This window comes from Micromonospora sp. NPDC050417 (genome assembly GCF_044458865.1).
Taxonomy (GTDB): Bacteria; Actinomycetota; Actinomycetes; order Mycobacteriales; family Micromonosporaceae; genus Micromonospora_G.
Map to the genome: position 1 here is coordinate 57,672 of NZ_JBITIH010000001.1, position 56,570 is coordinate 114,241.

A 56,570-nucleotide genomic window follows, 5' to 3' on the forward strand; every position below is an offset into this window, starting at 1 on the left:
CGGGCTGGTGCCGAGGTTGGTGTAGGTAACGGTTCTGCTGATCGGCTGGTTGTCGTGGTGCGGCCACCGCACGGTGCCCAGGTTGAGGTTCGTCGGGAAGGCGACCACCGTCGTCCTGACGGCCGCGGCGAGGTCGACCCGGCCGGCACCCTGCTCGAAGATCGTCAGCCCGTCGTTCGGGGCGGCGCTGCCCATGAGTGCGGCCTTGAGCTGGTCCGCTTTCCAGTCCGGGTGTGCTCCGGCGAGGATCGCGGCCGCGCCGGCGACGTGCGGGGTGGCCATCGAGGTGCCGGACAGCGGCAGGTGGCTCTGCCCCGGCTCACCCTGCCCGCTGTTCCTGGCCCGCGCTGCGGTGATGTCGACGCCGGGCGCGGTGATGTCCGGTTTGATCCCGCCGTCCAGGATCCGCGGGCCGCGTCCGGAGAACTCCGCCAGCTCGTCATCGCGGTTGACCGCGCCCACGGTCAGGGCGGCGTCAGCCGCGCCCGGCGACTCGATGCTGGCCGGGTCGTTGCCCGTGGCGACCACGAACAGCGTGCCCGTCCTGGCGGTGAGTTCGTTGACCGCCTGTGACAGCGGATCCGTGCCGTCGCTGGGGCTGCCGCCCAGGCTCATGTTCACCACATCGGCGCCCTGCGACGTGGCCCACTCCATGCCCGCGATGACCGAGGACTCGCTTCCGGTGCCGTCGTCGCCGAGCACCTTCGCGTTGAGGATCCGAGTGTCCGGCGCGACCCCCCGGTACCGGGCGTCCCGGCCGGCGACGATGGACGCGACGTGGGTACCGTGCCCGTGCCGGTCGTCGGGGTCGGCGCCGCCGGTGAAGTCACTCGCGCCCACCACCGCGTCGGCCAGGTCCGGGTGCCCGGCGTCGATCCCGGTGTCCAGCACCGCGACCGTGGTACCCGCCCCGGTGTGCCCGGCGCTCCACGCCACCGGGGCGCCGATCTGCGGCACCGAGTGCTCCAGCGAGGCCCGGACTCGCCCGTCGAGCCAGACCCGCTCGGCGCTCCGAGCCGTCGGCCAGTACACGGCGGAACGCTCCACGGAGACGGCCGTCACGCCCACGGCCGGCAGCACCCGGTTCACCCGGGCGGCCGCGCTGCGCGGTGTCGGGCCGGCGTGGTCGACGATCAGCGGCAGCCGGGGGGCCGTGGCGTCGTCGAATCCGGAGTCGACCAACTCGGTGACGTTGAACAGCCGCGGGTCCAGCCTGCCCGCTCGCAGGAGGGCCTGCGCGTCCTCGGGCACGATGTGTGTGTCACCCCGTTCGTCGGTGTACGAGTGGAACATCAGGTGTTCCCGGCCCTTCGCCGCCCGTACGTTCACCACGCGGGTACCGCTGACCGTCACCGTGTCGCCGGTCAGCAACGTCACGGTCGCGCTTTCGGCGGCGAGCCGCTGAGCCGTCACAGGGCTGGCCGCCGCCTCCGGCACGACCACCCCGGACGCCGCCGTGACGACGACCAGTAGCGCCGACAGTGCCGTTCTTCTTCGCATCACCATCTCCCCACTGTTTCTGGCAAGGGTTCGTTCGGCGCGGTGACCGCGCTGGTGACCCGGTCGGCGTGCGACGCCTCGGTGGTCGCCGGCACGTACGCCTGCCGCAGCCGGTACTCGCGCGCCTCCTCGCGCCGATGCTGACTGACCGTGTTGGTGGCGATCCCGTACAGCCACGGCCGGGCGTCCGGATGGGCGGTGTCGAACCGCTCCCGACGGCGGAACGCCGCCAGAAACGTCTCGGCGACCAGGTCGTCCGCGATTTCGGCACCGCGCCGCCTCGCCAGGTAGCGATGGATGTACGGCTCACGCCTGTCGAAGATCGTCGCGAAGCTTCCGGGATCCCGGACGGACCGCTCGATCACCGCCGCGTCCGTCAGCACGCCGACGTCGGCGGTCCTGACTCGTCTCAAACGATTCATGCACGACCTTTCGCGGACCGGGGAACCATCACCTGTTATCCGCAGGCCACACGAAAAGGGTTCACGGGCTGGGCGCCCACGTCGCCGAGCGCCGACGAACGGCGAGTGCCGACCGCGTTCCAGCGGCGGACATCGGAGGACACGTCAACCAGCTGGCGGTACCCGTCCCGCGTCTCGGACAGCCTCGCTCGTAAACCGTTGTGGGACCCGTACGATGGTGGGCGGTGCTGGTTCGCCCGACCCTCACAGGTCGGGCGTCGTAAGAGGGAACCCGGTGGAAAACCGGGACTGCCCCGCAGCGGTGAGTGGGAACGACCGCCGTCAACAAGCACTGGACCGGAAGGTCTGGGAAGCGACGGCCAGTAGGCGACCTTGTGTCATGCCCACGAGTCCGAAGACCTGCCAGCGCTGCGCACGCCGCCCGGTGTGCGCCGCCGGCGGTCCCTCGGGAGGGCCAGGGCGGAGAGACGGCACCTCGCTGTGCCCTGTCTTCCCCTCTCCCGTGCCCGCCGGGCACTTCGAGGGAAGGACCCCCTGTGAGCACCACCGCATTTGGTCAGAGCACCGTGCTCGGCTATCCGCGCGTCGGCGCGAATCGCGAGCTGAAGAAGGCCGTTGAGGCGTACTGGGCCGGCACCATCGACGCCGACAGCCTGGAGAACATCGCTGCCACGTTGCGGGCTGAGGTCTGGCGGACGCTGCGTGACGCCCGCCTCGACTCGATCCCGTCGAACACCTTCTCCTATTACGACCAGGTGCTCGACACCGCGGTCGCCGTTGGAGCAATTCCCGACCGGTTTGCCCGCCTGGGTTTGTCCGAGTTGGACACCTACTTCGCTATGGCCCGGGGTGTCGACGCCGAGCCGGCCCTCGAACTGACGAAGTGGTTCGACACGAACTACCACTACCTGGTGCCGGAGATCAGCGCGGGTACCGTCTTCGCCGCGAACCCGGCGAAGGCACTGCGGGAGTACGCCGAGGCCCGCGACCTTGGCATCAACACCCGCCCGGTGTTGGTTGGGCCGGCGACCTTCCTGCTGTTGGCCAAGGGCGACGATCCGTTCGCCCGCCTCGACGAGCTGGTCGAGACGTACTCCGGAATCCTCACCACGTTCGCGGAGGCGGGCGTGGCGTGGGTGCAACTGGATGAGCCCGCCTACGTCGCCGACCGCACCGCCGCCGAGATCGACGCCCTGCACCATGCCTACACCCGGCTCGGTGAGATCGCCGATCGGCCGCAGATCTTCGTGGCCACCTACTTCGGCGAGCTCGGCGACGCCCTACCTGCCCTGCTGAACACCCCGGTCGAGGCGGTCGGACTGGACCTGGCCGCCGGACCGGGCAACCTCAAGCGGCTCGCCACCGCAGGCCCGCTGCGCGGCAAGACCATCGTCGCCGGCCTGGTCGACGGCCACAACATCTGGCGTACCGACCTACGCGCCGCCGTCACCACCGGGGCGACGGTCACCGGGCTCGCCGACCACGTAGCCGTCTCCACGTCCTGCTCGCTTCTGCACGTCCCGGTCGACCTGTCCGCCGAGACCCGCCTCGACCCCCAACTGTACGAGCGGCTCGCGTTCGCCCGGCAGAAGGTAGACGAGGTCGTCCTGCTCGGACGCGCGCTACGCGACGGCACCACGCACCTGCCCGCACCTCTGCCGCCCGCCCCGGCGGTGTGGCGGCACGACAACGTCCGGGCCCGACTCGCCGCGCTCGACGCCACCGACCGGCAGCGCGGCGACTACACCAACCGGGCCGCCCGCCAGCAGGAACGGCTGGGGTTGCCGGACCTGCCGACCACCACGATCGGGTCCTTCCCACAGACGGCCGAGTTGCGCAAGGCCCGCGCCGCACTGCGCGCCGGCACCCTCGACGACGCCGGCTACACCGAACGGATGCGCGCCGAGGTCCAGCACGTCATCCGGCTTCAGGAAGCGCTGGGCCTGGACGTGCTCGTGCACGGCGAACCGGAACGCAACGACATGGTCCAGTACTTCGGCGAACAGCTCGACGGGTTCGCCGCCACCGACCACGGCTGGGTCCAGTCCTACGGCTCCCGCTGCGTACGCCCGCCGATCATCTACGGCGACGTGACCCGCAAGGCGCCGATGACCGTGACGTGGTCCACCTACGCCCAATCATTGACCAGCAAGCCCGTCAAGGGCATGCTCACCGGCCCGGTCACCATCCTCGCCTGGTCGTTCGTCCGCGTCGACCAACCCCGGGCCAACACCGCCGACCAGGTCGCGCTCGCTCTGCGAGACGAGTGCCGCGACCTCGAGGCGGCCGGGATCGGGGTCATCCAGGTGGACGAGCCGGCGCTACGGGAGACACTGCCGCTACGCAAGGCCGATCAGAAGGCGTACCTGGACTGGGCGGTGGCCGCATTCCGCCTGGCGACCAGCGGCGTCGCCGACGACACCCAAATCCACACCCACCTCTGCTACAGCGAGTTCGGTGAGGTGATTACCGCGATCGACGCCCTCGACGCGGACGTGACCAGCATCGAAGCGTCCCGCTCGAAAATGGAGGTCCTCGACGACCTCGCCGCGATCGGCTACCACCGAGGCGTCGGACCCGGCGTCTGGGACATCCACTCGCCCCGGGTCCCCACCCACGACGAGGTGGTCGACGCACTACGCGGAGCCGTCGCGGCCGTCCCCGCCCGCCGCCTCTGGGTCAACCCCGACTGCGGCCTCAAAACACGTGGATACCCCGAGGTCGAGGCATCACTGCGGCACCTGGTCGCCGCCGCCACCGAGATCCGCGGGAGCTGACAACACTGCGCCGGGTGGGCCCTCTCGGGGACCCACCCGGCTTGACCCGGATACCCGCCCTGTTGCTGGAGACCGACGACGACCGTCACCGCTACCAGGAGGCGCAAGTCCGCCGCGAGCATCGCCTCACTCTGCGGCTACCGCGACGTCGAGGCGTCCCTGACACGGCCCGGCAAGGCCGCCCTCCTAATAGAAAGTTCGCTCCAACCATCGGCGCGATCCTCAACTCCGATCCCCCAAAAGTCAGCACCCCGAAACAGCGGCGGCCGACGTGGTAGCCGCCGCACCAAGTTCCGGCCCGGCGCGGGTGCCCCGGCGACGGGTCAGCCAGAAAAGGCCACCACCGAGGGCGAAGGTGATCAACACGCCGGCGATCCCGGACAGACCGGTGGAGAGGTACGCGTTCTCCACCCCCTTCACGCCGTAGTCGGCGAGCGGGCTGTCGGCGAGTTCGTGGTCCTTGGTCTGCTGCGCCGGGCAGCTTCCGCCGGTGATGTTGTCGTCGGCGTCGAAGGTGCAGCCCGTACGGAGCGAGGAGTCAAGCCCGTCCGGGTGGCATCCGCGATGACGCCCTGGGCCGTCGCGCCGGACAGTGCTCTCGTGCCGCCCGTACCTGTCATCAGGTTCCACGGCCAGACCGGGCCGACTACTGATACCGGGTGCGACATCGCCAGCGACGACAAGATGGTTCATCGCCCGCAGTAGGAGGTTGGGGACGGGTGGATCGCCGGTGAGGTCGTCGGCCGGTGGGGCGAACATCGCCCGTGCTGCCCACATATCCGGAGCTGCGTCCGAATCATCGGCAAATTTGATCGATACCCTTGAAGACGGGGGCGCAGCGGACAGTGGGGCGAACCGTCCTGGACATCGAAGGAGTTGGACTATAACCCGACAAGCAACCGCGCAGCAGATCGACTCTCTGCCATACCGGGCTACCTCGTGTTTTTTCGTCCGGACCAGTCCGTCCGCCTTCCGCCCAGGCGGCGTCTCCCAGTGTGTAAGCCTCGGCCCGCACGGTGAGGTGCTGCGGGCGGGTCTTGGGAGCCGGGCGCCGAGTGGGTGACCAAGTAGCACTGTACCGTCAAGGGCCGACCAGCGCTGACCAGCGTCGATTACTTAGGGTGAGAGTGAGGTGATGAGGATGAAGGTGATCTTCGTGCACGGCGTACCCGAGACATCCCGGGTCTGGGACGACCTGCGCGCACAGCTCGACGTCGAGTCAATGGCGTTACAGCTTCCCGGGTTCGGGGTGCCCGTGCCGGAGGGATTCGTGCCGGACAAGGACGGGTATGTCGCCTGGCTCGTCGACGAGCTGCGGCGCTTCGACGAGCCGGTGAATCTGGTCGGGCACGACTGGGGCGCGTTGCTGGCGCTGCGGGTGGCGACCTTGGGTGAGGTCGAGTTGCGCAGCTGGGCGGTGGACGTGGCCGGGGTCTTCCACCCGGACTACGAGTGGCATCCGTACGCGGTGAGCCTGTGGGAGCCGGGTACCGGGGAGCAGGTCCTGGCGGCCCGGCGCGACGCCGCGCCGGATGACCCGAACGGTTCGATCGCGTTTCAGGTCAGCCTCGGTGTGCCGCTGGAGGCGGCGGTGCGGATGGCAGCGGCGCACGACGAGCTGATGAGCCGCTGCATTCTTGGCCTATACCGCTCCGCTCGGCCAAACGTAGGCGCCGACTGGGGCGACGCGCTCACTGGGCCGACCGTCGCGCCAGGTTTGGTGCTTACCGCCACGGCGGACGCGGTCGAGAACGAGCAGTGGTCCCGGGAGGTGGCCGACCGGCTGGACGCGCGGGTGGAGCGGCTCGATGGTATGGGGCACTGGTGGATGTTCGACCGGTCCGGGCGGGTCGCGGACGTACTGCGCGACTTCTGGCGCTCGGTCGACGGGCGGACGCAATAAGAACGTGACGCGGGGATGTGCTCCGCAACCCGAACACGGTCCGTAGCTACGCGACCGGCGTCGGAAAGACCGCCGAGCGCATCGGTGAGGCCCGCCCGTTGGGGTCGGTCGCGGACGAACAGATCGGCGAGGCCCTGGAACCGCTGTGGGCACGGCGGCGGCCAATCGTTCTTCGCCACCATCAAAGCCGAGCTACTCGACCGGCGGGCCTGGCCCACCCGCGACGCCGCCCGTGCGGTGAGCGGGACTACGACTCGGCGTGGATCACCATCAGCCCACCGGCCGGCGAGGCCGGCGACTGCCACAGCCTGCTCGTGCGCCGCCGGATCAGCGACGGCGAGCTGGCCTTCTACCGCTGCTGGACACCCACACCGGTGCCGTTGCGGGCGATCATCGGTGTGCGTCGGTGCGTCGCAGCCGTAACCAGCCGAGCAGCGCGACGCCTATGCCCCAGGCAAGGAGGACCGCGACCGAGGAGGTCATTGTCATCCCTGGCACTTGCCGCGTGATGATGAATATCGTGCCGGAGCCGGGCAGGATCTCAGCTATCGCGGAGGTGAACGTGCCGAATTGCCGTAGCACCTGCGGAAGGACGAGCATCAGGAGAAACATGGTGACCAGTGCCCCGGCTGTGTTGCGCAGCACGAAACCGATCCCGGCCCCGATCGTCGCTCCAGCAGCGAAAACGGCAGCGACCGTGCCGACGAAAGCCGGAAACTCGTTGAGCTGCAGGGTGAGCGCGGAACTGGCGGTCATGAACGCGGTCAGTGCCGCCATCACGGCGAGCACCACTCCGGCCCCTGTGGCGGTCGCGACGGTCACGAGCGAGCGGGCGAGGAACAGGACCGTTCGGCGCGGCGTCCACTGCAACGCTGGCACGATGCCACCGGTGGCGTAGTCAGCGGTCACCGTGATTGCCGCGAGGCTCAAGAGGGCGAACTGTGCTGGCAGGGCAATGAAGCGGACCTCTGTCCACGCCGACTGGCTGGGCAATTCCGCCGGGCGGGCCGCGGACTCGAAACCGGCAATAGTGCCAAGAGCCAGCATCACGAATGCCGCTGCGGCAAGGAACCACCAGGTGGCTTTGACGCTCCACAGCCGGGCCCACTCGGCCGCACACGTTCTGGCGAAAATCCGTCCGATGGAGACGTTGGGGCGCAAGTCATCGCGGTCGGAGACGATCGTGGTGGCCGTCATGGCGTTTCCTTAAGGCTGTGGTGTTCCACGCTGCCGTTGGTCAACTCGAGGTAGGCGTCTTCGAGGGATTGGTGAACTTCGGACAGGTGGTGCACGGCGACATTCAAGGTGTGCGCCAGATTGCCAACGTCCTCGGCGGTGCTGTTGCCGACCTTCAGTTCATGTGGGTCAACGCGTTCGACGGTCAGGCCCTGCTCGGTTAGCCGGCTGGACAAGAGGTCCGGCTGTGGGGTGCGGACACGCACCTGGCGGTTTCCCAGCCCGTTCAGGATGTCCTGCGTCGTCGCGTCCGCGATCAGGCGGCCGCGGCCGATGACCAGCAAGCGATCAGCGGTCTGCTGTATCTCGCTCATCAGATGACTGGACACCAATACGGTGCGGCCTTCGTCGGCGAGCTGGCGCAGCAGGTCGCGGATCCACAGGACACCGTCGAGGTCTAAGCCGTTGATGGGTTCGTCGAACAGCAGGACCCGTGGCTCGCCGAGTAGTGCGGCGGCGATGCCGAGCCGCTGGCGCATTCCTAACGAGTACCCTCTGATGGGTCTGCCAGAAGCACCGGTGAGCCCGGCCTGTTCGATGACCTGTTGCACCCGGCGCATCGCAATGCCGTTGGTCTTGGCCGCGATGCGCAAGTGGCTGCGCCCGGTCCGTCCCGGGTGCATGAAGCTGGGATCAAGGAGCGCGCCGGCTTCCCGCAGCGGTTCGGCGAAGGTCGCGAACGGTCTTCCGTTGATGAGCGCCTGCCCCGAGGTGGGCCGGTCGAGGCCAAGCATCATCCGCATCGTCGTGGACTTGCCGGCACCGTTCGGGCCGAGGAATCCGGTCACCTTTCCGGGTTCCACGTCGAAGCTCAGGTCGTCGACAGCCAGGATGCTGCCGTAGCGTTTGGTCAGTCCCCGGACCTCAATCATCGCTGTCTCTTTCCCAGCGCAGCAGGTCTCCCGGCTGGCATTCGAGGGCTTCGCATAGTGCTTCCAAAGTGGTGAAACGCACCGCCTTGGCACGGCCATTCTTGAGGACGGCTAGATTGGCGGGAGTGATTCCGATGAGGTCGGCTAGCCCGCTGACGGAGATCTTGCGTTTGGCCATCATGACATCGATATCGACGATGATGGGCATCAGACCACCTCATCGAGTTCGGCCTCAAGGTGCGCGGCCTGAGCGTCGCGGGCGACGGCTTGGGCCAGGAGCATCCGCAGCACGAGCACGATGAGAGCAGCGCCGAGGATCGCCACGACGACTCCGCCCATGATGAGGAGCATTCCAGGGGTGTCACCCTCGCCGGGGGCCAGGATGATCACGAGGGCCGCCGCCAGGACAGCGGCTGCCAGGATCGCGCCAATCACGATGTCGACATAGCGGAAAGCCGCGTGGGAGAACACGGTTCCCCGTTTCACCATGGTCACGAGGCGCCAAACACAGACCAGGATGACCTGAAAGGTCAGTAGGCCAAGGATCACGATGGCGATCACGACATAGGGACTGTTCCCGGCTGCGAGGCCTTCGTCAAGCTGCACCGCATTGGAGGCCACCATCACGACTTGCAGGTAAAGCGAACCGGTGAGGAGCGCCACGATGACGGCCCGCAGCGCGAGCACCGTCAGCTTTCCCATCGTCTCTCCTTCGATCGAACCACGATGGAAATCTACCGCTATTCGATAGGCATGGCAACTCTCTCAGCGAGCGGGCGAGCCCGCTGCGAAAGCTGGAGTAGAACGACAGCACCCCGCGCGCCCGGGTCAAGGTGACCGCCGTCACAGTCAAGGCCGAGAACCGCACCCGTCCACTCCGCCATCCACAGAGACACGAAAATCCACATTCGGCGTCAAACCGGTCAGAGCACTCTGGGGGTCGACCGCCAGCACGGGCATGCCCCGCCGCAGCACATGACGCCGATGGCACCAAGGCCCACCCCACCCAAGAACCGCCATGAGCGTCGATATTTACAGTCCGATCAACACAACCAAAGGATCGATGCTCGCCCGACCAGGACCCGAGGGATGCGCGGAACACGGCCACCCGAACATCGGAAGATACTAATCTTTACCTCGGTAGCAAATGCGAGAACGATCCACGTCCCGCTATCCCGGGTTGCCTCGGTTTTTTCGTGTGCCCGGACTGTGCCCGGAATGAAAATCAAGAACCCGCCCCCAGAAATTCGGGGACGGGCTCTGACCTGCACTTTCCTTTGTAGCGGGGACAGGATTTGAACCTGCGACCTCTGGGTTATGAGCCCAGCGAGCTACCGAGCTGCTCCACCCCGCGTCGGCAACAGGTAGAACCTTAGCGCACCCGTTCGACCACACCCGCACGGGGTCACCCGCCCCGGTTGCTTGCCGTGGATCCAGATCGGACAGAGGCTTGGGACAGGCGACGACGGGAGCCGTACCGCGCCGTCAGGGGCCGGCGAGTTGGTTGCCGGGGGTGACGCTGGCGGCGACCACCTCGGTCTCGCCGGCGATGGCGCGTACAAGCCGAGCCCGTCCGACGGTGGGTACGAGGCGGCCGGCTCGCCAGGCCACGCCGAGTCCGGCGGCCAGTACGAGGAACGCGCCGAGGGTCTGCAACAGGCCGGCGAACATCCCGGCGATCCCGACCAGCGGGGCGGCGAACATCAGCAACCACCCGTCGGAGTAGCTGAAAACGCCGGAGTGCAGCACCGCCCAGCCGGCCAACAGCCAGCCGAGTGTGTAGAGGCTGGCGCCGGTCAGGGCGAACGCACGTCCGGCTCCGCCGTACACCGTGGTGCCTTCGGGCAGCCCGGCAAAGGGCAGCATCAGCATCGCCCCGGCCAGGGCCGCCAGCAGCCCGGCCGTCGCGGTCCCCCGGCTGCGTGCGGTGACCAGCAGTCCGGTGACTGCCATCAGTGCCAGCAGGCCGAGCCAGATCGCGATCGCCCATAGCACCAGGGGGAACGAACGGCCGTCGGCCGAGACCGGAGCGGGACCGTCGCCGATGAGCGTGACGATGCCGTACAGGAGGGCTGATCCTGGCAGGATCCAGACCGCGCCTCGGGCGAACCGGCGCAGGGTCCAGGCCCAGGAGGTGTCGGTTGCCGGTTCCGGCTCGGACCCTTCCTCGAAGAAGGGCAGCAGGTGGAATCCGCCGGATGGCCGGGCCGGCTGGGCCGATGGCCGGGGTACGGGCGAAGAGCCTTTCACCGGTCGCTTGGGCTTCATCGCGTGGCTCATGCGTCACCTCGCTCCACTCGCCGGACTTCGTGTCAAGGTTCCGCACGAACGCTCGGCCTACTGGTCACCGCTCGGCTCTAGCCCGATCGTGGCAAAGCCGAGTGGGGCGGCGCCGGGCTTCGCGTTTTTCCGTACGACCGGCACGACCGCGACCGGCGCCGCCACGTTCGGCAGGGTCAGCCGGGACCGGCACGTCTGGTTGACAAAGTCGTAGGCGGGACAATACTTAAGCGAGTGCTTAACCAACTCGATCGGCAGCTCGACCTGATGTTCCACGCGCTCGCGGATCCGAGCCGCCGCAGCATGGTGGAGCGGTTGAGCCGAGGGCCGGCATCGGTGAGCGAACTCGCCCGGCCGCTCACCATGTCGCTGCCGGCGGTGGTGCAGCACCTCCGGGTGCTGGAAGCCAGCGGGCTCGTCCGGTCGGAGAAGGTCGGGCGGGTGCGGACCTGCCGCATCGAACCCGCGGCGTTCAGCCAGTTCGAGCAGTGGATCACCGATCGGCGCAGAGGCTGGGAACGGCGCCTCGACCGACTGGGCGACTACCTCGCCGAGCATCCCGACGAGCCGGACGAACATTCCGCAAAGCCATCAGACAGGAGCGGACCATGAGCCAACGGTCGATCACCCACGCGAGCTTCGTCATCGAACGCGAGTACGCCGCGTCGCCCGCCCGTACCTTCGCCGCCTGGGCCGACCCCAGCGTCAAGACCCGCTGGTTCGGCGACCCCGACGGGTCCGGTGCGTCCGAGTACCACCTTGACTTCGCTGTCGGCGGCAGGGAAACCAGCCGAGCCCCGCTGGCGGATGGCTCGACCTACTCCTACAACGCCCTCTACCAGGACATCGTGCCGAACGAACGGATCGTCTACACCTACGACATGCACCTGGGCGACGACCGGATCTCGGTCTCGCTGGCGACGATCGAGTTCCGCCCCGAGGGCACCGGCACCCGACTGGTCCTCACCGAATACGGTGCATTCCTCGACGGTCACGACAAGCCGGCAGACCGGGAGCAGGGTACGGGCGACCTGCTCAACGCGCTCGGCGCGGAGCTCGACCGCCAGGCCGCGCAGGGCTGAAGCAGGGCTGAACCACACACGCGTGGTGGCCGTACCCCGGGTGGAACAACCCCGAGGCACGGCCACCACGATCGATCAATACCGCTCGGTACGGTCCGGATCCGTGCTGGTCTCGTCGAGCAAACTGGCCGGCGAGACGGGCTCGGGAGCGGGCAGTCCCTTGGCGCCGGAGGAGGACGTCACCTGCGCCTCGGCCGCCCGTACCTGGTCGTGCACCTCCTGGGCCGCCGCAGCCGCGGCCTGGGCCGCCTCGGCCGCCTCGCGCTCGACGTCGCTCGCGGTCCTCGACGCCTCCGGAGCGGGCGCGTCACCGGCCATCCCGGCCAGGCCGCCGAGGGCACCGCCCAACCCTTCGAGTGCCTTGGTCAACTCGGCCGGTACCACCCAGATCTTGCTGGCCTGACCGTTGGCGATCTGCGGCAGCGCCTGGAGGTACTGGTAGGCCAGCACCTTCTGGCTCGGATTGGCCTGGTGGATGGCGTCGAAGACGGTCCGGATGGCCTTGGCCTGACCTTCGGCCTCAAGAATGCGGGCCTGCCGGTCACCGTCGGCCCGCAGCACCGCGGCCTGCTTCTGCCCCTCGGCGGTGAGGATCTGGGACTGCTTCTGCCCCTCGGCATTCAGGATCGCCGCACGACGGTCCCGCTCCGCGCGCATCTGCTTCTCCATCGAGTCCCGGATGCTCGGCGGCGGCTCGATCGCCTTGATCTCCACGCGGGTGACCTTGATGCCCCACCGGCCGGTGGTCTCGTCGAGCACCCCGGACAGGTGGCGATTGATCTCCTCGCGACTGGTCAGCGCCCGCTCCAGATCCAGCGAGCCGATGACGTTGCGTAGCGTGGTGACGGTGAGCTGCTCGATCGCCTGAAGGAAGTTGGAGATCTCGTAGGTCGCCTTCGCCGAGTCGACCACCTTGAAATAGAGCACCGTGTCGATCGAGACGACCAGGTTGTCCGAGGTGATCACCGGCTGCGGCGGGAAGCTGACCACCTGCTCACGCATGTCGACCTTGGTCCGGACCGCGTCGATGAACGGCACCAGCAGGTTCAGCCCGGGCTGCAGGGTCCGCTTGTACTTACCGAGCCGCTCGACCACGTCCTGCCGCTGCTGCGGCACGATCCGCACCGCCTTGGCGAATGTGATCACCACGAGTAGAGCCACGGCGGCGAACAACACCGCGATCGCCACATCCATACCGCTCACCTTTTCGTATCCGAAGACGTATCGGTTGAAGAATCGTCCCGCCAGACCATGGCGGTCACACCTTTGAGTTCGATCACCCGGACCCGCTCGCCGGGTAGGAACACCTGGCTGGCGTCGTAGGACCGGGCCGACCAGACCTCGCCCTCGATCTTGACCGCGCCGTGCGCGGTATCGACCTGTTCCAGCACCAGCGCGTCGGCACCCTCGATCGCCTCCACCCCGAACGGCCGCTCGCCGCTCTCCAAGGCGGAGCGCCGATGTCGTCTGATCACCGGTCGTACCGCCACCACGGTCAGCGCGGAGACGAGGGCGAAGACCAGGACCTGCGCGAGCGGCGGCGCGCCGAGGGCCGCCGCGCCGGCCGTGACGAGTGCGGCCACACCGAACATCAGGAGGAACAGCGTCGTGGTGAAGACCTCGGCCACCAGCAGCACGACGCCGAGAACGATCCAGAGGAGGGGTTCCACCATTCGATCCTGTCACGGTGGCGCACGCTTCGACGACCAGTGGAAACCGCCTGGATAGGTAAGATCACCGATTGCCGTACCCGGTCGACCGAGAGGGCCGTCGCCATGGCGTTGCTGCTCGACACCACCCGTCGTCTCGACACCCTCGTGGCGCAGACCCAGGCGAGCGCGGCGGTGCCGACCCTCGTCGCCGGGGTGGTCCGGGACGGGGTGCTGGCCCACGTCACCAGCGCCGGCGAGCCGCCGCCGGACCCCGGCACCCAGTACCGGATCGGTTCGATCACCAAGACGATGACCGCCGCGCTCGTCCTCCGGCTCCGTGACGAGGGACGACTGGCCCTGGACGACCCGCTCGACCGGCACCTGCCCGGCACCCCGGTCGGCACCGTCACCCTGCGCCAACTACTGGGGCACGCCAGCGGCCTGCAACGCGAACCGGAGAGCGACGGCTGGTGGGAACGGACCGAGGGGACCGACCTCGGCACCCTGCTCGCCGGGCTGACCCCGGCCAAGCTCGCCCACCCGCCGTACCGGGTCTTCCACTACTCGAACCTGGCGTACGGGCTGCTCGGCGGCGTACTCGAAGGGCTCACCGGGCAGTCGTGGTGGGACCTGTTGCGCGAGCGGTTCCTCGGCCCGCTCGGCCTGACCCGGACGTCGTACCAGCCGGAGGCGCCGTACGCCCTCGGTTATGTGGTCCACCCCTGGCACGGCACCCTGCGCGAGGAGCCGCGTACCGACACCGGTGCGATGGCCCCGGCCGGGCAGCTCTGGGCCAGCACCGCCGACCTGGCCCGGTGGGCGGCGTTCCTGGCCGACCCCGACCCGGCCCTGCTCGCCCCGGAGACGGTGACCGAGATGTGCGCGCCGGTGGTGATGAACGACCTCGACTCGTGGACCTCCGGCCACGGTCTCGGCCTGGAGCTGCACCGCAGCGGTGAACGGGTCTACGTCGGTCACGGCGGCTCGATGCCCGGCTACGTCGCCGGCATGCTGGTGCACCGGCCGACCCGGACCGCGGTGGTCACCTTCGCCAACGCGTACGGGTTCCGCGACGGCTCCATCGGCGCCCTGACCCGACAACTGCTGACCGAGGTGCTCGACCAGGAGCCGGACCCGGTCCGGACGTGGCGGCCGGCCGACGCGCTGCCCGAGCCGGCGGTGGCCGAGTTGACCGGTCGCTGGTGGTTCATGGCTCGGGAATTCGAGGTCGGCTGGGACGGGGAAGCGGGGGAACTGCTCTTCACCCTGCTCCGGCCGGCCGGGGCGGCGCCGTGGCGGTTCGCCCGGCTGGAGCCCGACCGGTGGCGCGGCCGGTCCGGGATGAACGACGGGGAGATCCTCACCGTACGTCGGAACCCGGACGGGACCGTACGGGCGCTCGACATCGCCACCTTCGTCTTCACCCGCCATCCGGACCAGCTCGACTGAATCGGCGGCGACTCACGACACCTGCGGGGCCGGGCTGACCGGGTCTGGTTCACGGGCGCCCTGGTCGACGGCCGGCTCACCGTGCAGGTAACGAATGGCCAGCACGCCGACGGTGATCAACGCCCGGCGGTACGGTTACCAGGTTGCGATAGAGGTAGCCACGGAACAGCAGCTCCTCGGGAAGTGCCTCGTACAGCAGGACGAGCACCACCAGGAGCGCGACGGACCGGAGCACCTCGGCGGCAGGTGCGTGCACCTCGACCGTGGCCCAGCCGAGCGCCACCGCCAGGAGCAGGCCGACCGGGACCGGTACGAGGTACGCGGTGGCACCGACGAGCAGCGGACGCCAGCCCGGTACGCATGGACGTCAGTCTCGGCCCTGGAGTCAAACGGCCGACGTTTTTCCCAGGTCAGGACGGTACGGTAACGAAGTCGATCATCCGCTCGACCGCGTTGATCAACGGTGTCTCCACGTCCTGGTAGCTCGACACCCGGGAAAGGATCAACCGCCACATCTGTGCCGGCTCGGCCACCCCGAGCGCCGCGCAGACCCCCTCCTTCCACGGCTGCCCCGGTGGCACCACCGGCCACGCCCGGATACCGAGCCGGGCCGGCTTCACCGCCTGCCAGACGTCGACGTAAGGGTGCCCGGTCACCAGGACGTACGGAGACGTCACCCCGGCCACGATCCGGCTCTCCTTCGAACCCGCGACAAGGTGGTCGACGAGCACACCGAGCCGCCGCTGGGACCCCGGGCCGAACTCGCGTACCCGCGCGGGCAGCTCGTCGATGCCGTCCAGCGGCTCCACCACCACACCCTCGATCCGCAGGTCGTCGCCCCAGATCCGCTCCACCAGGGCGGCGTCGTGGATGCCCTCGACCCAGATCCGGCTCGCCTTGGCCACCTGGGCACGTACCCCGGCGACGGCGACCGAACCGGAGGCGGTCCGCCGCCGGGCGGCCGGGACCGCCGCGGGCGCCGGCCGACGCAGCGTGACCGGCGAGCCGTCCAGCAGGAACGCCGCAGGCAGCAACGGGAAGTTGCGCCGCCGGCCGTGCCGGTCCTCCAGCACCACCGCACCGGACTCGAACCCGACAACGGCGCCACAGAAGCCCGAGTCGGCATCCTCCACCACCAGGTCCGGCTCGGCGTCGACCTCGGGCACCGCCTTGCGTCGCCGCCAGTTCCCTGCCAGTACGTCCTCGCCGTACATCCTCCCCATGGCGCGACGCTAACCCGATTCGGGTGATCGGTGAAGCAGACGCGCCGCGCCCCGCCGGCACCCGAGACACGGCAGCGGTGAACACGTACCCTTGCCTGCATGTCCCCCGCAACGGGCGCGGCGACCCTTGCGCCGCGCCGGTCGAGCCGGTTCGTGGCCTGGGTACGCGCATGGCGCGCCGGGCTGGTGCCCTATGACGAGGTTGCCGACGAGGTGGCCGGTGACGAGGAACACCTCGTTGCCGACGCTCCCGGCACCTGGACCGACGTGCCGCTCGCCGACGCCCTGCCCACCCTGTCGAAGCTCTCCCCGGACGACATCCGGCTGGTGCTGCCCGCACCCGGTGACCCGCGCGGCCTACCCGGCCCCGGTGCGTTCGCCGGTGCGGCGCTACTCGCGGGCGAGGCGGTGATCGCCGGCAACATGGGTCTGATCCCGGAGGTACGGCTGCACACCTCCGGCTCGGGAATGACCTTCGAGACGGTGCTCTGGCGGGTCTACCCGCTGCCCGAGGCGGCACCGGTCGCATCGCTGGCGCACCACCCCGGGCCGGCCGAGGCGGAAGCCGACCTCGCCACCGCCCTGGCCGAGGCGACCGCCGCGCTGACCCGGCTGGACGTGGCCCACTGGCGGCCCGAACTCGCCGGGGCGCTGGCCGCGTTGCGCCGCCCGGACGGCGGCACCGACCTGCCGCCCGGTTTCGACCCACGGGCGCGCCGGCTCTTCGCCCGGGCGAGCGTGCTCGACCAGGTGCTCGCACTCGCCGAGCACGTGGCCCCGGGCGGCGCGGTCAACACCTACGAGGTACAGCAGCGGGACGCGGCACTGCGACCACTCACGGTCGCCTGCCGACGTGCCCTGGTGGCCGCCTGCAACGCCCCGCTGACCAACTGACCCGCGTCGGCCGGCCCGCCACGCGACGGGTCAGATCTCGTCCATCAGGTCGACCACCGAGTTGATGATGCGCGACGGCCGGTACGGGTAACGCTCGACCTCGGCCTGGTTGCTGATCCCGGTCAGCACCAGGATCGTCTCCAGCCCCGCTTCCAGTCCACAGAGGATGTCGGTGTCCATCCGGTCACCGATCATCGCGGTCGACTCGGAATGCGCGTTGATGGTGTTCAACGCCGACCGCATCATCATCGGATTCGGCTTGCCGACGAAGTACGGCTCGACCCCGGTCGCCTTCGAGATCATCGCCGCGACCGACCCGGCGGCGGGCAACAACCCTTCGTTGGAAGGGCCGGTCACGTCCGGGTTGGTGCAGATGAAACGGGCGCCGGCCTCGATCAGTCGGACCGCCTTCGTGATCGCCTCGAAGCTGTAGGTCCGGGTCTCCCCCAGTACCACGTAGTCGGGCGCGAAGTCGGTGAGGATGTAACCGACCGCGTGCATCGCCGTGGTCAACCCCGCCTCACCGATCACGTACGCGGTGCCGCCGGGGCGCTGGTCGGCAAGGAACTGGGCGGTGGCCAGGGCTGCGGTCCAGATCGCCTGCTCGGGCACCTCGAAACCCATCCGCGCCAGCCGGGCCTGGAGGTCACGCGGCGTGTAGATGGAGTTGTTGGTCAGGACCAGGAACGGTTTGCCGGAGGCACGCAGCCGGTTGATGAACTCCGGTGCGCCGGGCACCGGCTGTCCCTCGTGCACCAGCACGCCGTCCATGTCGGTCAGCCAGCTCTGCACGGGCTTTCGTTCCCTCATGCCATCCCCTCGCTACGCCAGCTCGACCGACCCGGTCCCGGCCCGCCGGAGCGGGAATCGTGCCTGTCACCAGCCGCCGGGGCGGTGGTGTGCGTCCCCCGAACCTGTCAGGGACACCGGGCGACCTGTCAGGGACGCCGGGCGACCTGTCAGGGACGCCGGGCGACCTGTCAGGGACGCCGGGCGACCTGTCAGGGACGCCGGGCGACCTGTCAGGGACGCCGGGCCACCGGCACGCAACAACCCGCAGGGCAGGTGTCCCAGACCGGGAGCGTACCGAGGCGACGTCGCGGCGACGTATCCGGCGGGTTAACCCGCTCGATGACCAGTTCGCGGACCATGGAGACGAACCGGGGGTCGGTGCCGGGGGTGCCGGCGCGGGCGAAGTCCAGCCCGAGCCGCTTCGCCGTGGCGGCGGCCTCGGTGTCCAGGTCCCACACCACCTCCAGGTGGTCGGAGACGAAGCCGATCGGGCTGACCACGACCGAGCTGACCCCGTCGGCCGCGAGCACCGCCAGGTGGTCGTTGACGTCCGGCTCCAGCCACGGTACGTGCGGCGGGCCGGACCTGCTCTGCCACACCAGGTCGTAGCCCAGGTCCGGGGCGGCGGCAGCGGCGACCAGCGCGGCGGTCTCACGCAACTGCGCCTCGTACCGTCCGCCCTGCGGCCCGGCGGCGGCGGCCATCGCGGTCGGCACCGAGTGGGCGGTGAAGACCAGGCGGGTGGTGGCCCGCCGGGCCGGGTCGAGCGTGGCCAGGGCGGCCCGGACCGCGTCGGCGTGCGGCTCGACGAAACCCGGGTGGTCCCAGAACTGGCGCAGCTTGTCGATCATGGGCGCCTCGGGGCCGACCGCAGAACGGGCGGCAACCAGGTCCTCCTGGTACTGCCGACACGAGGAGTAACCACCGTAGGCACTGGTGACGAAGGCGAGCGCGGTGCCGATCCCGTCGGTCCGCATCTGCGCCACGGTGTCGGCGAGCATCGGGTGCCAGTTCCGGTTGCCCCAGTAGACCGGCAGGTCGACCCCGTTGGCGGCGAAATCGGCGCGGATCGCGGCGAGCAGGTCACGGTTCTGCTGGTTGATCGGGGAGACGCCGCCGAAGTGCTGATAGTGCTCGGCGACCTCGGCCAACCGTTCCGGGGGTACGCCGCGCCCCCGGGTCACGTTCGCCAGGAACGGCAGCACGTCCTCGGGCCGCTCCGGACCACCGAACCCCACCAGCAGCAGTGCCTCGTACGCCATGAAGGATATTCTTCCCCCGCCGTCTTTCCGGCGCGGCAGGACCCCGGGCTATAGCGAGCGCGGTAACACGGGGCCCCACCTCACCAGTCAGGCGCCGAGCGCGTGGTAACCGCCATCGACGTGCACGACCTCACCACTGGTCGCCGGGAACCAGTCGGAGAGCAGGGCCAGGCAGGCACGCGCCGCCGGCTCCTGGTCGGTCAGGTTCCAGCCGAGCGGTGCCCGCTCCGCCCAGGCATCTTCGAACTGCTCGAAACCGGGGATCGACTTCGCCGCCATGGTGCGCAGCGGTCCGGCCGAGACGAGGTTGCTGCGGATGCCCTTCGGCCCCAGGTGCAGCGCCAGGTAGCGGGAGGCGGACTCCAGCCCGGCCTTGGCCACACCCATCCAGTCGTAGACCGGCCACGCCTTGGTCGCGTCGAAGGTGAGCCCGACCACCGCCCCGCCCGGCGCCATCAGCGGCAACGCCGCCATCGCCAGCGACTTGTACGAGTACGTCGAGACGTGCAGCGCCGTCGCCACGTCCTCCCAGGGGGCGTCGAGGAAACCGCCGCCGAGGCAGCTCGCGGGTGCGAACCCGATCGAGTGCACCACCCCGTCCAGCCCGTCCACGTGCTCGCGGACCCGGTCGACGAGACCGGCCAACTGCTCGGCGTTGGTCACGTCCAACTCGATCACCGGCGCGGGCTCGGGCAGCCGCTTGGCGATCCGCTCGACCAGCGAGAGCCGTCCGTACCCGGTGAGGACGACCGTCGCGCCGTTCTCCTGGGCGAGCTTCGCCACCGAGAATGCGATCGACTGGTCGGTGATGACGCCGGTGACGAGCAGCCGCTTACCGGCCAGGAGTCCAGACACGTGTAGCTCCTCCAAAGGTTGGTTGCTTGATGGGACCGGAGTCGGTGACCCGACGTGATCGGAATGGTTGGCCGTACCCGGGTTCAGTGCCCCATCCCGAGGCCACCGTCGACCGGGATGACCGCACCGGTGACGTACCCGGCAGCGTCGCTGGCCAGCCAGGTGACCACGCCGGCGATCTCGTCCGGGGAGGCGAACCGCCCGGCGGGGATCGTCTTGCGGAAGTCGGCCTTGCGCTCCTCCGGCAGGTCGGCGGTCATGTCGGTGTCGACGAAACCGGGGGCGACCACGTTCGCGGTGATGTTACGGCTGCCCAGCTCACGGGTGATGGAACGGGCGACACCGACGAGGCCGGCCTTGCTCGCCGCGTAGTTCACCTGTCCCGGGTTGCCGGAAAGGCCGGTGATCGAGGAGATGAAGATCATCCGGCCCCAGCGGGCCCGGACCATCTTGGTGGCCGCCCGCTTCGCGACCCGGAACGCCCCGGTCAGATTCGTGTCGATCACGTCGGTGAACTGCTCCTCGGACATCCGCATCAACAGCGTGTCCTTGGTGATGCCGGCGTTGGCGACCAGCACCTCGACCGGGCCGAACTCGGCCTCCACGGCGGTGAAGGCGGCGTCGACGGCAGCGGCGTCGGTGACGTCGCACTGGACGCCGAAGAAGTCGGCCGGAGCGGTGCCCCGGTAGGTCACCGCGACTCGGTCGCCCTGCTTGGCGAACGCCTGCGCGATGGCCAAACCGATGCCGCGGTTCCCCCCGGTCACCAGCACGGTGCGGGCCATGGGCTCTCCCCCTTGTCTGCGTACGGATGGTGCGGGTTGGAGATTAGGCGCTACCGGCAGGTAAGCAGTAACGCGGGCCAGGTCAGACCGGGCACGACACACCCCGGGCGCTGTCGCCATCAGGCCCTTCACACCGGGGTACGACGAGCAGGATCCCACCAACCCGGGACGACCCCACGGTTCCCGCGCCGTACCGGTCGCCGGCTCGTCGACCGGTCGTGCGGCGCCCGCTCGACCGCGGTGTTGACCAGCCCGAGAAGCCGTACGCGGCTGAGCCGATCGGCAGGACTCCACACCACCGATCGGCCAACTTCGCCCCACGCCGACACGGGTGTACGATCCTTGCGTTCCGGTCCGGTTCGACAGGTGGAGGTGATCGCTGTGCGAGATAGCGATCCTCCTAGTCGTGGCCGGGCCGCTCGTCAGTCCCGCTGAGCCACGACTCTGCCGGTGAACTGACCCAGTCCCGCTCCTCGCACCGCCCGTCAACCTCGGCCGCCGCCCGGGTTCAGCACGTGTGGTGCGATCCCCCGCCGCCCGCTCGGCGCCGGGGTGCGTGGAGCGCCCGGTCACGACTTCGTGTGCGCGTCCCTACCCCTCAGGCCCCTGCCGGTCCGGTCACACCGGCGCGGGCCGCCTGAGCCGCCACCGGAGAACACAGTCATGAACCGTTTTGTCGCCCCCGTCGGCTTCACCCTCGCCGCTATGTGGGTCGTGGTCCTGTTCGTCCTGGTCAGCGGGACGCCCTGACCGTACCCAGCCCTCCGGGGCCAGCCGGTCGACACGAACCGGCCGGCCCACGGGAGATGGTCGTCAGGGCAGCCGCGAGGTCCACAGCAGACTCATCGCCGCCGCGCAGAGCGCGAGCAGCAACGCCGCCCCGGCGTACCACTGGGTGACCTCACGGGGTTCGGTCCGGAACCCGATCGAACTCCCCATGTCCTGGTAGACCTGCTTCAGCTCGGTGACCGACGCGGCCTCGTAGAAGAAGCCCTGGGTGGTCTCGGCGAGCTGGGCCAGAGCCATCCGGTCGACCGGCACCCGCTGGACCTGCCCGCCGATGTCGACCTGACCCGAGTCGGTGCCGAACGCGATCGTGGATACCGGCACGTTCGCCGCCTGCGCCGCCGCCGCCGCCTCCTCCACCGACCGCCCGGCCGTCCGGAACCCGTCCGACAGCAGCACGATCCGGGCCGGCGGAATGCCCTGCGCACCGTCGGCGGGCACCGACCGGATCGCCTCCAGCGAGGTGAAGACCGCCTCGCCGGTCGCGGTCGCCTCGGCCAGCACCAGACCGTCGATCGCCTGGGTCACCGCCGAACGGTCCTTGCCCGGCGGCACCAGCACGTTCGCCGACTTGGCGAACGAGACCAACCCCAGGTTGTACGTCGGCGGCAGCTCACCCACGAACTGCTTGGCCGCCTCCTGCGCCGCCTCCAACCGGTTCGGCGCGACGTCGTCGGCCTCCATCGACAGCGACACGTCGATGGCGAGCATGATGGTGGCCCGCTCCAACGGCTCCTCGGTGTCGACCGACGGGCGCGCCATCGCGGTCGCCAGGATCGCCAGGCTCAACAGGAAGGCGCTCGCTGCCGCGTGCCGACGCCAGCCCAGCCCCTTCGGAGCCAGGGTGCGCAACAGCTCCACATTGGTGAAACGGATCGCGTGCTCGCGACGGTGTAACTGCCGCCAGACGTACGCCCCGGCGACGGCGAGCACCGGCAGCAGCGCCAGTAACCACCACGGTTGCAAGAAACGAATCATCGCGTCGTCCCCCTGGTACGTGCGTGCCGCTGCGCGGCGACAAAACGCACCATGTCCAGCAGCCAGTCTGAGTCGGTGCGCAGCCGCAGGTGTGCCGCACCGGCGGCGCGCAGCTGATGGGCGATCGCCGCCCGTTGGGCCGACGCGGCCTCGGCGTACCGCTGCCGCAGTCGGGGATCGGCGGTCTGCACCTCGTGCAGCGCGCCGGTTTCCGGGTCGACCAGCGCGAGCACCCCGACGTCGGGCAGCTCCAGCTCACGCGGATCGACCACCTCGATCGCCAGCACGTCGTGCCGGACGGCCAGTTTGCGTACCGGCCGCCCCCACTGCTCCGGCGGCGTCAGGAAGTCGGAGATCACCACCGCCACCCCGCGCCGTCGCGGCGGGCGGTTGAGCATGTCGACCAGGGCGCCGAGATCACTACGGCCGGGTCGGATCTCGGTGGAGGCGATCGCCCGCAACAGCCCCTGCGCCTCCTTGCGGCCGGGCCGGGCCGGCAACCGCAGCACGCCGGGCCGTGTGCCGGCCGAGCCGGTCACGGTACGGGAGGCACCACCCACACCACCACTGCCGACCACCGCGCCGATCCGGTTCCCACCCCGTACGGTCAGGTGCACCATCGCCGCCGCAGCGGCGACCACGAGGTCACGCTTGAGCCACTGCCCGGTCCCGAAGTCCAGGCTGGCCGAGAGGTCCACCGCCAGCCAGGTCTCCAACTCCCGGTCGGCGACCGTCCGGCGCACGTGCGGCGTGGTGGTACGCGCGGTCACCGGCCAGTCCATCCGGCGTACGTCGTCGCCGGGGCGGTACTCCCGTGACTCCCCCGCCTCACTCCCCGGCCCCGGCAGCAGGCCCGCGTAGTCCCCCTGGAGCAGACCGTCGAGTTTGCGGGTGACCAGCAGTTGCAGTCGCGACAGCACGGCCTCGGCGCGGCCCGAGGTGGCGTCGGAGGTCGCCGGTCCGACGCCGGGGAACCGGGCCCGGTCGGCGGCAGGTGTCACGGCCGTCCCGGCCAGGCGGCGACGGGTTGCACGGGGGTGGGCGACACCGGCGCGGCGTTCTGCCGGGGTGCCACCGACGGCAACGGGATGGTGGACATCACCCGGCCGACGATGTGGTCCGCGGGTACGTCGTCGGCGAGCGCGTCGTAGCTGAGCACCAGCCGGTGCCGCAGGATGTCCGGGGCGATGTCCTGGACGTCCTGGGGCAGCGCGTAGTCCCGCCCGCGCAGCAGCGCCAGCGCCCGGGTGGCCCGGACGATGCCGAGCGAGGCGCGGGGGCTGGCACCGTACTGGATGAGCTGGGCCACGTCCGGCATCCCGTGCTCGGCCGGGGAGCGGGTCGCGAGGACCAGCCGTACCGTGTAGTCGACCAGGGCGTTGTGTACGAACACCTGGTCGGCCTTGCGTTGCAGGGCGATCAGTTCGGTGGGGCTGAACACCGGCACCGGCTCCGGCGCGGTGACCCCCATCCGGTAGACGATCTCGCGCTCCTCGGCGTCGGTCGGATAGCCCACCAGGATCTTCATCAGGAACCGGTCGCGCTGTGCCTCGGGCAGCGGGTAGACGCCCTCCTGCTCGATCGGGTTCTGGGTCGCCATGACCAGGAACGGGTTCGGCACCCGGTGGGTCTGGCCGCCGATCGAGACCTGCTGTTCCGACATCACCTCCAGCAGGGCCGACTGCACCTTGGCGGGCGCACGGTTGATCTCGTCGGCGAGCAGGAAGTTGACGAAGACCGGACCGAGTTCGACATCGAACTTCTCGCTCGACTGCCGGTAGATCCGGGTTCCGACGATGTCCGCCGGCACCAGGTCCGGGGTGAACTGCACCCGGGAGAAGGTGCCCCCGACGACCTTGGCGAGGGTCTCCACCGCCAACGTCTTCGCCACCCCGGGCACCCCCTCCAGGAGGCAGTGCCCGCGGGCGAGCAGGGCGACGAACATCCGCTCCACCATCCGGTCCTGACCCACGATCACCCGCTTGACCTCGAACAACGCGCGTTCGAGCAGGGTCGCGTCCTCCGCCGGGGTGCTCCCGGTGGTGGTGCCGCCGGTGGCGGATTCGGTCGGTGTCGGGGCGTCGGGCGTGGTCGGCTGGGCCACCGGTCCTCCACAGCGGGGTCGCGTGATCGAAAATGTCGGCGAGGCAGTCCGCCCTCCCTCGGCCGGACTGCCGCATCAAGCCTCGCACGTCCGGCCGGAAAGCCGGGTGGCGAGAACACCATTTATCACGTGGCCGTCCCCGTCGCGGCCGGATTCGTACGCCGGGTACGGCTCCGGAGTTCGTCGACGGCAACATGAAACGTCGCTCGTGGGTAGACACGACCCGGCGGGTGACGTGTACGATTCAGCCGTCGCCGGGCGGCTCCCCCCGTGGTCGCCCGGCGCTCAACCGCCCGTGTCGACTCCGGGCGCCTCCTGCGGCACCGCGCGTGCGGCCCTCCGTACACTCGCCGGGTGACCGACTCCGACCCACTCCCGACCACCCCGGTCTGTTCGGCACGAGGTTGCCGGGCGCCCGCGATCTGGGCCCTGCGCTGGAACAATCCCCGGTTGCACGCTCCTGAGCGGCGCAAGACCTGGCTTGCCTGCACGGAGCATCGGCAGAGTCTCGGCGATTTTCTCGACGCTCGCGGTTTCCTCCGCGAGGTGGCATCGATGGACCGATCGCCTACGCTCGACCCGTGAGCGAGCGAAGCGATCTCCGCTGTAGTGGTGTCCCGGTTCGCGGCGTCCACCCGCGACGTGGGGTGACCAGTTGAGCGACCCCGACACCCCCGGTCCGGCACCCGCTCCGGACAACGCGGGTCACGCCGACACCCCCGATCCCGTCCGACCGGACCGGTCCGACACTCCCGGCGGCACCGGTACGTCCGGCGTCCCGGGCGCGACCTGGGTGGGACAGCCGGCCCCCGCCGGGCCGACGAGCCCGCTGGAGCCGTGGCCGGAGACGGTACGGTGGCAGCCGGTCTCCCGGGATCTGATCTGGGTCGAGGTGCTGCGGCTCGCCGCCGGCCTGGGGGTACTGCTGGCCGGGCTCGGCATCACCTGGGCGATCACCGGCTACTGGCTCTTCGGGCTCCTCCTCGCACTGGCCGCGGTGCTCGGCGGCTGGCGGGTCTTCGCGATCGTACGGGCCGTGCACGCCTGGGGGTACGCGGAACGCGACCACGACCTACTGGTCCGGCACGGCCTGCTGGTCCGCCGCCTGTCGATCGTGCCCTACGCCCGGATGCAGTTCGTCGACGTCAGCGCCGGCCCGTTGGAACGCGCCTTCGACCTGGCCACGGTCCAGTTGTACACCGCCGCCGCGGCGAGCGACGCCCGGGTGCCGGGGCTTCGCCCGGCCGAGGCATCCCGGCTCCGGGACCGGCTCACCGCCCTCGGCGAAGACCGTGCGGAGGGCCTGTGACCATCCGCGGGTACCGGGGGCACGGCCGGTGACCGAGCCACCCCTGCCGGGCAACCCGGCCGCCCAGCCCCAGCCCACCGAACCATCGGCGGCCCAGCCGCAGGCCGTCGAGCCACCGGCCGCCCAGCCGCAGGCCGTGGAGCCTCGGAAGCGGCTGCACCCGCTGAGCCCGCTGCTGCACGGCGCCAACTCCCTCGTCGTGATCATCGCGGCGCTCTCCTGGCAGACCCTCGGCCGGGTGGGAATCGGCTGGTACGCCGCCCTGGTGACGGTGCTGCTGGTCGGCGTCGTCGTCCTGTCGCTGGTCAGCTGGTACAACACGGGTTACCACGTGGTCGGCCGGGAGCTGCGGATCCACGAGGGGCTGCTGTGGCGGCGTACCCGGGCCATCCCGCTGGAGCGGCTACAGTCCGTCGAGGTGGTCCGCCCCCTGCTGGCGCAACTCAGTGGCCTGGCCGAACTGCGCCTGGAGGTGGTCGGCGGCGGCAAGACCGAGGCGCCCCTGGCGTACGTCGCGGTCGCCGACGCGGTGGCCCTGCGCGAACGCCTGCTCAGCCTCGCCGCTCGTACGCCACTGCCGAAGCCCTCCGGTGACGGTCGGGTCGAGACGCCCGTCCCGGTCGAGTTGAACCGTCGGCACCTGCTCTCGGTGGCGAACCGGGACCTGCTGGTCAGTCAGCTGCTCACCCCGCAGGCGCTGCTGCTGCCGTTCGGGCTCGCGTTCGTGCTGTTCCAGTTCCTCTCCGAGGGGTCCTGGTCGTTCATCGCGGTGGCCAGCACCCTGACCGCCATGGCGGGCGTGCTGCTCCAGCCGCTGCGCCGGGTGCTCGCGGACTGGAACTTCCAGCTCGGCCGGGACGAGGCCGGGCTCCGCGTACGGCACGGTCTGCTGGAGACCCGCGCGCAGACGGTGCCGCTGGACCGGGTCCAGGCGGTCGGGGTGACCTGGCCGCTGCTGTGGCGGTTGAAGGGCTGGCTGCGGCTGCGACTGGAGGTGGCCGGCTTCTCCACCGACGCGGACGCGATCAACCGGGCGGACCAGCTCATGCCGGTCGGCGACCTGGGCACCGCCCAACGGATCATGGCCGAGGTGCTGCCCGGCGTGGACCTCACCATGACGCTGCCCCCGCCGCCCCGGCGGGCCCGGTGGGTGCACCCGTTGGCGCAGCCGGTGCTCGGTGCCGGGCTGGGCGAACAGGTGTTCGCGGTCCGGCACGGGTTGCTGACCCGGCAACTCGTGGTGGTGCCGTACGCCCGGATCCAGAGCGTCCGGGTGGTCCAGGGACCGTTGCAGCGCCGGCTGCGGTTGGCCACGGTGCACGCCGACACGGCGGGCGGGCCGGGCGCTGCGGCGCAGGACCGGGACATCACCGAGGCGTGGGCGTTGGCGGCCGAACTGACCGCCCGCGCACGGGCCGCCCGGACGCCCCGCTGACCCCCGCCGCCCTGACCCGCCCACCGGGTGTGGCCGGGTCATGCCGATCATCCGGCAACGGCACAGGCCCTAAGCTGCATCCATGGAACAACCGCCGGATCCCGGCTTCGCACCCGGTCTGACCGCCCGGGTTGAACTCACCGTCAGCGACACCGACACCGCCCTGGCGGTGGGTTCGGGTGACGTGCCGGTGCTGGGTACGCCCAGGGTGCTGGCGCTGGCCGAGGCGGCAACGGTGGCCGCGACCGCCACCCGGCTGCGGCCCGGGATGACCACGGTCGGTCTGCGGGTGGAACTCGACCACACGACGCCCACTCCGGTCGGGCGGACGGTCGTGGCCCAGGCCAGGTTGACCGAGGTGACCGGCCGACGGCTGTACTTCGACGTGAGCGTCACCGACGGCTCGACCACGGTGGCGCAGGGACGGGTCGAGCGGGCACTGGTCGACCGGCACCGGTTCGTGGAAAGGGCGTCACGGACACCATGAGCATCGGATTCGACGAGGTCGGCGAGCGGGTCTACCTGCTGCGCCATCCCGTACTCGACGTCAACGTGACCGTCGTCGTCGGCGACGACACGGCGCTGCTGGTCGACACGCTGTCGACCGCGACCCAGGCCGCCGAGCTGGCCGTCGCCGTACAAGCCCTCACTCCCCACCCGTGGATCCTGGTCAACACCCACCACCACTTCGACCACTGCTTCGGCAACGCCACCCTGGCCGGGGAGACGACCGGGCCGGTCTACGCGCACACGGCCGCCGCGGCCCGGTTGCGCGACCAGCCGGAACTGGTCCGCCAGCAGGCGTACGACGAGATGCGCGACCGGGAGCCGGCGCTCGCCGAGGAGTTGACCCGTACCACCATCCTCGCCCCGACGCACACGGTCCACCTGGAGTCCACGCTGGATCTCGGCGGGCGGAGGGTGGTCCTGCGGCACCTCGGGCGGGGCCACACCGACGGCGACCTGGTGGTGCAGGTGCCCGACGCCGACCTGCTGGTGGCCGGGGACCTGGTGGAGTCGAGCGGGCCGCCGTCGTTCGACGACAGCTATCCGCTGGAGTGGCCGGAGACGGTGGCGGAGCTGCTCCGGCTCACCACGCCGAACACGGTGATCGTGCCGGGGCACGGCCCGGTCTTCGACACCGACCAGGTACGCGCACAGCACGAGCAGCTCGCCACGCTCGCCTGGTTGATCCGCGACGGACACGCCGACGGCGCACCCGCCGAGCGGGTCGCCGCACGGGCACCGTTCGGCCCGGAGGTGACCCTGCCCGCGATCCGGCTCGGCTACGCGGAGCTGCGCGGCGACACCTGATCCCGACCCCGGATCGGGGTGGGAAAGCGGGAGGCCACCTGCGCCCGGGTCGGCATCGCGACCGCCGCGCCCGGTGCCTCGCAGACCAGCCCGGCGACGCGGAGGGCGTACGTCACCCGTTCCGGCCAGTCCTCCGGTGCCGGTGGCCCGGCCAGGAGCAGGTCGGCGATGAGCGCACCCATCACCGAGTCACCCGCACCGGTGGCGTCGACCGCGTCGACCTCCGGGGCGGGCACCGAGACCAGCTCGTCCCCCGTGCCGGCGGTGACCAGCGCGCCGGCCGGCCCCCGGGTGACGACCACGGCGGCGCAGCCGAGCGCACGCAGCCGCTGCGCGACCCGCTCCAGCGGTTGTCCGGGATAGAGGAGTGCGGCGTCGGCGGCGCTGAGTTTGACCAGGTCGGCACTGGCCGCGAACTCGGCGACCAGGGCCCGCAGCCGGTCCATCGCGGCGGCGTCGGGCAGCAGCCGGGGTCGTACGTTCGGGTCGAAGACGCGCCGGCCCGTGGTGAGCGACCAGGCCCGGCGGGCGGCGGCGAGCACCGGGGCGCGGAGCAGGGCGATCGAGCCGCAGTAGAGCACGGACGCCGCACGGATCAGGTCCTGGTCGAGAGCGTCCGCTTCCAGCAGGCCGTACGAGGGCGGTTCGCCGTAGAAGCGGAAGTCGGGTTCGGCACCGGCGAAGGTCGCCACGGCGAGCGCGGTCGGCGCCGGTACGGTGACCACCCCGCGCTGTCCCACCCCGGCGTCGGCGAGCAGGGCGCGGATCCGCCCGGCGAGTACGTCGTCCCCGAGTGATCCGACGAACTCGACGGCGGAGCCGAGCCGGGCCGCTCCGACGGCGACGTTGAGCGGCGCACCGCCGATCATCTGCCGGTAGACCGGCTCCCCGTCGACCTGCCCGTCGAGGAGGTCGACCAGCGCCTCGCCGATCACCACCGCGTACCCCATGACTACCCCCATCGCCGCCGTGCCGGCCCGGTACGCCGCGCCCCGGTCCGGGCTTCCGTTCGTGAACAGCATGCAGGGTGACTCCCCCGGTGGTTCGGGTCGGGCCGGGTTGTGGGCGGCCGACGCGGCCGGACGCCCAGGCCCCGGCACGGCGGTGGCACCGGATCGACCGAATGACGCGTTCGATAGACGTCTACCTATTGCCATGGAGTCCTCGTCCATGGTGCACTGACGCATACCGGGACAGCGCGGGGGCTAACGCGCCGTGCCGGATGCCGCAGGGGCCACGCGAGCAGCAGACCCGTCCGTGATCGGACCGGGCGCCGTGTCGTCGCCTGCCCGCCACCTGGGACCTCAGCACAGCGACAGGGTTCGGCGACACCTCGCGCAGGTCTGGCGACACCGCTCCCGCGCTCGCGGGATCCCACTGGTAGTCCGCAGCACCGGCATACCCACCCGCGTGCGGCACTAGCCCGAAGTAAGGAGAACTCGGTGAAACCCTTTCGCAGAGTCGTGGTGCTCGCCACCGCGGCCATGCTCACCGCCGGCGTCCTGACGGTGGTGACTCCCAACGCGGCACTCGCCCACGGTGCCGCCATGGCACCCGGCAGCCGTACGTTCCTGTGCTGGAAGGACGGGCTCAGCCCGCGCGGCGACATCCAGCCGAACAACCCGGCCTGCGCGGCGGCGGTGAACCAGAGCGGCGCGAACTCGCTCTACAACTGGTTCAGCGTGCTGCGCTCCGACGCGGCCGGCCGGACCACCGGCTTCGTCGCCGACGGGCAGCTCTGCAGCGGCGGCAACGCCAGCTTCAGCGGTTACAACCTGGCCCGTAACGACTGGCCCCTGACCCACCTGACCGCGGGCGGCACCTTCAATTTCAAGTACAGCAACTGGGCCCACCACCCGGGCACCTTCTACTTCTACGTCACGAAGAACAGTTGGAGCCCGACCCGGGCGCTGGCCTGGAGTGATCTTGAGGAGCCGTTCCTGACGGTGACCAACCCTCCGCAGAGCGGTGGGGTCGGCACCAACGAGGGTCACTACTACTTCAGCGGGCAGTTGCCGAGCGGCAAGAGCGGTCGGCACATCATCTACTCCCGCTGGGTGCGCTCGGACAGCCAGGAGAACTTCTTCGGCTGCTCCGACGTGGTCTTCGACGGCGGCAACGGTGAGGTGACCGGGGTGGGACCGGGCGGTTCCAACCCGCCGAACCCGACCACGCCCCCACCGAACCCGACCACCCCACCACCGAACCCGACCACGCCCCCGCCGAACCCGACGACGCCGCCGCCGGGCTCCGCCGGCTGCGCGGCCACCTACCGGGTGACCAACAGCTGGTCCGGTGGGTTCCAGGGCGAGGTGACGGTCCGCAATACCGGCAGTTCCGCACTGAGCGGCTGGACCACTCGGTGGACCTGGGCGAACGGCCAGACGATCGGCAGTCTCTGGAACGGCAGCTTCACCCAGAGCGGATCGGCCGTTACCGTACGTAACGTCGGGCACAACGGGAACCTCGCCGCCAACGGCACCGCCACCTTCGGCTTCACCGGCAGTGCCGGCGCCACCAACAGCGCCCCGACGGTGACCTGCACCAGTCCGTAGCTCCTCCGCACCGAAGCGGCCGGGCCCGACGCGTGACGCGTCGGGCCCGGCTCGGTGTGCGTGCTCCGGCCCGTACGGCCGGTCGTGGTGCGCCGCTCAGGCGACCATCGAGCCGACCACCGGCTTGGTGAGCAGGGCGGACTGGTTGCGCTGGATACCCGGGTCGAGGGTGCGCTCCACGAAGATCGCGTGCCAGATGCAGAAGATCAGAACGGTCCAGACCTTGCGCGAGTGGTCCGCCTCCTCCCGCTTGTGCTCGTCGAGCAGCCGCATCGCGTACGAGAGGTCGAGCAGGTCACCGGCACCGGAGGTGGCGAAGATGTGCCGGACCCACTCGTACATCTCGCCCCGCAGCCAGACCCGGGTCGGGGTCGGGAAACCGAGCTTGCGCCGGTTGACGATGGCGGGCGGCACCACGTTGCGTAGCGCCTGGCGCATGGCGTACTTGGTGGCGTCGGAACGCGGCGGCAGCTTGAGGTCGACCGGGATGCCGGCGGCGACCTCGAACACCTCCCGGTCCAGGAACGGCACCCGCACCTCCAACGAGTGCGCCATCGAGATCCGGTCGGCCTTGACCAGGATGTCGCCGCGCAGCCAGGTGTAGAGGTCGATGTACTGCATCTTCGTGACGTCGTCGAGTTCGGCGGCCTCGGCGTAGAACGGGGCGGTCACGTCGGTGTAGCGCACGCTCGGGTCGTAGCGGCGCATCAGGCGCTGCTTCTCCTCCTCGGTGAACATCCGCGCGTTGCCGTAGTAGCGCTCCTCGATCGGGGTGGTGCCGCGTTCGAGGAAGCTCTTGCCCTTGACTCCCTGCGGGATCGCCTTGGAGACCGCCCGCAGCCCGCGCTGCATGCCGCCGGGCAGGCTGTTCACCGCCCCGAGCGAGAGCGGCTCGCGGTAGATCGTGTAGCCGCCGAAGAACTCGTCCGCCCCCTCGCCCGAGAGGACCACGGTGACGTGCTCGGCGGCCTTCTTCGCCACGAAGTAGAGCGGCACCAGCGCCGGGTCGGCCACCGGGTCGTCCAGGTGCCAGACGATCTTCGGCAGGGCATCCATCATGTCCTGCGGACCGATCTTGGTGGCGATGGTGGTGACGTCGAGCGCCCGGGCCGACTCCTGGGCCACGTCGATCTCGGAGTAACCCGGCACGTCGTAGCCGACCGTGAAGGTCAGGATGTTCGGGTTGAACTCGCGGGCCAGGGCGACCACCGCGGTCGAGTCGATGCCGCTGGAGAGGAACGACCCGACCGGTACGTCGGCCCGCATGTGCATCCGTACGCTCTCCCGCAGCGTCTCCCGGATCTGGTCGTAGAGCCGCTGCTGGTCGTCGACGGGGGCGGGCCGGAACACCGGGCGGTACCACCGGCGCACGTCGATCCGGCCGCCCGGCGTCCAGGTCAGGTACTCGCCCGAACCGATCCGGCGGATGCCGTGGTGCAGCGTGCCCGGCTCGGGCACGTACTGGAGGGTGAGGTAGTGCGAGAGGCTCGCCCCGTCCACCCCGGCGTCACCGGCGTGCGCGGCCGGTGCGAACGGCAGCAGCGCCTTCTTCTCCGAAGCCAGGTAGACCCCGTCGTTGGTCTCCAGGTAGTGCAGCGGCTTGATGCCGAAGTAGTCCCGGCCACCGAACGCCCGCCGCTCCTGCCGGTCCCAGATCACGAACGCGAACATGCCGCGCAGCCGGGTGAGGACCTGCTCGCCCCAGTAGTGGAAACCGGCGACGATCACCTCGCCGTCGCCCTGGGTGGCGAACTGTGCCCCGAAGTCCCGAGCCAGCTCCTCGCGCAGCTCCAGGTAGTTGTAGATCTCACCGTTGAAGGTGAGCAGGTAGCGGCCGTCGGCGTACGGCAGCGGCTCGTGACTGAGCGCCACGTCGATGATCGACAACCGCTTGTGCGCGAAGACGGCGTCCGCCCGGGTCCCCGTCGCGTCGGCGATGAGTTCGACACCGGTCTCGTCCGGTCCCCGGTGATGCAGGCATTCCAACGCTCCGGCGAGGGCGTCTCGGTGCGCGCTGGCGTCGCCGCGCGCGCTGAAAAAGGCCAGGAGTCCGCACATGGCGGTCATCTTTCCACGCGCGCCGCACACGTGTGCCGGCACCGCTGGGAGATCTCGACACGCAGGCGCGGTACGGTCTGAAGGCAGGCTGGCGTGGGAGGAGCGGGACATGGGTGACGAGCAGAACAAGAACACCCCGGAGACGACACGCGTCGAGTCGCACGACCCCGACTTCCCGGAAAAGTTCCTCGCCTTCATGCGGGGCGGGTGGCGTGACGCGGCCCTGACGGTGAACCCCCGTCCCGAGGTCCCGAACTACGCCAAGCGGCGGGCCGCCCTCTCCGCCGCGTTCGCCGGTGAGACCCTGGTGATCCCGACCGGCGTCGAGAAGGTACGGGCGAACGACACCGACTACCCGTTCCGGCCGGGCAGCGACTTCGCGTACCTCACCGGTGACCACGACCCGGAGAGCGTGCTGGTGCTGCGCCCGAACGGGTCCGGCCACGAGGCCACCCTCTTCACCCAGCCGCGCAACTCGAAGGAGTCCGACGAGTTCTTCCGCAGCCGCAACGGCGAGCTGTGGGTGGGTCGCCGGCACACGCTGGCCGAGAAGTCGACCGAGCTGGGTGTCGAGACGGCGCCGTTGACCGAGCTCGGGGCCGCGCTGGCGGACTGCGCGCCGGGGCGTACCCGGGTGCTGCGCGGGCTCGACCCGTCGGTCGACGCCGCTGTCCGCCCGTACGACACGGCCGCGGCGACCGGCGCGAAGCCGGCGGGCAGGCTCGGCCGGGACCGCGAGCTGGCCGCGGTGATCAGTGAGCTGAAGTTGGTCAAGGACGAGTGGGAGATCGCCCAGCTACAGGAGGCGATCGACGCGACCGTACGCGGCTTCGAGGACGTCGCCCGGGTGCTGCCGGCCGACCGACCGGTGGCCGAACGGCTGCTGGAGGGGGTCTTCGCGCTGCGGGCCCGGCACGACGGCAACGACGTCGGTTACAGCTCGATCGTCGGGGCCGGCGAGCACGCCACGATCCTGCACTGGATCCGCAACACCGGCGCGACCCGTCCGGGCGATCTGCTCCTGATGGACATGGGCGTGGAGGGACGGAACCTCTACACCGCCGACGTCACCCGGGTGGTGCCGGTGTCCGGCACGTTCAGCCCGTTGCAGCGCCAGGTCTACGACATCGTGTACGCGTCCCAGCAGGCCGGGATCGAGTTCATCCGGCCCGGGGTGAGCTTCAAGGACGTGCACCGTACGTGCATGCGGGTGCTCGCCGAGGGGCTCTCCGAGCTGGGGCTGCTGCCGGTGAGCGTGGACGAGGCGATGGACGATTCGTCGACGCTCTACCGCCGCTGGTCGCTGCACGGGTTCGGGCACATGCTCGGCATCGACGTGCACGACTGCGCGAACGCCCGCAAGGAGCACTACCGTGGCGGCACCCTGGATGAGGGCTACGTGCTCACCGTCGAGCCCGGTCTCTACTTCCAGCCGGAGGACGAACTCGTCCCGGCGGAGCTGCGTGGTGTCGGCATCCGGATCGAGGACGACGTACTGGTGACGCCGGCCGGTGCGGTCAACCTCTCGGCCGGCCTTCCCCGGCAGGCCGACGAGGTGGAGACCTGGTTGGCGGCCCAGCGTGAGGCGGGGCACCGGCTCCCGGGCTGACGGGTTACCGGCACTTGTCGATCCTTGTGGGGGCGAATCGCAACGGTACGATGACGCTGCGTTCATGCCCGATCCCCCACGGGAGGCGTCGTGCCCGGCAGGAATCTCGGCGAGCCGCCACGCGCGCCGACCATGGACGTGTTGCGCCTGATCTTCGCGATGATCGGGGTGGCGTCGCTGGTCCTCGGCTATCTCGGCCTCGACAGTTTCCTCGATGGGGACGCGCACCCGCTGGACCTGCTCTACTACGACCTCCAGCTCTTCGTCCTCGGCTCACCGCCGCTGGACGACGGCGGCACGTTCCCGGTGCCGCTGGAGATCGCCCGGTTCACCGCCCCCGCCGTCACCCTGTACGCGTTCATCGAGGCCGGCCGGCTGGTCTTCGCGACCGAACTGCGCCGGCTCCGGGTACGGCAGGCGCGCAACCACGTGATCGTCTGCGGTGACGGCATGATCGCCAACACCCTGGCTCGCCGGCTCCGGGCCGACGGCGAACGGGTGGTGACGGTTCCGTCGGGTGCGATACCGACAGCGCCGGGGGCCCGGCGCGTCGCCCGCGCGGCCCGGGATCCGGATCTGCTCCGGGCCGCGGGCGTGGGCCGGGCACGGGCGCTCTACGCCTGCACCGACGACAGCGCCGCGAACACCGCGATCGCCCTCGCCGCCGCCCGCCACGGCCGGCACGGCCAGCACAGCCCGCTCTCGGTCTACGCCGAGGTCGCCGACCCGGAACTCTGCCTCGCGCTCCAGGCCCGGCACCTCGGCCTGACCGGCCAGCCCGGGGCGCGGGTCGAGTTCTTCCACATCGACGACCTGGCCGCACGGAAGCTGCTCAGCCAGGAGCCCCCGGTCCCGGTCCACGATCGACCACCCCGGGTGCTGATTCTCGGTGCCACCGCATTCGGCCGCTCCGTGCTGGTCGAACTCGCCCGGCGCTGGCGGGTCCGCGACCCGCAGGACGAGCGACCGATTCCACTCGCCCTGGTCGACGGGGCTGCCAACCAGGCCCGGGAGCAGCTCACCCAGCGTTTTCCCTTCCTCGACCGGGTCTGCCAGATCACCGCGTACGACGGGGACCTGGCCACCTTCCTTTCCGCCGGTGGGTTTCCGCTACCGCCGGACCGGGTCTTCATCTGCTACGACGACGAGCAGCGGGCGTTGAAGACGGCGCTCACCGCCGAGCAGTTGTGGCACGGCGAGCCCGGCTCGGTGGTGGTGCGGCTGGACCGGCTGGCAAACCTCCGGGACGCCTTCGGCGGCCCCGGTGAGCGGCTGCTCGACGACCTCTCCGGCACCCTGCGCCTGTACGGCGTGGTGCGCGCCGCCTGCGATCCGGAACTGATCGGGGACGACCTGGCCCGCGTGATCCACGAGAGTTATGTCGCGTCCCGGCAGCGGCGGGGCGAACGGCCGGAGGAGGCGCCCGCGCTGGTTCCCTGGGAGAGGTTGCCGGAGACACTCCGGGTCGCCAACCGCGCCCAGGCCGAGGACTTCGGCGGCAAGCTGCGAGAACTGGGATGCGCACTCTCCCCCCGGGTGGGGCCGGGTGAGGAGTACACACTGGCGGAGCCGGAGATAGAACGGCTGGCGGTGCTGGAACACGAGCGCTGGGTGCGGGAGCGTACCGCCAACGGCTGGCGGTACGGTGAGCCGCGCGACGACGCCCGGCGGCTGCACCCGGCGATCATGCCATGGGAAAATCTCGGGGCGGAGATGCGCGCACGCAACCATGATGCGATCAGGGAAATGCCCGTCATCCTGGCCGATGCCGGCTTCCGGATCGTCCGGGTACGGCACGCGTGACAACGAACGGACGGTGTGCCATGCCGCGAATCGGGGTCACCGGGCACGTGATACTGGCCCACGGCACCGCTGAACTCGTCTCCGCCAGCCTGGCCGAGCACCTGAGACCGTACGCGGGACCCGGGCTGCGGGGGATCACCTGCCTGGCCAACGGTGCCGATCAGCTCTTCGCCCGGCAGATCCTGGCGCTCGACGGCACGTACGAGGCGGTGATCCCGGCCGCCGACTACCGCCAGCGCGCGGTCGAACGGGAGAACCTGGCCGACTTCGACGAACTGCTCGACCTCGCGGCGAAAGTGGACTACATGCCGTACCCACGGGCCGGTCGGCAGGCGTACATGGCGGCGAGCGAGGAACTGTTGGATCGCTGCGAGATGCTCGTGGCGGTCTGGGACGGGCACCCGTCTGTCGACATCGGTGACACCGCCGACGTGGTCCGTGCCGCCCGCGAACGGGGACTGCCGGTGACCGTGCTCTGGCCGGACGGCGCCCGCCGTGGCCGATCGTCACGATAGGACCTGTCGGCGGGCTCGTGGTCAGCGAGCTCCTGGTCAGCGGGGCGGGACCTCGACCGTGATCTCCGCGCCGAGCCGCGCGCCGTCGGCGAGTTCGAGGTCGTCGCCGCTCCAGAACCGGCCCGGGTCGTACCAGTTCGGCCGGCGACCGCCCGGGAGCAACCCCATCTCCTCGTACGTCACCGCCACCACCTCGGCGCAGTAGGCGGTCTCCAGCACGCTGTCGCGCTGTCGGGCCACGGCCGATCCGGGGGCCGCGTCGGACGGGTCGGCCCGATCCGGACGTTCGGCCCCGAACAGCCCAGGCAGCCGCAGACTGGGCACCCGGCCCTGCGCCCATCGCCAGGCGAGCCGGGCGGTGGAGGGGAACGGGGTGCCGTCGAGCCGGGCGATCGTCCGGAGCACGGCGTCCTCGCGGGCACGACCGGCCGGTGGTTCGAGTTGCCGGAGCCAGGCGCGTTGACCGTACCGGTTCGCCCAGACACAGACGGCGTCGCGAAGGTTGTGCAGTTGTACGCCGCGCTGGTGGGTGCCGGACCACATGTCCGGTAGTGACCGGCCCAGCTCGGCGTGCCACATCAGCGGGGGCAGGTCGTCGAGGACGACAGCCATCCCGACGTGGTTGATCGGACTGTTCGTGGTGAGCTGGATGGCCCGGTCCGGGACGCTGCGTCCACGGAAGAGCCACACGTCCCCGGTACGGGTCACGTCGACGGCCTCATCGAGGCTGATGCTCGTATCGACCACTCGATTACCCTAGGCGGATGCGCTGGTGGAAGATAGTTGGCCTGGCAAGCGTCGTCGGCGTGGCGGCGACCGGGGTGGTGATCGCCCGTGCCGAGCGGCGGCGGCGGGCGTACACGCCCGATCAGATCCGCACCCGACTGCGGGACCGGCACGCCGAGGCCACCGCGCTGGGGCAGCCCCCGACCAACCGATAACGACCCACATGTCCGGTATATCCGATCGATAGGGCGGGCAGCGGCCACGTTATCTTGATCAACTCGCCGTACCGGCCATCTCCCGGAATGCCGGGGGCCCCGGATCGGTTATACCCCCGTACGCCGGAGCACCCCGAGCGGGTCGGCTCCGTGACCGGCCCCCGGGCGAACATCCCCGGAATGATTCACGGGCCGGACCGGTTACATCCCCCTGAACGCCGGAGCACCCCGAGCGGGTCGGCTCCGTGACCGGCCCCCGGGCGAACATCCCCGGAATGATTCACGGGCCGGACCGGTTACATCTCGAACGCGTCCCGCCACCCCCATGGCCTGGCGACGCATTCGCCCCGCGCCTGTCTCCCATGCGCGGGACACCCCCACTGGAAGGCAACCATCATGACTACCTTTAGTCAGTGGCTACCGGCCATCGCAAAGACTTCCGCAGTTCGTAAGGGCGCCATGACCGCCGCTGGTCTCGCGTTCGTCGGCGGCGCCATCGCCGGGCCGCTCGGCGCCACCGCGCACGCCGCCCCGGCCAATCCGGCCCCGGCCATGACGACCGTCGCCCACGTCACCTCCGACAAGGGTCACGGCGACACGGACAAGGGCGACAAGGGCAAGGGTCACACCCCGTCGGCCAAGGAACTGAAGGCCGACTACCAGGCGCAGCCTAACTTCTACTGGTGTGGCCCGGCCTCGACCCGGATCGCGCTGAGCGCGGACGGTCACAACCTGAGCCAGGACGAGGTCGCGAAGAAGCTGGGTACCACGGTCGAGGGCACGCCGTCGGCCGAGGACACCACCCGCGTGCTGAACGACGTCGTGGGCGGCAACGTCTACAAGACGACGGCCATCCCGGACGCCACCGCCAAGCCGGAGCAGATGGACAAGCTCCAGGCTGACGTGAAGCGCGCGATCGACGACAACCGCGCCGTCGTTGCCAACATCATCGGCACCGGTACCGACACCGACGGGGTCTCGCACTCCTACGAGGGCGGCCACTACCTGGCCGTGATCGGTTACCGCGATGACGGTCGGGCAGTGAAGATCTCCGACCCGGCCAACCCGAACGACTCGTCGTACTGGATGAGCACCATCGACATGGCCAACTGGATCGCCACCCGCGGTTACTCGGCCTGATCCCGATCCGGGACGACAACCGAACAGCAGCATGGTGTGACCGAGGGGCCAGCTCATCGAGCTGGCCCCTCGGCGTGTCTCTACCTGAGCCCGAACGCGCGCACCACGGTCTGGCTGACCGTGTTGCCCTGACCGTCACGAGCGGTGGTGCGTACCGAGACGAAGGTCGCCGACGCCGGTGCGCGTAGGCTCGTGCGCCAGCCGTCCCCGGTCCGGGTCAGGCTGGTCGGCTGCCAGGTCACCCCGTCGTCGTACGACAGCTCCACCGTCACCCCACGGATGCCGGCCGACCCGGCGACCGCTTCGAGTCGGACCGGCGCGACCGTGAGTTCCGCCCGCCGACCGGCGCGCCCGGCCTCGTCCGTCGACACCTGGTAGTCGACCTGGATCAGCGGCAACGTGACCGCCCCGCCCTCCGGCCCCGGGGCCGAGGTGAAACCCCACTCGGTCCGGGTCCGGGTCGAGTACGGCGACACCGTGCCGTCCTGGGCCGTCTCGGTGACCAACCGCAGGGTCACCGGGTCCGGGCCGACGGAGGCGACGACGGATCCGCCCGGTGCCTCGGCGAGGAGCTCATCCCCCTGGTAGAGGCCGGTCGTCTGGGTGAAGCCGGCGGCGCTCGGCGTGCCCTGGTGGTGGGGGTCGGAGTCGCCCCACGCCGGCAGGTCGAAGACGACCACCTCCTCGCCGGAACGGGTCGGCACCGGGGCGAGGCCGGCGGCGAGAACACGTGGACGGGCCACGGGCGCGAACCAGGTCACGTCGGTACGTTCGCCGCCGGTGTACGAGACCACCGAAGAGGTCTGCGTGAGTTCCGGCATGACGGCCAACTCCACCCACCGGTTGTGCTGGTCGGCGGTGAGCCAGTCGGTGCGTACGCCCTGCGTGGGGATTGGCAGGGCCGCACCGGAGAGGCCGGCCTGCGGCTGTTCCGGCGAGACGTCGAACCGGATCCCGACGCCCTCGCCCGACCGGTGGTGGCGGAAGTCGACGTTGACCCGGGCCAGCTCGGTCCGCGCGGGCCGGTAGCTCAGGTTCGCCGGGATCGAGCCGTCGTAGCGCCGCACCAGGTCGTAGACGTACTCCGGCGCGCGGTGCGCCTCGACCGTGAACGCGGTATGCCCCGAAACGAGCCGCGCCACCAGTTCCTCGCCCCGCTCCCGGTCGAGCGAGGCGACCGGCAGCGGGGTACGCGGGTCGGCCACCTCGTACCAGGCGTCCAGCCGGCCGACTCCGTTGTTGACCAGCAGCAACAGCTTCGCGCCCGCCGCCGCGGCGGCATCAGCCTGGGCGAGCGGCCCCACGGTGTCGTTGACCCGGACGACCGCAACCTTGCCTCGGACGTCCAGCCGGTCGTAGTCGGACGGGGCGCCCTGACCGGCGAAGACCGCGTCAAGGGGCTGCTGCCCGTCGGGCAACGCCACGGAACCGCTCTGGACCAGCAGGTCGTCGAAGGTCTGACCGTTCACGGTGACTGCCAGTGGTGGCTGCACCAGGCTCCACCGGGCGCGGAACGTGAACGTACCCTTGCTGACCTTGGCTCCGGTGGAGGCCGCCCAGACGCTGTCGTACTCGTGGCCGACGACGTAGTTGTCGGCGAGCGGGTGTCGGTCGGGGTAGGACCGGAAGTAGTCGAGCCGGACCTGGGCGGTGGCGGTCGACTGCGGGGCGATCGCCTCCACCCGGTGCAGCCGGCGCCCGTCGAGGGTGACGGTGCTGTCCTGGCTGAGTTCGATCTCCGGCTCGGCCAGCACCGCCCGACCGAGCGAGTACGGACCACCGGCACCCGGCACGTCGGCGTACATCCAGGCGCTGTAGGTGCTCGGCGGCAGGCTGACCTCAAGGGTGCCCGAGTCGTCGACCGGGTAGATCCGGGGTGCCGTGTCCCGGGCGATGTCCTTGATCGTCACACTTCCGGCCAGCGCCTTGCCGTCCGGTCCCCGGGTCTTGAGGGTCAGTTCGACCCGCTCGCCCTCCTTGTTGACCCCGACCACCGTGTGCACGCTCGGCGTCCCGCCGGGCCCGGTGGCGACCACCATGCCGCTGGCGTACTTGTCCTCGGCGAGCCGGTCGACGTCGACCGCGACCACCACCGTGCTGGTTCCGCGCGCGGGTACGGTCACCTGGTCGGCCGGCAGGGTGAAGAGCCCGGCCGGCGCGGTCGGCGCGTTGACCCGCAGGTCGAGCGTGACCGGGGCGTCGCCGGTGTTGGTGTACGTGACCTTCTGGTCGACCCGCTGTCCGGGCGCGTACGGCCAGTCCAGGTCGGTGAAGACGGTCCCGGTGGCGAAGACCGTGGCGGTGACCGCGGCGGCGGCGTCGAGCCGACCGCTGCCGGCCCAGTACGCGTCGTACCGTTGAGTGATCTTGGTGGTGCTGACCAGCGCGTCCTTGAGCTGCTGGCCGGTCCAGTCCGGGTGGGCGGCGGCGAGCAGCGCGGCGGCGCCGGCCACGTGCGGCGCGGCCATCGAGGTGCCGTCGATCGCCCAGTAGTACCCCTCCCCCTCGGCCACGTACTGCGAGCGGGCCGCGAGTATGCCCACGCCGGGGGCGGTCAACTCCGGCTTGAGTCCGTTGTCACCGCGGCGCGGGCCACGGCTGGAGAAGACCGCGAGCCGGTCGAGGTTGTCGACCGCGCCGACGGTCAGCGCCGCGTCGGCCGCCCCGGGCGCGCCGACCATCTGCATGTCCGGACCCGAGTTGCCGGCCGCGATGGTGAAGAGCGCACCGGTCTCCGCGCTCAGCCGGTCGACCGCCTGGCTCAGCGGGTCGGTACCGTCGGTCGGGTCGCCACCCAGGCTCATGTTGATCACCTTGGCGTGCTGGTCCCGGGCCGCCCACTCCATCCCGGCGATGATCCAGGAGTCCTGGCCGCCGCCGGAGTCGTCGAGCACCTTGCCGACGTGCAGTTGCGCGCCGGGCGCGACGCCGCGTTCGGCGCCACCGGAGGCGGCGCCGCTGCCCGCGATGGTCGAGGCGACGTGCGTACCGTGGCCGTGCCGGTCGGTCACCTCCTCGCCGGGGACGAAGCTCACCGACTCGGCGACCCGTCCCACCAGGTCCGGGTGGCCGAGGTCGGCGCCGGTGTCGAGTACTGCCACCGACACCCCGGCACCGGTGTTGCCACTGGACCAGACCGCGGGGGCACCGATCTGCACGGTCGACTCGGCCATCGCCGCCCGGACCTTGCCGTCCAGCCAGACCTTGCTGATGCCGGCGGCGAGGCCGGGACGTTCCGCCTTCGCCCGGGTGGTCGCCGGTCCGGTGCCGGTCAGCCCGGTCCAGAACTCCGCCGCCCGGTCCCGCCGCGCCGTCAGCGCCGCCCCCTGGATGCTCTCCAGGCCCCGCACCCGCTCCGCGCCCGCCGGCACGCCCTGGGTACGGCTGCGCGCCGCCGCGTCGGTGTAGCTCACGATCAACGGCAGCCGGTCGGTGTGCGCGTCGTCGTAACCGTCGGCGAGCAACCGGGTCACGTTGAACAGGTTCTCGTCCAGCAGACCTGCGGCGACGTACGGCACCGCGGCGTCCGGGTAGACGTAGGTGTCGGCGCCGACGGTGGTGATCCGCGCCCCGCTCGCCCGACCTCCGGGCCCTCGTACGGTGACGGCGGTCAGGTCACCGGCGGCGGCTCCGACGGTGACCCGGTCCCCGGTGATCAGGGTGACCGTGCGCGGGGTGCCGTCGGTGGTGCCCGGGGCGCGGGTCGCCACGACGGCGGTCGCCGCTCCGGTGCCGACGGCCGTCGTCGTGTGACCGCCGGCGGAGGCGGGGGCGGCGGTTGCCGCGATCGCGAGCGTGGTCGCCACGGCGACCATCGGCCCTGGTCTACGGAACGAGAAAACAGGCAAGGGGGCATCCTTCGGCCGGTGAAAACATCACCGAGCAGCATGCTCCCTTGATCATCTCAAACCAAGGGAAGGTCAATGACGGTGTTGCGCCATGGCGGAAATACGCCACGGTTCGGCCGTTGACACCGCGCCCGGAGCCCTGTTCACCAGAGCCGGGCCAACCGGTCGCTACTCGCCCCCGCCACCGGTGTCGCCGTCGCCGGACACCGGCGAGGAGTCGGCGTGACCGCCACCGCTGTCGCTCTCCGCGCCCGGCTCGCGTACGGCGTCCGGGGCGCAGAGCACGGTGACCCGGTAGGTGAGCGCGACGTTGGACCAGATGGTGCCGTGCACCCAGAGGCAGAGGCCGACCCCGGCGCCGCCTTCCGGGTGCTCGTAGAACTCGATCACCGGGTCGGCGATCGCACCGACCAGGCCCTGGGTGCCCTGCGCGGTGCCGGGAACCTGGAGCAGGCCGACGCTGAGCTGCACCTCCACATCGGAGAGGGCGTCCAGGTCGTACCAGTGGGTGTCCGGCAGGAAGAGCCGGGAGTCGACCTCACGGCGCTTGTATTCCGGCCCCATCAGCCCGGTCTCGGCGTCGGGCTCGCCGCCGATCCAGGCGATACCGGCGTAGTCGCTGCGCAGTCGCCGGGCGTCGGTGAAGAATCCGGTCGCCACGGTGTCGATGCGGGTCTGGGCGGCGAGCTGGACGGTTGCGTCGGTCACTCGCGGCACCCTAGCACCGCCGACTCACCCCGGGGACCACCCTCCGCCGGAACGGAGTGCCGGGAAGCCGGCTTGCGCCAAGTAGCAAGACGGACGTACGGTTTGAATAGCCGAAGGAAACCGGTTGGTAAGTGTTACCTAAGCAGCGCATGGCGGTAACAGGTACGAAAGACTGCGCAGGACTATTCACGGTCGCCCTTCGGCCGGAAGGCATCGGCCGGAACGAACACAGCGTGAAGGAGTACGACGTGGCGAGCCTCGACACCTTCGGTGCGAAGAGCCAGCTACGCGTCGGAGACGCGAGCTACGAGATTTTCAGGATCAACAAGGTGGCCGGGCAGGAACGTCTGCCGTACAGCCTCAAGATCCTGCTGGAAAACCTGCTCCGCACCGAGGACGGCGCGAACATCACCGCCGACCACATCACCCAACTCGGCGGGTGGAACCCGGACGCGGACCCGAGCGTGGAAATCCAGTTCACCCCCTCCCGGGTGCTGATGCAGGACTTCACCGGCGTGCCGTGCGTCGTCGACCTCGCCACCATGCGCGAGGCGGTCCGTGACCTCGGCGGCGACCCGACCCGGGTCAACCCGCTCGCCCCGGCCGAACTCGTCATCGACCACTCGGTCATCGCCGACCTGTTCGGACGCGAGGACGCCTTCGCGCGCAACGTCGAGTTGGAGTACGAGCGCAACAAGGAGCGCTACCAGTTCCTGCGCTGGGGCCAGACCGCGTTCAACGAGTTCAAGGTCGTGCCGCCGGGCACCGGCATCGTGCACCAGGTCAACATCGAGTACCTGGCCCGCACGATCATGGAGCGCAACGGCCAGGCGTACCCGGACACCGTGGTCGGCACCGACTCGCACACCACCATGGTCAACGGTCTCGGCGTACTCGGTTGGGGCGTCGGCGGCATCGAGGCCGAGGCGGCCATGCTCGGCCAGCCCGTCAGCATGCTCATCCCCCGGGTCGTCGGCTTCAAGCTCTCCGGCGAGGCGCCGACCGGCACCACCGCCACCGACCTGGTGCTCACCATCACCGAGATGCTGCGCAAGCACGGCGTGGTCGGCAAGTTCGTCGAGTTCTACGGACCCGGCGTGAGCGCGGTGCCACTGGCCAACCGGGCCACCATCGGCAACATGTCCCCGGAGTACGGCTCCACCGTCGCCATCTTCCCGATCGACGCCGAGACGATCCGCTACCTCCAGCTCACCGGCCGCACCGAACAGCAGGTGGCACTGGTCGAGGCGTACGCCAAGGAACAGGGCCTCTGGCACGACCCGGACGCCGAGCCGAACTACTCCGAGCGGCTCGAACTCGACCTGTCGACGATCGAACCGTCGCTGGCCGGGCCGAAGCGCCCGCAGGACCGGGTGCCGCTGGGCAACGCCAAGACGCTGTTCCGCTCCGCGCTGATCAACTACGTCGGCGACGACAACCCGGTCGCGCACGGCCCGGCCGACGAGGCGAGCGAGGAGTCCTTCCCGGCCAGCGACTCGCCGGCCAACGGGATCAACGACCCCGACGACGCCCCGGTCGACCTGGTCTCCGCCGCCACCGGCGCGAAGGGGCGGGCCAGTGCCCCGATCCGGGTCACCGGCGACGACGGCACCGAGTTCGAACTCGACCACGGCGCGGTGGTGATCGCCGCCATCACCTCCTGCACCAACACCTCCAACCCGCAGGTGATGATCGGTGCAGCCCTGCTCGCCCGCAACGCGGTCGACCGTGGCCTGTCCCGCAAGCCGTGGGTGAAGACCACCCTGGCACCGGGCTCGAAGGTGGTCATGGACTACTACGAGCGTGCCGGCCTGACCCCGTACCTGGAGAAGCTCGGCTTCCACCTGGTCGGCTACGGCTGCACCACCTGCATCGGCAACTCCGGCCCGCTGCCCGAGGCGATCTCCGCCGCGGTCAACGAGCGTGACCTGTCGGTGGTCTCGGTCCTCTCCGGCAACCGGAACTTCGAGGGCCGGATCAACCCGGACATCAAGATGAACTACCTCGCCTCGCCGCCGCTGGTGGTCGCGTACGCGCTCGCCGGCACGATGGACATCGACCTGGCCAACGAACCGATCGACCTCGGCTCCGACGGTCAGCCGGTCTACCTGCGCGACATCTGGCCCAGCTCGACGGAGATCGAGGAGGTCATCGCCAGCGCGGTCCGCAGTGAGATGTTCACCGCCGACTACGCCAACGTCTTCGCCGGTGACGAGCGCTGGCAGGGGCTGCCGACCCCGACCGGGGACACCTTCGCCTGGGCCGGTGACTCGACCTACGTGCGCAAGCCCCCGTACTTCGAGGGCATGGCGCGCGAGCCGCAGCCGGTCGACGACATCACCAACGCCCGGGTGCTGGCCAAGCTCGGTGACTCGGTCACCACCGACCACATCTCGCCGGCCGGCTCGATCAAGGCCGACTCCCCCGCCGGCAAGTACCTGGCGGAGCACGGCGTGGCCCGGCACGAGTTCAACTCGTACGGCTCCCGCCGGGGCAACCACGAGGTGATGATCCGGGGCACCTTCGCCAACATCCGGCTGCGCAACCAGCTCGTGCCGGGGGTCGAGGGCGGCTTCACGGTCAACCACCTGACCGGGGACCAGACCTCGATCTTCGACGCCTCGGTCGCGTACCAGGAGGCGGGCGTACCGCTGGTGATCCTGGCCGGCAAGGAGTACGGCTCCGGCTCGTCCCGGGACTGGGCGGCGAAGGGCACCATGCTGCTCGGCGTACGGGCGGTCGTGGCCGAGTCGTACGAGCGAATCCACCGCTCGAACCTGATCGGTATGGGCGTGCTGCCGTTGCAGTACCCGGTCGACGTGACCGCGGAGACCCTCGGGCTCACCGGCACCGAGACGTTCACCATCACCGGAGTCACCGCGCTCAACAACGGCGAGGTTCCGCGTACGGTGCGGGTCAGCACCGACACCGGGATCGAGTTCGACGCGGTGGTCCGGATCGACACCCCCGGCGAGGCGGACTACTACCGCCACGGCGGCATCCTGCAGTACGTCCTGCGCCGGATGATCGCCAGCTAACACTCGTGTACGGGTAAGGAAGGGGCCCTTGTTAACGCATAGCGTTAACAAGGGCCCCTTCCTTACCCTAGGACCGCCGTTGACCACGCCGGCGGCTGCCCGCCGCGCCGCCTCAGAACGGCACCCTGGGGACGTCCTGTGCACCGAGCAACCCGGTGGTACGGAGGAACTCGCCGGGCGAGAACCGCCTGACCAACTGCAATGCGACATCGGTGTCGTTGCGCCACTCGCGATAACTGAGCGGTCGATCTCGCCGGCCGTACGGCCCGTCCCGGACCTCCGCCGGGATGCTGTTCCTCTGCAGAACCGCCTTGGCGGGCTCGTACGTGATGCTGGCCAGGATGCCGGCGTCGTGTCCCTGTGCGACGAGGTAAGCCGATGCGGCGCCGAGGTCGAGTCGGCCGACCGAACCACCGTCGGTGCTGCCGAGCACTGGCCGGGTCAGGTGGGCGGGCAGGGTGGCAGGATCGCCGGGGGGCAGGAAACGGTGCCCGGTGAGGAAGGCGTAGTGCAGGGCAATTCGCGTCAGCTCGTTGACGAACGTTGTCGGCAGGACCTCGGTCGTCGTCTCGCGATAGAGAAACGGCACGTAGTCGCGCAGCGCCGAAGCTGACCTCTGGGCGTCCAGTTGCGCGTCGGCTCCGAGGTAGCCGCTGTCCGCCTCCACCAGGTGCAGCGTCGCCCGCAGCAGCAGAGCGCGCATGTACATGCAACTGGTGTTGGTGACCCAGGCCCGAGTCGCCGCCCGCTTCTTGATCTTGGTGGACGGGAGGGTGTAGTTGTACTGGATCTTTCCCAGCTCCTGGTAGGCGTCACCGGCGGAGGCCAGCGCGTGGGTAGCGAACTCGCTCAGTCGCCGCAACGCCCTGGCCCGGTCGTACCCGCCACGAGTCGCGTACTTCGGGTGCGAGAGCAGCCACTCCGTGATGCGTAGGTACAGACCGGTGGCTTGGAGGACCACCTGCTGGCGGGCGTCATGGAGCTGCTTCAACTCGTCCTCGCTGCGGCGGTAGCGGCCGTCCGCAAGCCGTCCGTCCAACCATTGTTGGGCCCGCAGGATCCACCGCTGGGCGTCCGGGTACCGGTGCGCCTTGCTGTGCTGAATCGCGATGGCCCGCAGCACGTTCGCGACGAATGGTCCGCCGCGCCCGTCGGAGAGACTTGAGATCATCGGCAGGAACAGCCGCTCGGTTTCCTCGGGAGCAAGCGTGCTCATGTCGAAGGAGAGCATCTGGACACTGTTCATGATGTCGGCGATCGCGGCGTCGTCGGTGGAGAGGTCCCGTACCCGCGCGGTCAACGGCACGAGCAACTTCTTTGTCAGGTCGAGCCGAGCATCCCGGTCGGGGTGACGACGCAGGGTCACAGCCCATTCATGCAATTCGTCCGCGTCGCCGAAATGCAACTCGGCCGCTTTCGCCGCCGCGTCACCGATCGTCACGTCGCTGTCGTGGTAGCGCAGCCGCCTCTCCAGGCTGTCCAACCGGACGTCGTCCTGCCGCCGTAACTCCTCCTGCGCCTGTGCCCGGCCCACTGGATCTGGCGAGCTTCCTGGTGCCAGGATTCGCTGCCTCGGCGGTCTCCACGGGCGCTTCGTCGCCAGGGCCTCCCGGAGCTCGCCGGCCACCTCGGCGTAGTCCACCGTCACCGCGACCGCGGTCAGAAACAGCCGCTGGGCGGGGGTCCACTGGGCGATGGGTCGAACCGGTGCGGCCTCCAGGGGTGGCCGTATGTCGGCGGCGGCGAGTTCGACGAGGGCGGCAAACTTCGCGGCCACCCCGGAGTTGCCCTTGTTCTCGGGCATCGTCCCTCGCAGGATGGGTCCCCGCTCCACGAGTGGGGCGAGTTCCCCGAACGCGCAGTCGAAAGGCTCGACCCACTGATCCCAGAGGGCCACCCAGAGCGCCGGCACCGGAAGCCGTTCCAGCAGGTGGGAGGCGCTGCCTGGTGCGGGCCCCGGCAGCGGCTCGGTGGCCACGACATCCAACCGTCCACCGTCGCCGAGGGGCAGTAGGATGTTCCAACGCTCGGGGTCACGCCACCCTGGATACCGCACGTCGAGGTACTGGGCGACCCGACAGTAGGTGGCGAGCTTCCAGGCTCGGTAGAGGGTCGTACCGACGATGACGCGCTGCCCCCGGTGGTCCACGCTACCAAGGCGCAGGTGCGAGATGAACTCCTGTCGATGACGGGAGCCGAAGCTCGGCATCTGGCGGTGGTGTTCGGCGAGGGCCTCGGCGAGATGCGCCTGGCGCTGCCGGTCATCCATCAGCCGGAGCACTTCCTCGTCGGGGCAGACGCGGACCCACGCGGAGGTAGCTGCGGACCGCTTCCTCTCCTGGTCGACACCGCCCGCCAGGTGCGCCGCCAGCCGCCTGTGGAAGTCCTTTTCCGGTACGGGTCGAATCTGCACGTACCGGTAGGCGACTTTCGGTCGTGGCGCCGGCCGGACCTGGAGGTGGACGGCACCGGCCTCGACGAGGCTCCGCCGATCAGCGGCGATTGCCTGGGGCGGTCGGGCGGCCGGGCGCCCCAGCGGTCGGTGGTGCCCTTTCCAGTACGCAAAGAGATCTCTGACCTGCTCGTAACGCGCCACGGCGGCGCGCTCCTCCGGAAGGATCAGCAGAGTACCCGCGATCGTACTGAACCATGTCTCCTCAGCCGCCCAGGCCGGCGTCGGCGGTCCGGGCCGGGCCGACGCGGCCGTGGTGGAGCCGCCGCCCCAGGAACGGATCCGGCGACGCAGCTCGGGCAACCGCAACCAGTCCCCGTCGGCGGCGACATAGCCGCCGACCGCCGCGAAAATGGCGTCCGGGTCGGAGTCGGCGGCACGGCGTCGCCCGTCCGGCAACCCTCGGAGGAGCTGCGCGGCGCGCCCGTCGAGCAACGCTTCCCAGGCACGCAGCACGAAATCGAAATGGTCAAATCCGGCGACGCCATGTTCCTCCGACACGTGGCCTCCCCATGGATTGGATTCACCTATCGTGCACAGTGGAGTAGAGGAACTGCATTGACCGAACAGCCGATCGCGTCTCCTGCAGGTAGTTGACCGTCGTCAATTGTTGGCGGAGCTGCTCGTTCGGAACGGCAGCCGGGTCGACACCAATCGTCTCCACAGCACAGCCGTACGGAATACCGAGGACCCGTATGGCGTCCGCATGCTGAAAGGGAACGAAGTGTTCGGTGGTGACGAGAAGGATCTTCTGACCCGGACGCGGCCGGGCCACGGAGTCCGCCCAGAACGTACAGGTGTCCGCGGTGTTGGCGCGGCGACTCGGATCCGACGAGGGCGCCGCCAGCACTCTCAGGCGAGAACCGTTCGGGGTCCGGTACTCACGAGTCAGAAAGGAGACATGCGGCTTGTCGGCGACAACATTTCCATTTTCACGCTCGGGCAGGGCTCCGGCGAAGGCGGCCCGTAGCGCGATGTCCATGGCACCAAACTCGTCGAGGCATTCGCCGACCGCCAGCCTCGACGCCAACGCCTTCTCCATCTCGGTTGCCGGGCGAAAGCTGCCCAGCCCGCAGGTCTCCGCGGTGTCGATGGTCCCGTCGAGCAGGGTGGCCGCGTACCCGGCGCGGATCAGGCATCCACGCAACAGGCCACCATGGATCAGGACATGGTCGTACGAGCGTTCGGCGGGGATGTTGTGATGACGCAGGCCAAGGGCGGCAGCCGTCGCGTGCACCCGCTCCGTCACGCCTTCTGCGAATTCTCGCGTCAACGCGGCGACGCGTTCGCCGCCACCCCGGAAGTCCCAACATCTGGCGGAAATCTCCTCCAGGCCGGCCAGGAGAGCACCCGTGTCGCCGGACGGCCACTTTTCCTCGAAGCACTCCACCAGATCGCGCATCGCGGTTGACGCCGCCCAATTGGTGATCTCCGAGCGCAGTTCGGCAAGATCGGTTTCTCCTCGCCCGCGCCACCGCGGCAAGATGACCTTCGCGTAGCTGACCATGACTCCTCGCCTTCCGACCCTCACGTGCCGCACGGGACGTTCCAAAGTAGCCGCTCGTCGGCCACCCATCGGTCCGCCCCGGCCAACCCCCGCGAATTTATCGACCACGCGCGCGAGAACGACGGCCATACCCGCGTCTTCCCATGCCGGATAACGAGCTCGCGCCGCTCACGGACATTCTCGGCGGAGTCAGCGGCAAATGATCATGAAAGACGCCCACCCGACTGCCTAATGGGTTCCACACAGAACCTGAGGAGGCAGGATGAACCCCGAGGAGCAGCACCGTCGCCCCCAACCGTACGAACTCGCGTGGGCCGTGGCGCGCGGTGCCGGGTCCATCGCCGGCGCCACCGCCGCCGTCACCGAGGCGCGCGGCGTCGCGTACGTCATCGCCGCCATGATCATCATCGGCGACATGGTCGTTACGGTTCGCCGTCACCACGGCTGAGCACGAAGGAAGGGCCCCTTGTTATCGCCTGAGCGATAACAAGGGGCCCTTCCTTACATCTCAGAAGGTGACGGGGAGGCTGCGCAGGCCACGGGTACGGAAGCTCGGCCGCCAGGACAGGTCAGCCGGGTCGACCGCCAGCATGAGCTTCGGAAAACGCCGGATCACGGCACCGATCGCGACCTGGAGTTCGAGCCGGGCCAGTGGGGCGCCGACGCAGTAGTGGATGCCGTGGCCCAGGGTCAGGTGGCCGCTGTCCGAGCGGTTGACGTCGAGCAGCTCCGGCCGGTCGAACCGGAGCGGGTCGCGGTTCGCGGCGGCCACGTTGACCAGGACAGCGGCACCGGCCGGGATGTGCACCCCGCCGATGGTGACGTCGGTGAGTGGGAAGCGGCGGAAGGCCACCGGTGCCGGCGGCTCGTAGCGCAACAGTTCCTCGACCGCACCGGCGGGCAGTTCGGGCGCCGCACGCACCGCGTCGAGCTGCTCCGGGTGTTGCAGCAGGGCGAGCAGACCGGTGCCGATCAGGTGGACGGAGTTCTCGTAGCCGGCGAAGAGCACCAGGAAGGCCAGTGACGTCAGCTCGTCCTCGCTGAGCCGGTCGGTGCCGCCGTCCGCCTCGGTGTCGCGGGCGTCGATCATCGCGGAGAGCAGGTCGTCACCGGGCCGCCGACGCTTGTCGGCGATCAACGCCACCAGGAACTCCTGCAAGCGAAGGATCACCCGGGCGCCGGCCCGAGGATCGTCGGCGGGCGGGCTGAGCATCACGTCGGTCCAGCCGCGCAACGCGGCCCGGTCCTCCTCCGGCACTCCGAGCAGGTCGCAGATGACCGTGACCGGCAGCGGGCCGGCGAAGTCGGCGACCAGGTCGGCCTGGCCGTGGGGGGCGACCCGGTCGAGCAGTTCCTCGGCCGCCGCTTCCACCCGGGGACGCAGGCCGGCGATCCGCTGGGGTCCGAACGCCTGGGCGATCAGCCGGCGGATCCGGGTGTGGTTCGGTGGGTCCATGTTGAGCAGGTTCGCGTCCAGCGCCGGGGGGAGCGAGAACCCGCGCCAGGAGCCGTCCGAGTTCGCCTTGTCCAGGGAGAGCCGCTGGTCGGCGAGGGCCGCGCGCACGTCCGCGTAGCGGGTGACCAGCCAGACGGTGCTCCCGTCCGGCAGTGTCACCTGATGCACCGGACCGGCCTCACGCAAGGCGGCGTAGGTCGGGTACGGGTCGGCGACGAAGTCGGGTCCGAACGGCGATGACGGCGGGCTGGTGGCGGCTTGTCCTGTCACGGTTCGAGGTTAACCGGCTCGGCTGAGCCCTCCCCCGTTACCCGGAGCGGCGCAGAGACCGACCACCGTCGGGAGGACCCGGCTCCGGCGTACGGGGGACCGTCCGTACGCCGGAGCCGGACCGGGGGTCAGCCGGTGATCCGGCCGACGCCCGCGCCGGCGGTGACCGCGGCCCGCACACCCGCCGCCGGCTGGAGCTGGTACGCGTAGTAGGTGCCCGGTTCGACAACGGTGCCGGTCGTCTCCGGTACGCCGGAGTTGACGAAGATGTTGTTGCGCTGCACCGCCCGGCCGGGTCCGCTGTCGGCGTAGCCGCTGGCGGAGTAGATCGGGAACGGCACGTTCTCGAAGTAGTTCCCCTCCACCAGCACACCCGCGTTCTCGGTGGACGCGACCGCGTACAGGTCGTTGCCGAGGAAGTAGTTGTTGTAGACGTGCACCGGCTCACCGAACCGGACCCTCGGGTGGCGTTGCCGGGAGTGGTCGAAGAAGTTGTGGTGGATGCTCACCTTCAGGTGGCCGATGTCGGTGGAGCCGGCCCCGTCCGAGTGGCTGATCAGCATGCTCTTGTCGGAGTGGTCGAAGTGGTTCCAGGAAACGGTGACGTAGTCGGCGCCCCGGACGATGTCGACCGAGCCGTCCACCGCGCCGGCGAACCGGTTGTGGTCGATCCAGACGTGGTGCGACTCCTGCCCGACGTTGACCGCGTCATCCTCGGCGTTGGTGAAGTTGATGTTGCGGATGATCACGTTGTACGACCGGTACATGTCCAGCCCGCCACCGGTGATCTCGGCGTTGGAACCGACCCCGATGATCGTCTTGTTCGGGCGTACGCCCTGCTTGCTGCTGATTCGGATGACACCCTGCACCCGGATCACCAGTGGACCGGTGGTGTCGATGTAGTTCAGGAAGTCGGTGGCGTTGGTGGCGGTCACCACCGGTCCGCCGGCACCGCCGGTGGTGCCGTTCTGGCCGAGCGCGTTGACGCTCGCGAAGCCGTCCGGCTGACCCGGCACCGGGTTGCCGGTCGGCGGCGGGGTGGTCGGTGGCGGAGTAGTCGGGGCGGGCGTCGTCGGGGCGGGCGTGGTCGGCGTCGGTCCCGGGGTGGTCGGGGTCGGACCGGCGGTGGTCGGGGTCGGCGTGGGGCCGCCCGCCGTCTCCACCAGGACGTCGTCGAAGTGGGCGCTGGCGTAGAAGGTGGCCACCCCGACCTGGCCGGTGGCGTACTGGCTGTCGGTGGCGGTGAGTACCGGACCGTTCTCCACCCGACCGGTCAGCGTCGAGCCGCTGACCTGGAGGCTGAGGCCGTACCAGGTGCCGGCCGCGACGGTGACGGCGGCGCTGGCGAGGGTGGTCGACGTACCGTTGCTGAGCCGCTTGAGCTCGACCGTGTTGTTGCCGCGCAGGGCGAGGTAGTAGTAGCTGGTGGCGGACTGGACCCGGGCGGTGAGCGCGACGAACCGGTTGCTTCCGTTGAACACGGTCGGCTTGACCCGGGCCCGCACGGTGTAGTCGGTCCAGTTCGCCGCCCCGGCCCGGGAGCGCGCGTCGGCGCTGGTGCCGGCCTGACGCAGCACACCGCTGCCGTCGGTGGCCACGCTCCAGCTTCCGCCGGAGGCGGTCCAGCCGGTGGAGTTTCCGTCGTCGAAGTTGTCGCTGAAGAGGGTGGCCGCCCGCGCGGAGCCGCCGGTGACCACGAGCGCGCTGGCGACCAGCAGGAGCGCGAGCAGGGCTCCGCCGAGCGCGGTACGCAAGGGGGTGAGGCGTCTTGTGTCCTGGTGGATGTTCATCGGCTCAGCCCAGCTTTCCCACCCCGGCACCGGCCGGGACGATGGTCGGGACGTCGGCGGCGGCGTCGAGGCGGTAGCTGTAGTAGGTGCTCGGCTCGGTGACGGTGCCCCGGGTTTCGATCGGGTGGTTGCAGTCGACGAGGATGTTGCCCCGCTCGACGATCCGGCCGAGGTCACCGCTGAACTCGACCCGGCCCGGGTTGTTCACGCTGTAGAAGTAGTTCCCCTCGACCAGCACACCGGCGTCGTACGTGGACGCCACCCCGTAGCTGTTGTCGTAGTAGTAGTTGTTGTAGACGTGGGTGAGGTGGGAGAACCGCACCCGTGGGTGGCGCTGGTCGGAGCGGTTGAAGTAGTTGTGGTGGTAGGTGACCCGGAGCCGCCCGATGTCCTGTGCCCCGGCGTCCTCGTCGTGCGAGAGCAGCAGGGTCTTGTCGTGGTCGTGGAAGTTGTTCCAGGAGACCGTGACGAAGTCGGAGCCGCGTTTGATGTCGACCGCACCGTCGTCTCCGTTGGAGAACTCGTTGTGGTCGATCCAGATGTGGTGACTGAACATCTGCACGTTGAGCAGGTCGTCGGTTGCCCCGGTGAGGTGCAGGTTGCGGATGATGACGTTGTGGACCGCGTCCGGTGGCGGCGAGGTGACGGTGTCGTCGGCCGGTGGGCCGATGTTGAGCCCACCACCGGAGAGGGTGGCGGTGGCGCCGACCCCGACGATCGTCTTGTCCGAGGTGACGTTGTGCATACCGTCGCTGGTGCCGGTGGGCAGGGTGATCGTGCCGACCACCTGGATGACGTACGGGCCGGGGCGGGCGATGTAGTCGAGGAACTGGCCGCTGGTGTACGCGGTGACGACCGGCCCGCCGGCGCCTCCGGTGGTGCCGTTCTGGCCGAGCGCGTTGACGCTGGCGAAGCCGTCGGCCGGCCCGGTGACCGGGGTGGTCGGGGTGCCGGTGGGGGCGGGGGTCGTCGGCGCCGGGCCGGGTGTGGTCGGTGTCGGGCCGGGTGTGGTCGGTACGGGGCTGGACGGGGTGGGTTCGGCCGGCCCGGATTCCACCGCCACGTCGTCGAAGGTGGCGGCGGCGTACCGCCCGAGCAGGCCGATCTGACCCTGGGCGTACTGGCTGTCGGTCGCGGTGAGCGGATTGCCGCCGTTGACCCGACCGGTGAGCGTGTCGCCGTCGACCTTGAGGCTCAACGCGTACCAGCTCCCGAGGCTGACCGGCAGTGGGGCGCTGGCCAGGACCGTGGTGGTGCCGGCGGCGACCTTGCCGAGCACGGCCGCACCGTCGCCGCGTACGCCGAGGTAGTAGTAGCTGCCGCTGCCCTGCGCACGGGCCGCGACCCCGGCCAGCCGCTCGCCGGAGCCGAAGGCGGTGGGTTTCGCCCGGGCGGTGACCGTGTAGTTGGTCCAGTTCGCGGCGCCGGCCCGGACCCGGGCATCGGCGCCGGTGCTGGCCTGGCGCAGCGCACCGCTGCCGTCGGTGACGACACTCCACGAGCCGCCGGAGCTGCTCCATCCGTTGTGGTTTCCGTCGTCGAAGTTGTCGCCGAACAGCGGCGCCGCCTGCGCGGTACCGGTGACGGCGACCAGGGCTGCGGCGACTGCGGCGGCGACTGCGGCCGAGGCCAGGGCGGGCCAGCGCGGCGCTCGCCGCCGCGCGGTCGATGTGGTGGGGGTGGATGCGGTCACGATCTGTTCCGCCTTCCGGGGGTGGGCACCACCCGGCGTCGGGCGCCGACCATCGGCCCGCCCGGGGACACGGCCGTCGGGGGCCGTCGGGCGCGCTGGGGGAAGGCCGGAGCCCGCCGCCGGGTCGGCGGCGGTCCGCGCCGGGCGGGGTCACGACTGATGCGGTACGGGAGGTGCGCGATGCGGGACGGGGTGCGCTGCGCCTGGCAGGCGCGAGGCGGTACGGGGAGGCCGACTCCAGGGCGGGGCGGGCCGGAAAGATCCTTAGGAAAGCGCT

The 56,570-nt window shown here is 70.1% G+C and carries 49 protein-coding genes, 1 tRNA gene and 1 riboswitch (1 of these 51 only partly in view); of the genes, 21 read left to right on the plus strand and 29 right to left on the minus strand.

The window, feature by feature from the left end; all coding sequences use genetic code 11:
- Positions 1 to 1,500 carry the 5' portion of a S8 family peptidase gene (locus tag ACIBF5_RS00180; protein WP_396806500.1) on the minus strand. The gene continues 1,701 nt to the left of window position 1, outside the view, so only the first 1,500 of its 3,201 coding nucleotides appear in the window; it begins with the start codon at positions 1,498 to 1,500; its stop codon lies off the left edge, out of view.
- Entirely contained in the window at positions 1,500 to 1,922 is a 423-nt protein-coding gene (locus ACIBF5_RS00185; RefSeq protein ID WP_396806502.1) for an RNA polymerase sigma factor, read from the minus strand. Before ACIBF5_RS00185 ends, ACIBF5_RS00180 begins: the two co-directional genes overlap by 1 nt.
- 211 nt (positions 1,923 to 2,133) lie before the next feature.
- A riboswitch (cobalamin riboswitch) is annotated at positions 2,134 to 2,344 on the plus strand.
- Positions 2,345 to 2,458: 114 nt separating this feature from the next.
- Here ACIBF5_RS00185 and metE point away from each other — a divergent pair.
- Positions 2,459 to 4,699, plus strand: coding sequence for a 5-methyltetrahydropteroyltriglutamate--homocysteine S-methyltransferase (gene metE, locus ACIBF5_RS00190; protein ID WP_396806504.1), 2,241 nt, complete (start codon positions 2,459 to 2,461; stop codon positions 4,697 to 4,699).
- 243 nt (positions 4,700 to 4,942) lie between these two features.
- Here metE and ACIBF5_RS00195 read toward each other — a convergent pair whose 3' ends face one another.
- Positions 4,943 to 5,458: a PDGLE domain-containing protein gene (locus ACIBF5_RS00195; protein WP_396806506.1), complete on the minus strand. Its 516-nt coding sequence runs from the start codon at positions 5,456 to 5,458 to the stop codon at positions 4,943 to 4,945.
- Positions 5,459 to 5,840: 382 nt separating this feature from the next.
- On the opposite strand from ACIBF5_RS00195, the gene ACIBF5_RS00200 reads away from it, so the two are divergent.
- Positions 5,841 to 6,602: an alpha/beta fold hydrolase gene (locus ACIBF5_RS00200; RefSeq protein WP_396806508.1), complete on the plus strand. Its 762-nt coding sequence runs from the start codon at positions 5,841 to 5,843 to the stop codon at positions 6,600 to 6,602.
- Between the two features lie 390 nt (positions 6,603 to 6,992).
- Here ACIBF5_RS00200 and ACIBF5_RS00205 read toward each other — a convergent pair whose 3' ends face one another.
- The 6 genes from ACIBF5_RS00205 to ACIBF5_RS00230 form a co-directional block, all read right to left on the minus strand.
- On the minus strand, positions 6,993 to 7,799 hold the full coding sequence (locus ACIBF5_RS00205) for a hypothetical protein (protein WP_396806510.1): 807 nt from the start codon (positions 7,797 to 7,799) through the stop codon (positions 6,993 to 6,995).
- Positions 7,796 to 8,710, minus strand: coding sequence for an ABC transporter ATP-binding protein (locus ACIBF5_RS00210; RefSeq protein ID WP_396806512.1), 915 nt, complete (start codon positions 8,708 to 8,710; stop codon positions 7,796 to 7,798). Before ACIBF5_RS00210 ends, ACIBF5_RS00205 begins: the two co-directional genes overlap by 4 nt.
- Positions 8,703 to 8,918: a helix-turn-helix domain-containing protein gene (locus ACIBF5_RS00215; RefSeq protein ID WP_396806514.1), complete on the minus strand. Its 216-nt coding sequence runs from the start codon at positions 8,916 to 8,918 to the stop codon at positions 8,703 to 8,705. Before ACIBF5_RS00215 ends, ACIBF5_RS00210 begins: the two co-directional genes overlap by 8 nt.
- A complete protein-coding gene (locus ACIBF5_RS00220; RefSeq protein ID WP_396806516.1) occupies positions 8,918 to 9,412 on the minus strand; it encodes a DUF2975 domain-containing protein in 495 nt (164 codons plus the stop codon). Before ACIBF5_RS00220 ends, ACIBF5_RS00215 begins: the two co-directional genes overlap by 1 nt.
- 578 nt (positions 9,413 to 9,990) lie before the next feature.
- A tRNA-Met gene (locus ACIBF5_RS00225) sits at positions 9,991 to 10,064 on the minus strand.
- A 131-nt stretch (positions 10,065 to 10,195) separates the two neighbouring features.
- Positions 10,196 to 10,990, minus strand: coding sequence for a hypothetical protein (locus ACIBF5_RS00230; RefSeq protein ID WP_396806518.1), 795 nt, complete (start codon positions 10,988 to 10,990; stop codon positions 10,196 to 10,198).
- On the opposite strand from ACIBF5_RS00230, the gene ACIBF5_RS00235 reads away from it, so the two are divergent.
- The 3 genes from ACIBF5_RS00235 to ACIBF5_RS00245 are packed head-to-tail and all read left to right on the plus strand — an operon-like array spanning position 10,989 to position 12,072.
- The gene (locus ACIBF5_RS00235; protein ID WP_396806519.1) at positions 10,989 to 11,204 is read left to right on the plus strand and encodes a hypothetical protein; all 216 of its coding nucleotides are present in this window, start codon (positions 10,989 to 10,991) and stop codon (positions 11,202 to 11,204) included. The genes ACIBF5_RS00230 and ACIBF5_RS00235 overlap by 2 nt on opposite strands.
- Before the next feature lie 20 nt (positions 11,205 to 11,224).
- Positions 11,225 to 11,602: an ArsR/SmtB family transcription factor gene (locus ACIBF5_RS00240; protein ID WP_396806521.1), complete on the plus strand. Its 378-nt coding sequence runs from the start codon at positions 11,225 to 11,227 to the stop codon at positions 11,600 to 11,602.
- Positions 11,599 to 12,072: an SRPBCC family protein gene (locus ACIBF5_RS00245; protein ID WP_396806522.1), complete on the plus strand. Its 474-nt coding sequence runs from the start codon at positions 11,599 to 11,601 to the stop codon at positions 12,070 to 12,072. Before ACIBF5_RS00240 ends, ACIBF5_RS00245 begins: the two co-directional genes overlap by 4 nt.
- Before the next feature lie 75 nt (positions 12,073 to 12,147).
- Here ACIBF5_RS00245 and ACIBF5_RS00250 read toward each other — a convergent pair whose 3' ends face one another.
- The gene (locus tag ACIBF5_RS00250; RefSeq protein ID WP_396806524.1) at positions 12,148 to 13,266 is read right to left on the minus strand and encodes an SPFH domain-containing protein; all 1,119 of its coding nucleotides are present in this window, start codon (positions 13,264 to 13,266) and stop codon (positions 12,148 to 12,150) included.
- A 5-nt stretch (positions 13,267 to 13,271) separates the two neighbouring features.
- Complete coding sequence (locus tag ACIBF5_RS00255; RefSeq protein ID WP_396806526.1) at positions 13,272 to 13,742, minus strand: NfeD family protein; 471 nt, start codon at positions 13,740 to 13,742, stop codon at positions 13,272 to 13,274.
- A gap of 105 nt (positions 13,743 to 13,847) precedes the next feature.
- Between ACIBF5_RS00255 and ACIBF5_RS00260 the strand changes: the two genes are divergently transcribed.
- Both ACIBF5_RS00260 and ACIBF5_RS00265 read left to right on the plus strand, forming a co-directional pair.
- Positions 13,848 to 15,173, plus strand: coding sequence for a serine hydrolase domain-containing protein (locus tag ACIBF5_RS00260; RefSeq protein WP_396806528.1), 1,326 nt, complete (start codon positions 13,848 to 13,850; stop codon positions 15,171 to 15,173).
- A gap of 94 nt (positions 15,174 to 15,267) precedes the next feature.
- On the plus strand, positions 15,268 to 15,600 hold the full coding sequence (locus ACIBF5_RS00265) for a hypothetical protein (RefSeq protein WP_396806530.1): 333 nt from the start codon (positions 15,268 to 15,270) through the stop codon (positions 15,598 to 15,600).
- On the opposite strand, the gene ACIBF5_RS00270 is transcribed toward ACIBF5_RS00265, so the two are convergent.
- Positions 15,584 to 16,396 (minus strand): DUF3097 domain-containing protein, encoded by an 813-nt coding sequence (locus ACIBF5_RS00270; protein WP_396806532.1) that lies wholly within the window; start codon positions 16,394 to 16,396, stop codon positions 15,584 to 15,586. The genes ACIBF5_RS00265 and ACIBF5_RS00270 overlap by 17 nt on opposite strands.
- Positions 16,397 to 16,495: 99 nt before the next feature.
- Here ACIBF5_RS00270 and ACIBF5_RS00275 point away from each other — a divergent pair, with 99 nt between their 5' ends.
- Complete coding sequence (locus ACIBF5_RS00275; RefSeq protein ID WP_396806534.1) at positions 16,496 to 17,290, plus strand: hypothetical protein; 795 nt, start codon at positions 16,496 to 16,498, stop codon at positions 17,288 to 17,290.
- Between the two features lie 30 nt (positions 17,291 to 17,320).
- On the opposite strand, the gene ACIBF5_RS00280 is transcribed toward ACIBF5_RS00275, so the two are convergent.
- The 7 genes from ACIBF5_RS00280 to ACIBF5_RS00310 form a co-directional block, all read right to left on the minus strand.
- The gene (locus tag ACIBF5_RS00280) at positions 17,321 to 18,100 is read right to left on the minus strand and encodes an HAD-IIA family hydrolase (protein ID WP_396806536.1); all 780 of its coding nucleotides are present in this window, start codon (positions 18,098 to 18,100) and stop codon (positions 17,321 to 17,323) included.
- Positions 18,101 to 18,312: 212 nt separating this feature from the next.
- Positions 18,313 to 19,344, minus strand: a complete 1,032-nt coding sequence (locus ACIBF5_RS00285) for a ferrochelatase (protein WP_396806538.1) — start codon at positions 19,342 to 19,344, stop codon at positions 18,313 to 18,315.
- Positions 19,345 to 19,431: 87 nt separating this feature from the next.
- The gene (fabI, locus tag ACIBF5_RS00290) at positions 19,432 to 20,199 is read right to left on the minus strand and encodes an enoyl-ACP reductase FabI (RefSeq protein WP_396806540.1); all 768 of its coding nucleotides are present in this window, start codon (positions 20,197 to 20,199) and stop codon (positions 19,432 to 19,434) included.
- Between the two features lie 83 nt (positions 20,200 to 20,282).
- Positions 20,283 to 20,984, minus strand: coding sequence for a 3-oxoacyl-ACP reductase FabG (gene fabG / locus ACIBF5_RS00295; protein ID WP_396806542.1), 702 nt, complete (start codon positions 20,982 to 20,984; stop codon positions 20,283 to 20,285).
- A gap of 813 nt (positions 20,985 to 21,797) precedes the next feature.
- Positions 21,798 to 22,748 (minus strand): VWA domain-containing protein, encoded by a 951-nt coding sequence (locus ACIBF5_RS00300; protein WP_396806544.1) that lies wholly within the window; start codon positions 22,746 to 22,748, stop codon positions 21,798 to 21,800.
- Positions 22,745 to 23,668 carry a DUF58 domain-containing protein gene (locus ACIBF5_RS00305; RefSeq protein WP_396807322.1) on the minus strand — a complete coding sequence of 308 codons (924 nt, stop codon included), beginning with the start codon at positions 23,666 to 23,668 and terminating at the stop codon, positions 22,745 to 22,747. Before ACIBF5_RS00305 ends, ACIBF5_RS00300 begins: the two co-directional genes overlap by 4 nt.
- A gap of 77 nt (positions 23,669 to 23,745) precedes the next feature.
- Positions 23,746 to 24,852 (minus strand): AAA family ATPase, encoded by a 1,107-nt coding sequence (locus ACIBF5_RS00310; RefSeq protein WP_396806546.1) that lies wholly within the window; start codon positions 24,850 to 24,852, stop codon positions 23,746 to 23,748.
- A gap of 354 nt (positions 24,853 to 25,206) precedes the next feature.
- On the opposite strand from ACIBF5_RS00310, the gene ACIBF5_RS00315 reads away from it, so the two are divergent.
- The 5 genes from ACIBF5_RS00315 (at position 25,207) to ACIBF5_RS00335 (ending at position 28,910) form a co-directional block, all read left to right on the plus strand.
- On the plus strand, positions 25,207 to 25,437 hold the full coding sequence (locus ACIBF5_RS00315) for a hypothetical protein (RefSeq protein WP_396806547.1): 231 nt from the start codon (positions 25,207 to 25,209) through the stop codon (positions 25,435 to 25,437).
- A gap of 208 nt (positions 25,438 to 25,645) precedes the next feature.
- Positions 25,646 to 26,161, plus strand: a complete 516-nt coding sequence (locus tag ACIBF5_RS00320; RefSeq protein WP_396807324.1) for a PH domain-containing protein — start codon at positions 25,646 to 25,648, stop codon at positions 26,159 to 26,161.
- A gap of 28 nt (positions 26,162 to 26,189) precedes the next feature.
- Complete coding sequence (locus ACIBF5_RS00325; protein ID WP_396806548.1) at positions 26,190 to 27,596, plus strand: PH domain-containing protein; 1,407 nt, start codon at positions 26,190 to 26,192, stop codon at positions 27,594 to 27,596.
- Positions 27,597 to 27,678: 82 nt separating this feature from the next.
- On the plus strand, positions 27,679 to 28,083 hold the full coding sequence (locus ACIBF5_RS00330; protein ID WP_396806550.1) for a thioesterase family protein: 405 nt from the start codon (positions 27,679 to 27,681) through the stop codon (positions 28,081 to 28,083).
- Entirely contained in the window at positions 28,080 to 28,910 is an 831-nt protein-coding gene (locus ACIBF5_RS00335; protein WP_396806552.1) for an MBL fold metallo-hydrolase, read from the plus strand. The genes ACIBF5_RS00330 and ACIBF5_RS00335 overlap by 4 nt, the downstream gene beginning before the upstream one ends.
- Here ACIBF5_RS00335 and ACIBF5_RS00340 read toward each other — a convergent pair.
- Positions 28,883 to 29,860 (minus strand): carbohydrate kinase, encoded by a 978-nt coding sequence (locus tag ACIBF5_RS00340; protein WP_396807326.1) that lies wholly within the window; start codon positions 29,858 to 29,860, stop codon positions 28,883 to 28,885. The genes ACIBF5_RS00335 and ACIBF5_RS00340 overlap by 28 nt on opposite strands.
- A gap of 534 nt (positions 29,861 to 30,394) precedes the next feature.
- On the opposite strand from ACIBF5_RS00340, the gene ACIBF5_RS00345 reads away from it, so the two are divergent.
- Positions 30,395 to 31,465, plus strand: a complete 1,071-nt coding sequence (locus ACIBF5_RS00345; protein WP_396807328.1) for a lytic polysaccharide monooxygenase — start codon at positions 30,395 to 30,397, stop codon at positions 31,463 to 31,465.
- 96 nt (positions 31,466 to 31,561) lie between these two features.
- Here the strand turns inward: ACIBF5_RS00345 and asnB are convergent, their stop codons facing one another.
- Positions 31,562 to 33,523, minus strand: coding sequence for an asparagine synthase (glutamine-hydrolyzing) (gene asnB / locus ACIBF5_RS00350; RefSeq protein ID WP_396806554.1), 1,962 nt, complete (start codon positions 33,521 to 33,523; stop codon positions 31,562 to 31,564).
- 109 nt (positions 33,524 to 33,632) lie between these two features.
- Here asnB and ACIBF5_RS00355 point away from each other — a divergent pair, with 109 nt between their 5' ends.
- From ACIBF5_RS00355 to ACIBF5_RS00365, 3 genes are all read left to right on the plus strand, one after another.
- Positions 33,633 to 35,132, plus strand: coding sequence for an aminopeptidase P family protein (locus ACIBF5_RS00355; protein ID WP_396806556.1), 1,500 nt, complete (start codon positions 33,633 to 33,635; stop codon positions 35,130 to 35,132).
- Positions 35,133 to 35,222: 90 nt separating this feature from the next.
- Positions 35,223 to 36,935 (plus strand): RyR domain-containing protein, encoded by a 1,713-nt coding sequence (locus ACIBF5_RS00360; RefSeq protein WP_396806558.1) that lies wholly within the window; start codon positions 35,223 to 35,225, stop codon positions 36,933 to 36,935.
- 20 nt (positions 36,936 to 36,955) lie between these two features.
- Positions 36,956 to 37,450, plus strand: a complete 495-nt coding sequence (locus ACIBF5_RS00365) for a hypothetical protein (RefSeq protein WP_396806560.1) — start codon at positions 36,956 to 36,958, stop codon at positions 37,448 to 37,450.
- 36 nt (positions 37,451 to 37,486) lie between these two features.
- On the opposite strand, the gene ACIBF5_RS00370 is transcribed toward ACIBF5_RS00365, so the two are convergent.
- Positions 37,487 to 38,197 (minus strand): hypothetical protein, encoded by a 711-nt coding sequence (locus ACIBF5_RS00370; protein WP_396806562.1) that lies wholly within the window; start codon positions 38,195 to 38,197, stop codon positions 37,487 to 37,489.
- Between the two features lie 17 nt (positions 38,198 to 38,214).
- On the opposite strand from ACIBF5_RS00370, the gene ACIBF5_RS00375 reads away from it, so the two are divergent.
- Entirely contained in the window at positions 38,215 to 38,391 is a 177-nt protein-coding gene (locus ACIBF5_RS00375) for a hypothetical protein (protein WP_396806564.1), read from the plus strand.
- Between the two features lie 459 nt (positions 38,392 to 38,850).
- Positions 38,851 to 39,531, plus strand: coding sequence for a C39 family peptidase (locus tag ACIBF5_RS00380; protein WP_396806566.1), 681 nt, complete (start codon positions 38,851 to 38,853; stop codon positions 39,529 to 39,531).
- Between the two features lie 80 nt (positions 39,532 to 39,611).
- On the opposite strand, the gene ACIBF5_RS00385 is transcribed toward ACIBF5_RS00380, so the two are convergent.
- Complete coding sequence (locus ACIBF5_RS00385) at positions 39,612 to 43,379, minus strand: S8 family serine peptidase (protein ID WP_396806568.1); 3,768 nt, start codon at positions 43,377 to 43,379, stop codon at positions 39,612 to 39,614.
- 168 nt (positions 43,380 to 43,547) lie between these two features.
- On the minus strand, positions 43,548 to 44,087 hold the full coding sequence (locus tag ACIBF5_RS00390; protein ID WP_396806570.1) for a hypothetical protein: 540 nt from the start codon (positions 44,085 to 44,087) through the stop codon (positions 43,548 to 43,550).
- A 233-nt stretch (positions 44,088 to 44,320) separates the two neighbouring features.
- Between ACIBF5_RS00390 and ACIBF5_RS00395 the strand changes: the two genes are divergently transcribed.
- Positions 44,321 to 47,125, plus strand: a complete 2,805-nt coding sequence (locus tag ACIBF5_RS00395) for an aconitate hydratase (RefSeq protein WP_396806572.1) — start codon at positions 44,321 to 44,323, stop codon at positions 47,123 to 47,125.
- Positions 47,126 to 47,237: 112 nt separating this feature from the next.
- On the opposite strand, the gene ACIBF5_RS00400 is transcribed toward ACIBF5_RS00395, so the two are convergent.
- Both ACIBF5_RS00400 and ACIBF5_RS00405 read right to left on the minus strand, forming a co-directional pair.
- The gene (locus tag ACIBF5_RS00400) at positions 47,238 to 50,078 is read right to left on the minus strand and encodes a hypothetical protein (protein ID WP_396806574.1); all 2,841 of its coding nucleotides are present in this window, start codon (positions 50,076 to 50,078) and stop codon (positions 47,238 to 47,240) included.
- Between the two features lie 22 nt (positions 50,079 to 50,100).
- Positions 50,101 to 51,084, minus strand: coding sequence for a hypothetical protein (locus tag ACIBF5_RS00405; protein ID WP_396806576.1), 984 nt, complete (start codon positions 51,082 to 51,084; stop codon positions 50,101 to 50,103).
- 262 nt (positions 51,085 to 51,346) lie between these two features.
- Between ACIBF5_RS00405 and ACIBF5_RS00410 the strand changes: the two genes are divergently transcribed.
- Positions 51,347 to 51,532 carry a hypothetical protein gene (locus ACIBF5_RS00410; RefSeq protein ID WP_396806578.1) on the plus strand — a complete coding sequence of 62 codons (186 nt, stop codon included), beginning with the start codon at positions 51,347 to 51,349 and terminating at the stop codon, positions 51,530 to 51,532.
- Positions 51,533 to 51,592: 60 nt separating this feature from the next.
- Here the strand turns inward: ACIBF5_RS00410 and ACIBF5_RS00415 are convergent, their stop codons facing one another.
- From ACIBF5_RS00415 to ACIBF5_RS00425, 3 genes are all read right to left on the minus strand, one after another.
- The gene (locus ACIBF5_RS00415; protein ID WP_396806580.1) at positions 51,593 to 52,810 is read right to left on the minus strand and encodes a cytochrome P450; all 1,218 of its coding nucleotides are present in this window, start codon (positions 52,808 to 52,810) and stop codon (positions 51,593 to 51,595) included.
- Between the two features lie 128 nt (positions 52,811 to 52,938).
- Positions 52,939 to 54,600 carry a polysaccharide lyase family 1 protein gene (locus ACIBF5_RS00420; RefSeq protein ID WP_396806582.1) on the minus strand — a complete coding sequence of 554 codons (1,662 nt, stop codon included), beginning with the start codon at positions 54,598 to 54,600 and terminating at the stop codon, positions 52,939 to 52,941.
- 4 nt (positions 54,601 to 54,604) lie between these two features.
- Positions 54,605 to 56,293 (minus strand): pectate lyase, encoded by a 1,689-nt coding sequence (locus ACIBF5_RS00425; RefSeq protein ID WP_396806584.1) that lies wholly within the window; start codon positions 56,291 to 56,293, stop codon positions 54,605 to 54,607.
- Between the last annotated feature and the right edge of the window lie 277 nt (positions 56,294 to 56,570).

Excerpts from the sequence above, each read along its gene's own strand:
- ACIBF5_RS00270 (WP_396806532.1), bottom strand. The coding sequence starts at position 16,396 with ATGGGGAGGATGTACGGCGAGGACGTACTGGCAGGGAACTGGCGGCGA.
- ACIBF5_RS00230 (WP_396806518.1), bottom strand. The coding sequence starts at position 10,990 with ATGAGCCACGCGATGAAGCCCAAGCGACCGGTGAAAGGCTCTTCGCCC.
- ACIBF5_RS00265 (WP_396806530.1), top strand. The coding sequence starts at position 15,268 with ATGGCCAGCACGCCGACGGTGATCAACGCCCGGCGGTACGGTTACCAG.
- ACIBF5_RS00215 (WP_396806514.1), bottom strand. The coding sequence starts at position 8,918 with ATGCCCATCATCGTCGATATCGATGTCATGATGGCCAAACGCAAGATC.
- ACIBF5_RS00420 (WP_396806582.1), bottom strand. The coding sequence starts at position 54,600 with ATGAACATCCACCAGGACACAAGACGCCTCACCCCCTTGCGTACCGCG.
- ACIBF5_RS00275 (WP_396806534.1), top strand. The coding sequence starts at position 16,496 with ATGTCCCCCGCAACGGGCGCGGCGACCCTTGCGCCGCGCCGGTCGAGC.
- ACIBF5_RS00340 (WP_396807326.1), bottom strand. The coding sequence starts at position 29,860 with ATGGGGTACGCGGTGGTGATCGGCGAGGCGCTGGTCGACCTCCTCGAC.
- fabG (WP_396806542.1), bottom strand. The coding sequence starts at position 20,984 with ATGGCCCGCACCGTGCTGGTGACCGGGGGGAACCGCGGCATCGGTTTG.
- asnB (WP_396806554.1), bottom strand. The coding sequence starts at position 33,523 with ATGTGCGGACTCCTGGCCTTTTTCAGCGCGCGCGGCGACGCCAGCGCG.
- ACIBF5_RS00235 (WP_396806519.1), top strand. The coding sequence starts at position 10,989 with ATGCGTCACCTCGCTCCACTCGCCGGACTTCGTGTCAAGGTTCCGCAC.
- ACIBF5_RS00250 (WP_396806524.1), bottom strand. The coding sequence starts at position 13,266 with ATGGATGTGGCGATCGCGGTGTTGTTCGCCGCCGTGGCTCTACTCGTG.
- ACIBF5_RS00355 (WP_396806556.1), top strand. The coding sequence starts at position 33,633 with ATGGGTGACGAGCAGAACAAGAACACCCCGGAGACGACACGCGTCGAG.
- ACIBF5_RS00345 (WP_396807328.1), top strand. The coding sequence starts at position 30,395 with ATGCTCACCGCCGGCGTCCTGACGGTGGTGACTCCCAACGCGGCACTC.
- ACIBF5_RS00405 (WP_396806576.1), bottom strand. The coding sequence starts at position 51,084 with ATGGTCAGCTACGCGAAGGTCATCTTGCCGCGGTGGCGCGGGCGAGGA.
- ACIBF5_RS00335 (WP_396806552.1), top strand. The coding sequence starts at position 28,080 with ATGAGCATCGGATTCGACGAGGTCGGCGAGCGGGTCTACCTGCTGCGC.
- ACIBF5_RS00380 (WP_396806566.1), top strand. The coding sequence starts at position 38,851 with ATGACCGCCGCTGGTCTCGCGTTCGTCGGCGGCGCCATCGCCGGGCCG.
- ACIBF5_RS00365 (WP_396806560.1), top strand. The coding sequence starts at position 36,956 with ATGCCGCGAATCGGGGTCACCGGGCACGTGATACTGGCCCACGGCACC.
- ACIBF5_RS00410 (WP_396806578.1), top strand. The coding sequence starts at position 51,347 with ATGAACCCCGAGGAGCAGCACCGTCGCCCCCAACCGTACGAACTCGCG.
- ACIBF5_RS00210 (WP_396806512.1), bottom strand. The coding sequence starts at position 8,710 with ATGATTGAGGTCCGGGGACTGACCAAACGCTACGGCAGCATCCTGGCT.
- ACIBF5_RS00185 (WP_396806502.1), bottom strand. The coding sequence starts at position 1,922 with ATGAATCGTTTGAGACGAGTCAGGACCGCCGACGTCGGCGTGCTGACG.
- ACIBF5_RS00245 (WP_396806522.1), top strand. The coding sequence starts at position 11,599 with ATGAGCCAACGGTCGATCACCCACGCGAGCTTCGTCATCGAACGCGAG.
- ACIBF5_RS00300 (WP_396806544.1), bottom strand. The coding sequence starts at position 22,748 with ATGATTCGTTTCTTGCAACCGTGGTGGTTACTGGCGCTGCTGCCGGTG.
- ACIBF5_RS00260 (WP_396806528.1), top strand. The coding sequence starts at position 13,848 with ATGGCGTTGCTGCTCGACACCACCCGTCGTCTCGACACCCTCGTGGCG.
- ACIBF5_RS00200 (WP_396806508.1), top strand. The coding sequence starts at position 5,841 with ATGAAGGTGATCTTCGTGCACGGCGTACCCGAGACATCCCGGGTCTGG.
- ACIBF5_RS00220 (WP_396806516.1), bottom strand. The coding sequence starts at position 9,412 with ATGGGAAAGCTGACGGTGCTCGCGCTGCGGGCCGTCATCGTGGCGCTC.
- ACIBF5_RS00280 (WP_396806536.1), bottom strand. The coding sequence starts at position 18,100 with ATGAGGGAACGAAAGCCCGTGCAGAGCTGGCTGACCGACATGGACGGC.
- ACIBF5_RS00330 (WP_396806550.1), top strand. The coding sequence starts at position 27,679 with ATGGAACAACCGCCGGATCCCGGCTTCGCACCCGGTCTGACCGCCCGG.
- ACIBF5_RS00375 (WP_396806564.1), top strand. The coding sequence starts at position 38,215 with ATGCGCTGGTGGAAGATAGTTGGCCTGGCAAGCGTCGTCGGCGTGGCG.
- ACIBF5_RS00195 (WP_396806506.1), bottom strand. The coding sequence starts at position 5,458 with ATGTTCGCCCCACCGGCCGACGACCTCACCGGCGATCCACCCGTCCCC.
- ACIBF5_RS00285 (WP_396806538.1), bottom strand. The coding sequence starts at position 19,344 with ATGGCGTACGAGGCACTGCTGCTGGTGGGGTTCGGTGGTCCGGAGCGG.
- ACIBF5_RS00205 (WP_396806510.1), bottom strand. The coding sequence starts at position 7,799 with ATGACGGCCACCACGATCGTCTCCGACCGCGATGACTTGCGCCCCAAC.